The following is a 55,756-nucleotide window of genomic DNA, read 5'->3' as shown; positions in this document are numbered from 1 at the left end:
CGGCGGCGAGCTTCGCCGCCTTCGGCCTGGGCGAGGAGACCTGGTCCAGCGGCCGTGGGCCCGCCTCCAACAACGCCCTGTGCGCGTACACGCCCTCGCGCGGGGTCATCTCCACCCGCGGCAACTGGCCGCTCGTGCCGACCATGGACGTCGTCGTGCCGCACACGCGCACCATGGCCGATCTCCTCGAGGTGCTCGACGTCGTGGTCGCCGACGATCCGGACCCCCGGGGCGACTTCTGGCGGGCGCAGCCGTGGGTGCGGATCCCCGCCGCATCCGCGCATCGCCCCGTGTCCTACCCGTCGCCCGCCGACGGCGCCCCGGCAGCCCTCCGCGGCGCACGCATCGGCGTCGCCCGCATGTACATCGACGCCGACCCGGATGCCGGCACGAACCCCGACGGCGGGATCGGCGGCCCCACCGGGCTGCCGATCCGCACCCGACCCAGCGTGCTCGCGCTGTGGCGGCAGGCACGCCGCGACCTCGAGGCGGCGGGTGCCACGGTCGTCGAGGTCGACTTCCCGGCCGTGACGAACTACGAGGGCGACCGGCCGGGCGCACCCACCATCGCGACCCGCGGCCTCGTGAGCCCGGCGTACCTCCGGCGCGAACTCCTCGACCTGTCCGCGTGGGCGTGGGACGACTTCCTCCGCGCGAACGGCGACCCCGCCTTCCCGGACCTCACCGTCGTCGACGGGGCGCGCATCTTCCCCGCCCCGGCGGGGGCGCTCCCCGACCGGTACACCGGGTTCGACGACGACATCGCCGAGTATCCGGACCATGTGCGACGGCATCCCGTCGCCGCGATGACCGACATCCCGGAGCTCGCCGACGGCGTCCGCGGGCTGGAGCGCACCCGCGCGCTCGACGTCGACGAGTGGATGGACGCGCAGGGGCTCGACGCTGTGGTGTTCCCCGCCGTCGCGGACGTCGCGCCGGCCGACATGGACGTGGATGCCGCATCCGCCGATCTCGGGTGGCGCAACGGCGTCTGGGTCGCGAACGGCAACCTCGCGATCCGGCACCTCGGCATCCCGACCGTCACGGTCCCGATGGGCACGATGACCGACACCCGGATGCCGGTCGGTCTCACCTTCGCGGGTCGCGGCCATGACGACGTCGCACTCCTGCGGCTCGCGGCGGCGTTCGAGGCCACCGGGTCCCGGCGCACCGCCCCGCCGCGCACCCCGCGGCTCTGACGCGCCCGCCGTGTCACAGGATGCGGCGCGCGACCGCATCCGGGCCGTCACCGGATGCGGGCCGTCACCGGATTCGGGGATCTCACGGGATTCGGGCCGAAGAGGCCCGTTCCTCCCGAATTCCGTGACATTCCCGAATCCCGTGACCCTCCGATTCGCGTGACCCGTCGGCAGGACCGGGAACGACGAAGGGGCCCCGCCTGACGGCGGAGCCCCTTCGGACGAAGCGCGACTCAGACGAGCGCGTTGACGTCCAGCGGGATGCCGGGGCCGAACGTGGTCGACACGGCGCCCTTCTGGATGTAACGGCCCTTCGAGCTGGCCGGCTTCAGGCGGACGACCTCGTCGATCGCCGCGGTGATGTTCTCGTGCAGCTGCTCGGCGGTGAAGGAGGCCTTGCCGACGATGAAGTGCACGTTCGCGTGCTTGTCGACGCGGAACTCGATCTTGCCGCCCTTGATCTCCTCGACGGCCTTGGCCGGGTTGGGGGTCACGGTGCCGGTCTTCGGGTTCGGCATCAGGCCGCGGGGGCCGAGCACCTTGCCGAGACGACCGACCTGGCCCATGAGCTCCGGGGTGGAGACCGCGGCGTCGAAGTCGGTCCAGCCGGCGGCGACCTTCTCGATGAGCTCGGCGCCACCGACCTCGTCCGCACCGGCCGCGATGGCGGCCTCGGCGGCGGGACCGGTCGCGAACACGATGACGCGGGCGGTCTTACCGGTGCCGTGCGGGAGCATGACGGTGCCGCGCACCATCTGGTCCGCCTTGCGCGGGTCGACGGCGAGCTTCAGCGCGACCTCGACGGTCGAGTCGAACTTCTTCGAGCCGGTCTCCTTGGCCAGCGCGACGGCGTCGGCGGTGGAGTAGACGGTGGAGCGGTCGATCTTCGCGGCCGCTGCCTCGTAAGCCTTGGACTTGGTAGCCATGTTCTTCTCCCCCTCAGTCCTCGACCGTGATGCCCATGGAACGGGCGGTGCCGGCGATGATCTTCGAGGCGGCCTCGATGTCGTTCGCGTTCAGGTCGGGCTGCTTGGTCTCGGCGATCTGACGGACCTGCTCCTTGGTGAGCTTGCCCACCTTGACCGTGTGCGGCGTGGCGGAGCCCTTCGGCAGGCCGGCGGCCTTCTTGATGAGCTCGGCGGCCGGCGGGGTCTTCAGGATGAAGGTGAAGCTGCGGTCCTCGTAGACGGTGATCTCCACGGGGATGACGTTGCCGCGCTGCGACTCCGTCGCGGCGTTGTACGCCTTGCAGAACTCCATGATGTTGACGCCGTGCTGACCGAGCGCAGGGCCGATCGGCGGCGCCGGGTTGGCTGCACCGGCCTGGATCTGAAGCTTGATCAGGCCGGTCACCTTCTTCTTCGGTGCCATGTCTGGTTCCTTTCCTCGAACGGGACCGGTGTGCCCCGCTCTCCCGCCGCCGGACGTTCCGGACGGCGGTGATCGTCACCCGGGCGCGCGGACGCACACGAGCAACCTGCCCATTCTACGTCATGCCGCGGCATCCGGCGACACCGGGTGGACGCGACGACACCCCGCCGGCGGACCGGACGGGGCGTCGCCGTGACGGGCGTGTCGTCAGAGCTTGGTGACCTGGTCGAACGACAGCTCGACCGGGGTCTCGCGCTCGAAGAGGGAGACGAGCACGGTGAGCTTGCCGCTCTCCGGCTTGATCTCGCTGATCGAACCGGGAAGACCCGCGAACGAGCCCTCCTTGATCGTGATGGTCTCGCCGATCTCGTAGTCGACCTCGGCGGGGATGACGCGGGCCGCGGCCGGCGCGCCCTTCGAGGCACCGGCCTTGGCCGGGGCCGTCTCGGTGACCTGCACGAGGGACTTCAGCATGTTGAAGGCCTCTTCGAAGCGCAGCGGGGTCGGGTTGTGCGCGTTGCCGACGAAGCCGGTCACACCCGGGGTGTGCCGCACGACCGACCAGGTGTCCTCGTTGAGCTCCATGCGCACGAGCACGTAGCCGGGGATCCGGACGCGCGTGACCATCTTGCGCTGCCCGTTCTTGATCTCGACGACGTCCTCCATCGGGACCTCGACCTGGTAGATGTCCTCTTCGACCTCGAGCGTCGACTTGCGCTGCTCGATGTTGGCCTTCACCTTGCGCTCGAAGCCGGCGTAGGAGTGGATGACGTACCACTTGCCGGGAAGCGAGCGGAGCTCGGCGCGGAACGCCTCGTACGGGTCGAGATCGGCATCCGCCTCGTCCTCGGCCTCGTCGACGACCTCGGCCGCCGCCTCGACCTCCTCGACGAACTCCTCGTCCAGGACGGGGGCGTCGGGCTCGCCGTTCACGTCGGGGCCGTCGTACGGGGTGACCTCGTCGGCCTGGTCGGCCTCCCGCTCGGCTTCCTCCTCGGCGAGGGAGTCCGTCAGGACCTCCGCCGCCGCCTCGGCCTCATCGGCCTGGTCGATCTCGAGCGCGTCGTTCACGATGGCGTCCGCCTCCGGGTCGTCGATGTCGATGTCGATGTCCTCACTGTCGTCGGTGTCCTCGTCGCCCTCGACGTGCACCGCGAGGTGCTCGGCCGATTCCGAGGCGCGCTGCTGGGCGGCCAGGACGTCGCCCTCCTGCGCCTCGTCGTCCTCGCTGGACTGCTCGGCGGCCGTCGCCCAATCGGCGTCGTCGTGATACTTCTCAGACACTTGCGTACTCTCTCGTTCCTCCTGCGGCGGGGGCCGCGTGGGGTCAGGCGCCGATCGGGCTGCCGAAGACCACGGTCGTCAGCCAGACGAACAGCGTGTCCAGCCCGTAGACCACGGCCATCATCACGACGACGAATCCGAGAACGACCGCCGTGAACTTCAGCAGCTCCTTGCGGGTCGGAGTGACGACCTTGCGGAGTTCGGCGAAGACCTGCCGGATGAAGATGACGAGACGGGCGAAGACGTTCGGCTTCTTCTCCCGCGTGTCGGCGCTGGACGCGACGACTTCGCCCTTCGAGGCGTCCTGGACCATGAACCCACCTGAATCGTCTGACCATGTGCCAGCATGCGCTGACGCGCAGGGCGGACAGGAATCGAACCTGCAACCTGCGGTTTTGGAGACCGCTGCTCTGCCAATTGAGCTACCGCCCTAGAGGTCCGGAGACCTCGGTCCGCACCTTCGTCGTGTTCCGTGTCGGGGGATGCCCTGACGTGGGCACGGCGAAAGAATGCAGACTTCGACTGCACCATTCAGTGTACGGCATGGGCAGGGTGCTCGCGAATGCGGGCCGTCACCGCAGGCACGGCGTGAAGACCGAGAGCGTCGCGACGGGCCCCTTCGCGGTGACCGCGACCACGATGCCGTCGCCGTCCGCCCACGCCCGCTGAGGCTGGTCCCGGTCCACCCGGATCGGGTCCCAGACCTCGTCGTCGAGCCCGTCGCGGACGAGCTCGAACACCCGCTGGAGGTCCTGGTCCTCCGCCTGGACCGACAGCGTCCCGGTCGCCGTGAACACCCGCTGCGCGCTCCCCTCGGGCTCGTCGCAGGCGAGGTCGTCGACGGGCGCGACCTCGAGCGTGCGCAGGGTCTGCCCGTCGATCGCGGCCACGTCGTCGACGAGCCCTGCGAACACGGTCTCGGCGCGCTCCGTCACCTCGTCCGGGTCGGGCCCCATGCAGCCCGCGAGGACGACGAGGAGGGCCAGGGATGCGGCGGCTGCCGTGGTGCGTCGGATCACGGCCGGGTCACCTCACGCACCTCGTAGTCCTCCGCGACGGGTTCCCGCACGCGGACGCCCATCTCGGCGAGCCGGTCGGGCAGCCATCCGTCGTACCAGCCGTCGACGTCGCACGGGGACGACGACCCCTCGTACCGGTCGGGGTCGATGCCGTACAGCGCGACGGCACGGCAGCTCGCGTCGCTCTCGACGACGCCCCGGTAATCGTCGTGCCCGTACCCGGCGCGCTGGGCCGAGACGAACAGCGGGTAGTACTCCCGGTACTGGTACCAGTGCATCGCCTCGTGCACGAACACCGACCAGACGAGGTCCTCCGCGCCGCGCTCCCAGGCGAGGAACAGCCGGTTGCGGAACCTGCTGTCGTAGCAGCCGCCGACGCTGTAGGTGAACGGACTGTCGGAGGCGAGGTCGTAGCCGCAGTTGTCACGGCCGGCGTCGAAGAGCACCTGCACGTCGGTCGCGCCGATGGCGTCGAGGAACGCCCTGCCGTGCGGGTCGTCACCGGGGATGGCGTCGCCGCCGGGGTTGGGGAAGCCGGGCGCGGGGACCTCGTCGGTGGTGCGCCATCGTTCGGCCGCGGCCTGGTCGGCCTCCCAGGCGGCGAGGTCGCCGCGGTAGGCCTCCCGCTGCTGGGTGAGCTGCGCGGCCGTCTCGTCCTGCGCGGCGAGGGTCGCGGCGATGTGGGACTGCTGGGCGTCGGTGAGGACGCGCGCGGCGTCCGCACGCGCCCTGGCGTCCTGCACGAGCCAGACGGCGCCTGCCGCCCCCGCGGCGAGCAGCAGCACGAGCAGGGGGACGACGATCCACGGCCAGCGCCGCCGACGGCGTCGCGGCGGTTCCGGGTCCCACAGCAGCACCGGCCCCTCGGGCGCGTCCGGCGTCGCCTGGACCGCATCCGAAGCATCCAGGGGGGTCGCCGTCGGTCCGGGCGGGACCGGGTCCTCGCCCGGAACGTCCGCCTCGGGCGCGCGATCCCGGTCAGTCATCACGCCGAGGATAGCGGGGCGGGCGCACTCCCGCCCCGCCCATCCCCACCGCCGTCACCCCGCGGTGCGCACCAGCTTCTTGTTCACGAACTCCGCGGCACCCAGCAGCCCCATCTCGCGGGAGGTGCCGGACCGCTTCACGCCGCCGAACGGCAACTCGGGCGAGTCGGCGAGCACGCAGTTGATGTAGACCATGCCCGCGTCGATCCGGTCCGCGACCCGCTCGGCCTGCGCCGGGTCGGTGGTGAAGACGTACGACCCGAGCCCGAACGACGTGTCGTTCGCGAGGCGGACCGCCTCCTCCTCGCCGGCCACCCGGTAGACGGTCGCGGCGGGGCCGAAGAGCTCCTGCCGGTACACGTCCATGTCCTCCGTGACGTCGGCGAGGACCGTGGGCGGGAAGAAGGCGCCGTCGCGCTTCCCTCCGGCGACGAGGGTCGCGCCCTGCGCGACGGCCGTGTCGATCTGCTCCTGCAGACGCTCGGCGGCGGCGAGCGACGAGAGCGGCCCGAGGGTCGTGTCGTCCGCGAAGGGATCGCCGATCACCTGGTCGGTGAGGGCGGCGGTGAACTTCTCCAGGAACTCCTCGTACAGGCCGTCGACGACGATGAAGCGCTTGGGCGCATTGCAGGACTGGCCGTTGTTGTCCATGCGCGCCTCGACGGCCGCCGCGACGACGGCGTCCATGTCGGTCGTGGACAGCACGATGAACGGGTCGGAACCGCCGAGCTCCAGCGCGACCTTCTTCAGGTTGCGGCCGGCGACCTCGGCCACGGCGGAGCCCGCGCGCTCGGAACCGGTGACGGAGACGCCCTGCACGCGGGGGTCGGCGATGACCTCCGCGGCCTGCTCGTTGCTGATGCGCAGGTCGAGGTACTGCCCGTCGGCGAGCCCGGCGTCGATGTACATCCGCTCGATGGCCGCAGCGGATTCCGGGCACTGGGGGGCGTGCTTGAGGAGGATGGTGTTGCCGATGACCAGGTTCGGCGCGGCGAAGCGGGCGACCTGGTAGTACGGGAAGTTCCACGGCATGATGCCCAGGAGCACCCCCAGCGGCGACTTGCGGATCACCGCGGTGCCCTCGCCGAGGATGTCCAGCGGCTCGTCGCCGGTGATCCGTTCGGCGTTGTCGGCGTAGAACTCGGTGATGTCGGCGGCGAAGTCGACCTCGCCCTCGGCCTGCGCGAGGGGCTTGCCCATCTCACGCACGATGATCGCGGCGAGCTCGGCCTTGCGCTCGCGGTGCAGCTCCGCGACCCGGCGGATGCGGGCCGCGCGCTCGCTCACCGGCACCTCGCGCCACGACAGGTACGCCGCGTGCGCCGCCGCCACCTTCTCCTGGAGTTCGGCGTCCGTGTGGTTCGGGTAGGTCGCCTCCGTCTCACCGGTGGCGGGGTTCACGACCGCGTAATCGCTCATACATGGCTCCTTCGTGTGTGGGGTTCTCAGTGTGCCCGGTTCCGCCGTCGCAGGCTCTCGGGCGCGTCGAGGGAGAGGGTCCTCCCCCGGAAGAAGTCAGGCCGGACGGCGGCCTGCCAGATCATGATGGCGACGCCGACGAGGATGACGGCGACGCCGAGGACGAACACCAGCCCCAACCCGAAGACGTGGGAGCCGCTGCCGTAGTCCGGGTCCATCGAGTCGATGAGCGTGGTGACGAAGAGCACCGCGAGCACGACCCCGCCGACGAGCGGGAAGAGGAAGGTGAAGAAGACGTTCCGTGCCGAGTCGAACCACTGCCGCCGGAAGTACCAGACGCAGGCGAACGCGGTGAGGCCGTAGTAGAAGCAGATCATCATCCCGAGGGCGGTGATGGTGTCCCACAGCACGTTCTCGCTGACGAAGCGCATCACCGCGTAGAAGGCGGAGGCCACGATCGCGGCGACGACGGTCGCGTACCCGGGTGTGAAGAACCGCGGGTGGACGGTCGCGAACCGGCTGGGGAGCGCACCGTAGTGGCCCATCGCGAGGAGGGTGCGGGCGGGCGAGACGAACGTCGACTGCAGGCTCGAGGCGGAACTCGTGAGCACCGCGAGGGAGACGAGCGCGGCGAGCGGCCCCAGGATCTGGCCGGACAGGTGGAAGAACACGTTGTCCTGGATGTCGGGGTTGCCGAGGCCGTACTCGCCCTCGCCGACGCCGGCGAACATGATGAGCGCGACCGCGAGCAGCAGGTAGAGGGTGACGATCACGAGCACCGTGACGGTCGCGGCACGACCCGGGGTGCGGTCGGGGTCCTTCGTCTCCTCGTTCATGGTGAGGGTGACGTCCCAGCCCCAGAAGATGAAGATCGACAGCGACAGCCCGGCCGCGAACGCGCTGAACGAGGAGACCGCGAACGGGTTGAACCACGACCAGTCGAAGGGGGTCGACTCGAAGCCCGATCCGCCGACGGCGCGGACGATCGCGACGGTGGCGAACAGCACGAGCACGGCCAGCTGGAAGCTGACGAGCACGTACTGCAGCTTCTGCGTCGTCTGCATGTCCCGGTACGAGACGAACGTGGCCGCCGCCATGAACGCGAGGCACACCGCGACGTTGATGAACGGGTTCGCCGCGAGGCCGGCGATCCCCTCCGCCCCGGTGAGCTGCGCGATGAGCAGGAACAGGAAGTCGACCGCGATGCCGGCGAGGTTCGAGAGCACGAGGATCGTGGCGGCGACCAGGCCCCATCCGGCCATCCAGCCGATCCACGGGCCGAACGCACGGGTGGCCCACGTGAACGAGGTGCCCGAGTCGGGCATGCGGTTGTTCAGCTCGCGGTAGCCGAACGCCACGAGGAGCATCGGGAGGAACCCCACGAGGATGATGGCGGGCACCTGCAGCCCCACCGCCGACACGGTCGGGCCGAGCGCCGCGGTGAGCGTGTAGGCGGGGGCGATGCATGAGATGCCGATGACGACGGCGCCGATGAGGCCGACGGTGCCTGCGGACAGTCCCTTCTGCGACAGTCCGCCGGTGACGGGCGCGGTGGTCTCCTTCGACCCTCGCGGAGCGCTCATGTCAGGCCTCCTGTCCGGTGCGGCCGCGCGGCACGACCGCCATCGGGACCGGCAGCGCGCGGAGCATCTTGCCGGCGGTGGAGCCGAGGAAGAGCCGCCGGGGCTGCGCGAGTCGGCTGGAGCCGACGAGGACGAGCTCCGCGGGCAGCCATTCGAGGTCGCCCACCGCGTCCTCGACCCGCTCGCCCGAGCCGACGACCGCGGTCGCGTCGACACCGGGTGGGAGCGATGCCCGCGCCTGTTCCAGCACGGCTTCGGCGTGGGTGGCGCCGGTGAGCCGGATGACGCCGGTGTCGGCGCCCGGCGGGAGGTCGATCGTGGCGAGCGAGACCAGCCGGAGGGGCGCACCGGATGCGGCGGCGAGCGCGACGGCCTGCTCGATGAGCGCGTCCGCACCCGGTCGGGTGCCGAGCGCGGCCGTGATGCGCGGCAGACCCGCGTCGACCGGGACGTCGCGGGCGCCCGCCGGGGCGAGGACGACGGTGACGTCAGCGGAGTGGAGCAGTTCGGAGGCGACCGAGCCGACGCGGTGCCGCCCACGCAGGCCGCCGCCGCCGGCGCCGACCACGACGAGCCCCGCCCGGAACTCCGCCGCCGCGGCCACGAGGCCGGCCGCGAACGACTCCCCGTACCGCACGTGGCCGTGCACCGGCACGTCGGCGGGCAACACCGCCAGTCCCTCGCGCAACCAGCCGCGTGCGGTGTCGCGCAGGTGCAGGTCGTACCCGGAGTCGGAGGGGTCGGCGACCCCGCGTTCGTCGCCGGGGAGCACGAGCACCGCCTCCACCGTGCCGCCGATCGCGAGGGCCAACCGCGCCCCGAGCGCGAGGGCGTCGGCGCCCTCGGGGGTCGCGGTGTAGCCGACGACGACGGCGGTCATCACCGGCTCCGCCGCGCGATCTCGTCGGCCGCGAGCCGACCCATCCGCAGCGCGCCGTCGACGTGCTGGAAGCCGGCACCCGCCATGTCGCTGCAGGCGAAGTGGATCGGCCCGACGGGGGTGCGCAGGTCTGCGCCGTAGCGGTGGAGCCCGCCGATGTCGAAGCTCGCGGCGTAGGCGCCGCGCGTCCACTCCTCGCTCCCCCAGTCGCTCTCGTAGTACACGACGGGGTCCTTCGCCTCGGGGCCGTAGTAGTGCGAGAGCGACTCGAGGATGCGCTCGCGCCGCTCCGCGTCGCTGAGCCGGAACACGTCGTCGGCGTTGCGGTCGGAGACGAACCCGACGAGGGTGCCGCGCTCGTCGCCCGCGTTCGTGTTGTCGTACGCCTCGTGACAGAGCTCGTACGGGCTGAACGCCGTGCCCGACAGTCCCTGCTCGCGCCAGAACGGCCGGTCGTAGACGGCGTGCACCTTGATGACGAAGCCCATGGAGAGGTGCTGGTGCATCTGGTGCTGCAGCCGCGGCAGCGCCGGGACGAACGAGATGCGCGGGTACAGCACGGGCGCGAGCGCCAGGATCGCGAACCGGGCGTGGACGGTCACGCCGTCGGCGTGCGCGGTGACGCCCTCTTCGCCCCACTCGAGGGTGCGCACCGGCGCGTGCAGGCGCACGTCGTCGCCGAGCCGCTCGGCGAGGAGGATCGGCACCTGCTGGAGCCCGCCGACGACGCGCTTGTCGAGGATGAAGTCGGGGTCCATGAGGTGCGAGAAGGATCCCGCGGACGCGGCCATGAGCAGCGAGGTGAGCAGCGACATGGCGTGCGTGGGCTTGGTGATCATGGCCGGCCCCGTCGCGAAGGCGACGTTGCGGATCGCCTCGTCGTCGTCGGTCTGCGTCCGCAGCCAGGCGTCCCACGAGATCGCGTCCCATTCCGCCGCCTTCGGGTGGGCGTACGGACGGTCGGGGTCGATCTCGGCGACCATGGCGTCCAGCCGGTCGGTGAGCTCGGCGATGATCCGGACCGTCTCCGGCGCGCACGGCAGCTCGTCGCCGGTGAAGCGCACGGCGTCGCCGGCGGGCCCGACGTAGACGCTGTCGCCGTCGCGGTACCGGCTGTAGGTCTCGAGGCCGAGGTCGGCGATGGTCTCCAGGAGCGCCTCCTGATCGGGCGAGACCCACTGCCCGCCGATCTCGAGGGTGGCGCCCTCGATCGTGTCGGTCCAGACCCGTCCGCCGACGCGGTCACGTGCCTCCAGCACCACCACCGAGAGTCCGCGCGAGCGCAACTCGTTCGCTGCGGCGAGTCCCGCCGCTCCGGCGCCGACGACGACGACGTCCCGGGTCAGTTCCATCTGCATCCACTTCCTCGTCTTGTGTCGGGCTCCGTCGTGCGGGGTCGTCAGGCCGCGGCGAGCGCGGCGGCCACCACGTCGAGGCCCTCGTGGAGCAGGGCGTCGGGGATCGACAGCGGCGGCAGGAACCGGATGACGTTGCCGTAGGTGCCGCAGGTGAGCACGATGACCCCCTCGGCGATGCACCCCTTCGCCACCGCGCCGGCGAGCGCGGCGTCCGGCTCGGTCGTGCCGGGGACGACGAATTCCATCGCGACCATGGCGCCGCGGCCACGGACGTCGCCGATGCGCGGGTCGGCAGCCTGCATCGCCCGGAGCCGTTCGGTGAGGATCGCCCCGACCTCGCGGGCCCGCTCGACCTGGCCGTCCTGCTCGAAGACCTCGATCGCGGCGAGCGCCGCGGCGCAGGCGATCGGGTTGCCGCCGTAGGTGCCGCCGAGGCCGCCGGCGTGCGAGGCGTCCATGATCTCGGCGCGACCGGTGACCGCGGCCAGCGGCAGTCCCGCCGCGATGCCCTTCGCCGTCGTGATGAGGTCGGGCACGATCCCGAACAGCTCGCTGGCGAACATGGCGCCGGTACGGGCGAACCCGGTCTGCACCTCGTCGGCGATGAAGACCACGCCGTGCTCGCGGCACCAGCGGACCAGTTCCGGCAGGAAGCCGTCGGCGGGGACGATGAACCCGCCCTCGCCCTGGATCGGCTCGATGATGACGGCGGCGAGGTTATCGGCGCCGATCTGCTTCTCGATGAGGGTGATCGCGTTCCGCGCGGCGGTGGCGCCGTCGAGGCCGTCTCGGAACGGGTACGACAGCGGCGCGCGGTAGACTTCGCCCGCGAACGGCCCGAAGCCGCTCTTGTACGGCATGGCCTTCGCGGTGAGGGCCATGGTGAGGTTCGTGCGGCCGTGGTACGCGTGGTCGAAGGCGACCACGGCCTGGCGTCCGGTGTGCTTGCGGGCGATCTTCACCGCGTTCTCGACGGCTTCGGCGCCGGAGTTGAACAGCGCCGACTTCTTCGCGTGGTCCCCCGGGGTGAGGCGGTTGAGCGCCTCGGCCACCGCGACGTACGACTCGTACGGCGAGATCATGAAGCAGGTGTGGGTGAACTGCGCGACCTGCGCCTGCACGGCCTCGACGACCTTGGGGTGCGCGTTGCCGACCGTGGTGACCGCGATGCCCGAGCCGAGGTCGATGAGGGAGTTGCCGTCGGCGTCCACCACGACCCCGCCGCCGGCGGCGACCGCGTGGATCGGCGCCGTGTGCCCGACGCCCGCCGCGACCGCATCCGCCTTGCGGGCGAGCAGCTCCGCCGAACGGGGACCGGGGATCGACGTGACGAGGCGCCGCTCCTGCGGCAGCGTCGGACCGCCGATGGGGGCGAGGGTGGCGTCGGTGATGCTCATGCCGCCGAGCGTAGGGCCGTGACCCGCACGACGACACCCGCCAGCGTGTACACGAGGAGGGGTGGGATGCGCCACGATGGACACCACCCGGACCGCCGGCGCGCGAGAGGATCCGAACATGAGCAGACCGGTCGAGGAGCCGACCCTGCGGACCCTCCTGCGCCGCGGCGAACTGTCGCTGCGGCTCGCCGCCGACGAGGCCGAACTGCCGCCGGGCGCGCTCGACCGGTGGCTGCGCGGGGTGCACAGCTCCGACCTCGCCGACCCCACCCCGTTCCTCTCCGAGGACCTCGTGCTCCTCACCACGGGCACGCAGTTCCTGGATGCGGACGCCGCCGCCTACGACGAGTACGTCGCGCGGCTCCGCGTCCGGGGCGTCGCGGGGCTCGGCTTCGGCACCGAGGTGGTCCGCGAGGGTGTGCCCGACGGGCTCGTCGACGCCTGCCGGGCCGCCGGCATCCCGCTGTTCGAGGTGCCCTACCGCACCCCGTTCATCGCCGTCGCGCGGGCGAACGCGCAGGCGCTCGCCGCGCAGGAGTTCGCACGGCGCAGCTGGGCGCTCGACGCGCAACGCGCCCTCTCGCTCGCCGCGCTCCGCGACGACGGCCTCGAGGCCACGCTCGACGAACTCTCCCGTCGCCTCGACGCCTGGGTCGGGCTCTTCGACGCCGCCGGGAGCCTCGCCCACCAGCATCCGGCCGGGGCGTTCGGCGCGCCCGCGCTCGCGGAGCTCGAGACGGAGGTCGGGCAGGTGCTCGCCCGCGGCACCAGGGCCGGCGCCGCCACGAGCGCCGCCGGGCACCGCGTGCAGCTGCAGACCCTCGGCCGCGGCGGGCACCTGCGCGGCGTGCTCGCCGTCGGCGCCGGCGACCTCGACCCGGAGGCCCGCGGCGTCGTGACGATGGTGGTCGCGATGGCGGGGCTCGCACTCGAGCAGCGGCGGAGCCTGCTGCGGGCGCGCGGCTCGCTGCGCGCGGGCCTTGCCGCATCCCTCCTCGAGGGCGATCCGTCGACCGCCCGCCGCGTCGCGCACGAGATGTGGGGCGGCCTGCCCGCAGCACCGGTCCGCGTCGGCCTCACGGACGCGGCCGCCGTGCACCGCGAGGACGTCACGGAGTGGCTGGAGACCCGCGCCGAGGGCCGCGGGTCGCACCTGTTCTTCGGCCGGACGGAGGCCGGGCTCCTGTTCGTGGTCTCCCGCACCGGCGTCGACGTGCTCCGCCGCGCGGCAGACCGGTTCGGCCTCACGATCGGGCTGTCGGACCCCGTCGGGTACGCGGATCTCGCCGGCGCCGCCGGGCAGGCCCGGATCGCGCGGGACCACGGCGCCCCGGGCCTGAACGAGTTCGCCCGCACCGGCGACGGACTGGTGCTGGCGCTCGCGGGTGAGAACGCCCGCGTCCTCGCCCGGGCCGAGCTCGCCCCGCTGCAGGACCACGACGCCGCGCACCACAGCGACCTGGTCCGGACGCTGCGCACCTGGCTCGCGAACGACGCCTCGCACGAGCGCGCGGCGCAGGCGCTCGGGGTGCACCGTCACACGCTGCGGGCACGGCTCGCCACGGCCGAGCGGGTGCTCGGCACCGATCTCACCGTGTTCTCCGAGCGGGCCCGCCTGTGGCTCGCCCTGACCATCCTGGGGGATCCTGCATGAGCGCGAACGGCGACGTCTCGTTCTGGTGGCGGCAGCTCGGCGGCACGCCCGAGCCGCGGCCGGCGTTGCCCGGCTCCACCGACGCCGACGTCTGCATCGTCGGCGCCGGGTACACCGGGCTGTGGACCGCGTACTCGCTCGCGCGGGCGCAGCCGGACCTGCGCATCACGGTGCTCGAGGAGCGGTTCGCCGGGTACGGCGCATCCGGGCGCAACGGCGGCTGGCTCACGAACTCGGTCACCGGCGGCCGCGACCGCTACGCCCGCAGCCACGGCCGCGACGCCGCCGTCGCGCAGCAACGCGCCATGAACGACGCGGTCGACGACGTGCTCGCGGTCGCCGAGCGGGAGGGCATCGACATCGGCGCGCACAAGGGCGGCGAGCTCAACGTCGCCCGCACGCCCGCGCAGCTCACCCGCCTCCGCCGGTTCTTCGAGGCCGAGGCGGCGTGGCCGCACACGGACGTGGAGCTGTGGGATGCGGCCCGCACCGCCGAGCACGTGCGCGTCGATGGCGCACTCGGCGGCGTCTGGCATCCGCACTGCGCCCGCATCCATCCGGCCCGGCTGGTGCAGGGGCTCGCGGCAGCCGTGGAGCGCCTCGGCGTGCGGATCCACGAGGGGACCCGGGTGACCGAGATCCTCCCCGGCGTCGCCCGCACGCCGCACGGCGACGTGCGCGCGCCGTTCGTGATCCGCGCGACGGAGGGCTTCACACCGGGTCTGCGCGGCGAGCACCGCACCTGGCTGCCGATGAACTCGTCCATGATCGCGACCGAGCCGCTGCCGGCCGACGTGTGGGACGAGATCGGCTGGGACGGCCGCGCCACGCTCGGCGACCTCGCCCACGTGTACATGTACGCGCAGCGGACGGCCGACGACCGCATCGCGTTCGGCGGTCGCGGCGACCCGTACCGGTACGGGTCGAAGGTGGACACCGACGGCGGGACCCCGGCGGCGACCGTCGCGCAGCTCACGGCGCTGCTGCGGGAGTTCTTCCCCGCGGCGCGCGACGTGCCGATCGCGCACGCCTGGTCGGGGGTGCTCGGCGTGCCGCGCGACTGGGCGGCGACCGTGGGGCTCGACCGGCGCACCGGCATCGGCTGGGCGGGCGGGTACGTCGGCACGGGCGTCACGACGACGAACCTCGCCGGCCGCACCCTCGCCGACCTCGTGCTGGACCGCGACACCGAGCTCGTGCGCCTCCCCTGGGTCGGGCACCGGGCGAAGCGGTGGGAGCCGGAGCCGCTCCGCTGGCTCGCGGTTCAGGGCATCTACGCCGCGTACCGGGTGGCCGACCGCGCCGAGACCCGCTCGGGCTCGCCCCGCACGTCGCTGGTGGCGAAGGCCGCCGACCTCGTCTCCGGGCACTGACCCGCCGCGGCTGCTCGGTCGGGGCCGGGTGCGGGTGCGGGCGCGGGTGCGGCGGTCGCGGTGGACGGCGGTCGCGGCGACAGTGCGGACGGATGCGGCGAGCACAACTGCGGAGATCACACCCGACACGCCGTGCCCCACGCATCCGTCACCGGCGTGTCGCCTACCGACTCCGCAGTTGTGCACGCGGTGGCAGCGGCCGCGGCGCGCCGAACGGCGAGCACAACGGCGGAGATCACACCCGACACGCCGACCCACCCGCATCCGTCACCGGCGTGTCGCCCATCAACTCCGCAGTTGTGCACGCGGCAGGAGCGGGATGCCGCGCGCCGAACAGCGGGGGTGCAGTGCGGATGCTGCGGCTGCGGGTACGGCGGCGGATGCGGCGGCGGATGCGGATGCGGCGAGCACAACTGCGGAGATCACACCCGACACGCCGCGCCACCCGCATCCACCACCGGCGTGTCGCCCGCCGACTCCGCAGTCGTGCACGCGGCGGCAGCGGCCACGCGCGCCGAACGGCGACCGAAGCAGTCCGCACTGGCACGACGCCGGCGGACCTCAGGCGGTGAAGAAGACCTCGGCGACGCGGGCGAGGGCGTCGAGGTCGGCGACCCCGGCCAGCTCGCGGGCGGAGTGCATGGACAGGATCGGGATGCCGACGTCGACCGTCCGGATGCCGAGCCGCGTCGCGGTGATCGGGCCGATCGTCGACCCGCACGGCACGCTGTTGTTCGACACGAACTCCTGCGACCCGACTCCGGCCTGCGCGCACCAGCCGTGCCAGGCCGCGGCGCCCACGGCGTCGGTCGCGTAGCGCTGGTTCGCGTTGATCTTGAGGATCGGGCCGGACCCGAGGAGCGGCCGCACCACCGGGTCGTGCCGGTCGGCGTAGTTCGGGTGCACCGCATGCCCGACATCGCTCGAGACGCACCAGCTCGCGGCGAGCGCCTGCAGCTGCGCCTGCCGGTCGGCGCCGAGGCCGTGCTGCACACGCTCCAGCACGTCGGCGAGGAAGGGACCCGCGGCGCCGGAGCGGCTGCCCGACCCGACCTCCTCGTGGTCGAACACCGCCAGCATCGCGATGTGCGGGGCGTCGAAACCGTCGGCCGCGGCGGCGAGGGCGACGGCGCCCGCGTGCACGGAGGCGAGGTCGTCGAGGCGGCCGGAGGCGAAGAACACGTCGTCGTGCCCGAACACCGCACCCCGTGCGGCGTCGGCGGTGACGATGTCGTAGCCACGGATGCGGGATGCGTCGACCCCTGCGGTCGCGGCGAGCTCGCCGAGCAGGTCGGCCGCATCCGCGTCGCCGAGGCCCCACACCGGCTGGGTCTGCGACTGCCTGTTGAGGGCGAGGTGGTCGTTGGCCTCGCGGTCGAGGTGGATGGCCAGCTGCGGCAGCCGGAGGAGCGGACCGGTCGCGGCGAGCACGCTCGAGCCGTCGTCGAGCACGAGACGGCCGGCGAGGCGCAGTTCACGGTCGAGCCAGGAGTTCAGCAGCGGACCGCCGTACACCTCGACGCCCGCCTGCAACCAGCCGAGCGACCCGGTGGTCGGCCGGGGCTTGAGCTTGAAGCCGGGAGAGTCGCTGTGGGCGCCGAAGATCCGCACCGGGGTCGTGGCGCCGGCGCCCGCCGGCACGATCCACGCGATGACGGCGCCGTCACGCACGACGAGGAATCTGCCGCCGGGCTGGTCGGGCCAGTCGGCGATCTCGTCGAGCGCGGTGAACCCGGCATCCTCGAGCCGTCGGGCGACCTCGGCGGCGGCGTGGTAGCTGGAGGGCGAGGCCGCGACGAAGGCGGCCAGATCGTCTGCGTGGGCGAGTGCGTCGGGCACGGAGCACCTCTTCCTGGATGACCCTTCGATCGTAGGCCGCCCGGCCGGAACGACGGTGTCGGGCGAGCGCAAGGGGATTCCGCGGGCACGCGCCGCACGGCACGGTATCCACAGGAACCCTGTGAATACCTTTCACCTGTTCGGTTTCTGTTCTACAGTGGCCGGACGCCGCGCGCTCACCCCCGGACGCGCGGTCTGCGAGCAACGGTGCCGCGGCTGCGGCCGACGACCGATGGAGGCGTCAACCGATGAAGACCACCACACGACACAGCACACGCTGGCTGGGCGCGGGCGCCGCGCTCGCGGTCGGCGCACTGTCACTCGCCGGTTGCGGCCGCGCCGACGGCGGCGGCCCGGACGCCGAGGCCGGCGCCGCGATCGACGACTCCCCCGCCACGGGCACCGTCGACATCTGGGCGATGGGCAACGAGGGCGAACTGCTCGGCGAGTTCGCCGAGCAGTTCATGGCGGACAACCCCGACGTCACGATCAACGTGACCGCGGTGCCGTGGGACGGCGCGCACGACCGGATCGCGACCGCGATCGCGGGCGGCCAGACCCCGGATGCCACGATGCTCGGCACCACGTGGGTCGGCGAGTTCGCGGCGACGGGCGCGTTCGAGCCCACCCCGGACGGCGTCGCCGACGAGGACTCGTTCTTCGAGGGATCGTTCGAGACCACCGAGGTCGACGACGTCTCCTACGGCGTGCCGTGGTACGTCGACACGCGCGTGCTCTACTACCGCACCGACATGGCCGCGGCCGCCGGGCTCGAGGCACCCACCACGTGGGACGAGCTCACCGCGTTCGCCGCCGCCATGACCGAGCAGGGCGCGACCTCCGGGCTCGCGCTGCCCCCGGGCGGCCTGGACTCGGCCACCCAGCTGCTGCCGTTCGTGTGGCAGGCCGACGGCGACGTGCTCGAGGACGACGCGTTCGACTTCCAGTCGCAGGCGTGGAAGGACGCGCTCACCTACTACGACTCGTTCTTCGAGCAGGGTCTGGCCGACGATGTCCGCCTGGAGACCGGCGAGATCGAGCAGAAGTTCATCGACGGCGAGGTCGGCGCGTTCTTCTCGGGCCCGTACCACGTGAGCCTCCTGCAGGAGCAGGGCGGCCCGGAGTTCGCCGACAAGTTCGGCATCGCCGTGGTGCCCGGCATCGGCGACGAGCGCACGAGCTTCACCGGCGGCGGCAACCTCGCCGTGTTCAAGGACAGCGACAACCGGGATGCGGCGTGGAAGTTCATCCGCTGGCTGAGCCAGCCCGAGACGCAGCTCGCCTGGTACGAACTGTCGACCGACCTGCCGTCGACCCCGGCCGCGTTCGAGGACCCGTCGCTCGCGGACGACCCGTACGTCACGGTGTTCGGCGAGCAGCTGGAGGACGCGAAGGCACCGCCGGCCATCCCGACCTGGGCGCAGATCGGTGCGCTCATCGACCAGGAGATCGAGCAGGTCACGCGCGGCACGAAGAGCGTGGACGACGCCCTCGCCGACCTGCAGCAGCAGGCCGAGTCCATCGGCACCGGGAACTGAGGCCGGACCCGTCATGACCGCCGTCACCGCCGCCCCCGCGACCGGGCGTCCCGCCCGGCGCGGGGCGCGCGGCACCTCGCGCCGCACCCTCGTCGCCTGGGGGTTCGCGACGCCGTTCGTCGTGCTGTTCCTCGTGTTCCTCGCCGGTCCCATCGTCGCGAGCTTCTTCATGAGCTTCACCGACATGACCACCCGCGACCTGCGAAGCCCCCTGAACATCGAGGTCGTCGGCTTCGCGAACTACATCTCGCTGTTCCAGGACGGCCGGTTCCTCCGCTCGCTCCTCAACACCGGCGCGTTCGTCGTCGTCGGCGTTCCGTTCACGATGGCGCTCGCGCTGCTGGTCGCGCTCGCGCTCGACAAGGGCATCACGAGGTTCCGCACGGTCTTCCGCGTCGGCTACTACGCGCCCGTCGTCACGAGCATCGTCGCGATCGCGATCGTGTGGCGGTTCATCCTCCAGCCCGACGGCCTGCTGAACGCGTTCCTCGGCCTGTTCGGGATCAGCGGTCCGAACTGGCTGGAATCCACCACGTGGGCGCTGCCCTCGCTCATCCTCATGGCCGTCTGGCGCAACATCGGCACGCTCATGGTGATCTTCCTCGCGGGGCTGCAGGGTGTGCCGCGCGAGCAGCACGAGGCCGCGATGGTCGACGGCGCGAACGTGTTCCAGCGTTTCGGCAACATCACCCTCCCCGCCCTCCGACCCACCCTGCTGTTCGCCGCGGTCATCACCGGCATCGGCTTCCTGCAGTTCTTCGAGGAACCGTTCGTCATGACCCAGGGCGGCCCGCTCGACGCCACCCTGTCGACCGCGATGTACACCTACAACCAGTTCGGGTTCGGCAACTACGCCTACGCCTCCGCGGCCAGCTACGTGCTGTTCCTGGCGATCGTGGTGCTCTCGCTGATCCAGTTCCGCCTCCTCGGGAAGAGGGATTGAGATGACGACGACCGATCTCACCGGCGCGGGCGCCGCCACCGCCGCGAGCGCCGCCTCCCCCGCATCCGGCCCCGTGCGCCCCCGCCGACGCCGCGGCGAGCGCCCCCGCTGGTGGCTCTACGTCGTGCTGGGCCTGGGCCTGGTCGCGATGGTGATGCCGTTCGTGTGGATGCTGCTGGGCTCGTTCAAGACGACCGCGGAGATCCGGCAGCATCCCACCGAGTTCCTCCCCCGCGAGCCCACCCTCGACAACTACACGCAGCTGTTCGGGCGTCTCGACTTCGCCGCGTACTTCACGAACAGCCTCGTGGTCGCCCTCGCGGTGACGCTCGGCAACATCGTGTTCTCCTCGATGGTCGGCTACGCGCTGGCGAAGCTCGACTTCCGCGGCAAGAAGCTGCTGTTCGGGCTCGTGATGGTGACCCTCATGGTGCCGGGCGTCGTGACGTTCGTGCCGCTGTTCGTGCTGACCGCGAACCTGAACCTCATCAACACGTACCCCGGCCTCATCCTGCCGTTCCTCATCACCCCGCTCGGGGTGTTCCTCATGCGGCAGTTCATGCTGAGCCTGCCCGACGACATCATCGAGGCCGCCCGCATCGACGGCGCCGAGGAGTGGCGCATCTTCGCCCGCGTGATCATGCCGCTGTGCGGCCCCGCCGTCGCGACGCTCACGATCCTCACGTTCCTCGGCAGCTGGAACAACTTCCTCTGGCCGCTCGTCGCCGCCACCACCGAGGACATGTACACCCTGCCGGTCGCGCTCGCCCTGTACTCGGTCGGCCAGAACGCCGCGCAGTACGGCCTCATGATGGCCGGCGCCGTCGTGGTCGTCGTTCCGGTGCTGGTCGTCTTCGTGCTGCTGCAGCGCTACTTCGTGCAGGGCATCGCCCTCACCGGCATCAAGTGACCGGATGCGGCGCGCCGCCGCATCCGCACCGTCCGAAAGGAATCATCCATGAGCTTTCCCGCGTCGTTCCTCTGGGGTGCGTCGACCGCCGCGCACCAGGTCGAAGGCGGCAACGTCAACTCCGACTGGTGGCAGCGGGAGTGGGGGCACCTGCCCGGGCCCGCGGTGGAGGAGCCGTCCGGCGACGCCGCCGACAGCTACCACCGCTACCCGGAGGACATGCGGCTGCTCGCCGATGCGGGGCTGAACGCGTACCGGTTCAGCATCGAGTGGGCGCGGATCGAGCCCGAGCCGGGATTCGTCTCGCGGGCCGCGGTCGACCACTACCGGCGCATGGTGCACACCGCGCGCGACGCGGGGCTGGAACCGATGGTGACCCTGCACCACTTCACGCATCCGGCGTGGGTGGCCCGGGCGGGCGGCTGGCACGAGGACGCCACGATCGATCGGTTCGCCCGGTTCGTCGAGGCGGCACTGCCGGTGCTCGACGAGGTGGACCTCGTGTGCACGATCAACGAGCCGAACATGCTGTCCGTGCTCGCCGACCCCGAGGTGCCGTTCCCGTCGATGGGGCTGCCGCCGGGGGTGCCCGCCGTGACCGACCGGCTCATCGCGGCGCACCGTCTGGCCGTGGACCTCGTCCGCGGCGCCGGCTCGCGCGCCGGATGGTCGGTGGCGACGCAGGCGTACCAGCCCGTGCCCGGCGCCGAGGACGTCGCCGCGGCCTACGGGGCCTCCCGTGAGGACGTGTTCCTCGACGCGGCGGCCGGCGACGACTGGGTCGGGGTGCAGGCCTACACCCGCACCCGCATCGGCGCCGAGGGTCCGCTCGCGATCGCGGCGGACGCGGAGCGCACGCTCACCGGGTGGGAGTACTTCCCGCCCGCGGTGGGCGACGGCATCCGCAATGCCTGGCGACGCGCGGGCGTCCCCGTGTACATCACCGAGAACGGCATCGCGACCGACGACGACACCCGCCGCATCGCGTACACGGAGGGCGCCCTGCGCGCCGTCGCCGACTGCATCGACGAGGGCGTCGACGTCCGCGGCTACCTGCACTGGAGCGCGCTCGACAACTACGAGTGGGGCTCCTACCGCCCGACCTTCGGCCTCATCGGCTGGGACCGCGAGACCTTCGAGCGCCACCCGAAGCCGAGCCTCGGCTGGCTCGGCCAGGTCGCCCGCCGCGGCGGCCTCGGCTGAGGCATCCCGCCTCCCGTTCACAACTCAGGCAGAACCGCGCTTTCCGGCCCGATCCGGCCGCATGCGGGCGGTTCTGCCTGAGTTGTGCGCACGCGCGGCTGCCCGAACTCCGCAGAAACCGGCCCTTTCGCCCGTTGCACGGGCCGATCGGCGCGGAAACTGAGGAGTTCGGGCACTTGCGCGTGTGCGCGGCAGCGGCCACGATCGACGCATCGCCGCCTCCCGAGCGGCGGGTCTGGGGGGACCACCGTGAGATCGACCGTCACCGCGCTCGTGGGCATGGCCGCGGCGGGGATGCTGCTCGTCGGCTGCGCCGGCCAGGCCGCGCCCGCGACCGCCACCGCCACGTCGAGCCCGACCGCCTCACCGGATCCGGTCGCCGCGGTCGACGTCGCGGCCGGTTCGATCGAGGGTCCGGTGTCGGTCGAGGTCCCCGGCGGCACCGACGGCGTCGGGGTGACGTTCCGCGAGATCACACTGCAGCCGGGCGCAGGCACCGGCAAGCACTGCCATGACGGGCAGCTCATCGCCGTGGTCGCCGAGGGCGCGCTCACGCACTACGCCCCGAACCACCCGGGCGGGGTGCACGTGTACGAGACCGGGTCGGCCGTCATCGAGGGCCCCGGGTACGTGCATGAGGGCCGCAACGAGGGTGACGTGCCGGTCGTGCTCTGGGTGACCTACGTCATCCCGGAGGGCGACCCGCTGGCCGAGACCGACCTCGCCCACTGCGAGGGCTGATCAGGCGCGCAGGTACCCGCGCACGAACTCCGCGAACAGCGCGGTCATGTCGACGCTGTCGTCGAGCAGCCACTGCAGCTGGATGCCGTCCATGACGGCACTGATGAGCCGCGCCGCGGCCTCGGGGTCGATGTCGGCGCGCACCTCGCCGGCGGCCTGCGCGGTGCGCAGGAGTTCGGCGGCGGATGCGGCCACGTCGCGGTACCGGCCGGCGAACTCGTCGTGGGACGGATGCTCCGGGTCGGTGGCCTCTGCGGAGACCGTCGCGTAGAGCGAGGTGAGGCCGCGGGTCGCCTGGTTGTGGGCGACGACCTTCTGCGCCTGCTCGATGAGGGTGTGCTCGGCCGGGTCGCCCGCCGCCTGGCGCACCTTCTCGTCGCGCTGGCGGATCACCTCGGCGAACAGCTCCTCCTTGCTCGCGAAGTGATGCAGCACGCCGGCGGGGGTGAGGTCGACACGCTTGGCGATCTCCCGCAGCGACCCGGCGGTGAACCCGCGCTGCGCGAACACGGTGAGCGCCTCGTCGACGATGCGCTGCCGCGTCGCCTGCCCCTTCGCGTAACTGCCGCGCTTGGCGCGCGGGCGCGGCGCGGCCGCGGGCGCTGTGCCCGCGGCCGCGTCGTCGTCGCTCGGACCCACCTGTCGCACTCCCCTATCGCGCTTCGGCCTCGCCCCAGGAGGCGCTGAACACCAGCGCCTGCATCGCGGGCTTGAGCCGCTCGGTCATGTCCCGGTCGACGAAGGCTCGTTTCAGGCTATCGCCGGTGAGCTCGTTGCCGATCGCGGTCATGATCATGGACTGGTCGAGTGAGAGGTACCGCTCGGCGACGGTTCCGCTGTGCACGGCGACCGCGTCGAAGAACCCGCCCGGGCCGTAGGCGCCGAGCTCGGTCTCGATCCCGGCGAGGTTCTCGAGCACGCCTTCGCGGTCGTACGGCAGGGCGAGGAAGCTCGCGTGCGGCGTCACGACGCCGTCGCCGAAGACCGGGTCGGGGTTCGTGCCGGTGCTGCACCCGGGGCGGTCGATGTCGACGTCGGTGCGTTCGGCGTCCGAGGGGTAGCCGTCGGCGCGCATCCCGGCGAGGTCGACGCCGTATTCGGCGTAACCGCCGAAGGGGTCGGATGCGGGCGAGAAGCCCCAGTAGCCGTATCCGGCGTCCTCGCCGTGCCGCTGCTGCACCGCGACGGTGATCGGGTGGTTCTTCGCCCAGGACTGCTCGCCCCACTCCGTCTCGGGCACGAGCAGGTCGGGCATGAGGGCCTCGAACATGCTGCCGCCCCAGCTCGGGACGAAGCTCATGCCGTCGTAGGAATACGCGCCCTCCCAGACCTCGAACCCGTCGTAGGTGCGGTACTCGCCGGTGGGGAGCTGCTCCTGCCACGCCCAGTCGCAGCCGGGCGGCATCGTGCGGTGGGTGCCGGAGAGCGCCGTCGCCGGGATCTGCCCGTTCGCGATGCCGAGGTAGGTGGCGATGCGGCTCTCGCTGACCGTCGTGTCGTAGTGGTGGCAGGTGTAGTACGCCGTCTCGCCCGAGCCGTTGTACATCGGCGCGGGCACGCTGCATCCGCTCGGTTCGGCGTCCCAGAACCCGCCGCGGTTCGTGCCCGCGGGAAGCCCTGCCGCACCGGCCGGGTCGAAGAACGCGCCGAAGTCCATGGACTCGTAGAGCGACTCCGCCTGCCGCGCGAGCGACGGTTCGGCCTCGCGGACGATGCGGAGTGATGCGGCGAGCCAGCCGTTGTCGACCGTGCTGAGGAACGGCTCGACCGGGTCGCCGCTGTCGGGCCACGAGGTGAGCTTGGCGCCGGTGGCCGGGTCGTACCAGTTGTAGAACATCCCGCTGCCGGCGTCGCGCTCCAGGCCCTCGAGCGTGGTGAGGGTCGCGGCGATCCGCTGCGTCGCGTCACGCCGGTCGATGAGACCGAGGTCGCGCGCGGTGACCGTGGACCACAGGTACCCGCCGATGTTCGTCGGCGACGTGTAGTCCGCCGCCTCGTTCAGGGCACCGTCGATGTTGTCGGCCGGGAGCCCGGTCGCGGGGTCGGTCATGGCTGCGAGTGACGCCCAGGTGTCGGTGGCGTACCGCAGCAGCGTCTCGTCTCCCGCGTCGGGATGCCCGTTGCCGCCGCCGTGCCCGTTGCCATGGCCGTGCCCGTTGCCGTTCCCGTTCCCGTTCCCGTTCCCGTTCCCGTGACCGTTGCCGTTCCCGTTCCCGTTCCCGTTCCCGTTCCCGTTCCCGTTCCCGTTCCCGTTCCCGTTGCTGCCGCCGTGGCCGGTCTCGGCACCGGCGGATGCCCGGCCGGTGGCGGCCGCATCCGCGAGTGCGGGGGTGGCGCCGGCGATGAGTGCGCCGGCGAGCGCCGCCGTCGTGACGGCGCGGGTGAGGGGTGTCATGTCGCTCTCCTCTTCGAAAGCGGCTCCGGGGGGATGGAACCTGGGTCGACGTTCCAAAAACCATACATGTGTGTGGTTTTTGCGCAACCCGTGCCCGTCGACCCTCATCCACCTCTCATCCGGTCCGGCCCCGGATGCGGCGGCTCAGCCGCGCGGCGCGTGCGCGGCGAGGAACTCGTACACCTCGGTCGTGTCCACCCCAGGGAAGGCGCCGGTCGGCAGCGTCGCCAGCAGCGTCCGCGGCGTCCGCACGTTCGGCCAGGCGTTCTCGCGCCACTCCGACTCGAGCTCCGACGGCGCTCGGCGGCAGCACACCTCGACGGAGTGCTTCGAGACGCCACGGTTCGGGGTGTCCCGCCCGATGAACCACTTCGTGTCGTCGAAACGCACACCGACGCTCACCGAGTGCTGCCCCTCGCTGGAGTTCTCGACCCGCGCGGTACACCAGTAGGTGCCGTTGCCGGTGTCGGTGTACTGGTAGTACGGGTTGAACCGGTCGTCGACGTCGAACACGGTGCGGCTGGTCCAGCGGCGGCAGCACATCTGCCCTTCGATCGACCCGAGCCGGTCGGTCGGGAAGTTCACGTCGTCGTTCTCGTAGGCCTTCGTGATCGTGCCCGACTCGTGCACCTTCAGGAAGTGCACCGGGATGCCCAGGTGCACGGTGGCGAGGTTCGTGAACCGGTGCGCGGCGGTCTCGTACGACACCGAGTAGGCGTCGCGGAGGTCCTCGATCGAGATCGCGCGGTTCGTCTTGGCTTCCTCGAGCACCGGGACCACGTGGCTCTCCGGGATGAGGAGCGCCCCGGTGAGGTAGTTCGTCTCCACCCTCTGGCGGAGGAACTCGGCGTAGCTCGTCGGCTCCCGGTGCCCCAGGATGCGGCTCGACAGCGCCTGCAGCACGGCCGTGCGCGAGTCGCCCTTGGCGGCGACGCGGCTCGAGAGGTAGAGCCGGCCGTGCTTGAGGTCGGCGACGCTGCGGGTGGTCTGCGGGAGGTCCGGCACGTAGTGCAGCGTGAAGCCGAGGTGGGCGGCGATGTCGCTCGTCGTGCGCTGGGTGAGCGGGCCGCCGGGGTGGCCCACCGCATCCAGCAGGTCGGTCGCCTGCCGCTCGAGGTCGCCGAAGTAGTTGTTCTGGCTGCGCATGAGGTGGCGGAGGTCGAGGTTCGCCCGGCGGGCCTCCTCCGGCGTGGCGGAGCGTTCGTCGCGCAGCCGTTCGATCTCGGACTGCAGCGCGAGCATGGCCCGCAGCGCCTCGTCGGGCACGGTCTTGCCGATGCGGAACGGTGCGATCCCGAGCGCCTGGAAGGTCTGCCCGCGCATGGCCCGCTCAAGCGCGATCTCGAGCGAGGACCGCTCGTCGAGCGGCTCGGCCTCCAGCAGCGCGTCGATCGAGGTGCCGAGCGCCTTCGCGATCGCGCGCAGCAGCGTCAGCTTCGGCTCGCGCTTGCCGTTCTCGATCATCGACATCTGGCTCGGGGCGCGGTCGACGGCGGCGGCGAGGTCCTCCAGCGTCATGCCGCGCTTGGTGCGCAGCTGACGGATGCGGCGACCGATGGTCAGCGCATCGGCCTCGGCGTCGTCGGCGAGCTCTTCTGCGATCGTCATGGCCGGGAGTCTGTCACATGCACAGAAATTCGCGCAAACTTCTCCCCCGGATCGTCCGGTCCACCCCTGGAACTTCACGCAGAGTGGTTCCCACGAACCCCGGAGGTGTCGGCCGGTCCCACCGACGGCACCCCAGCGAGAGAGAAGGACAGGGCAATGACCCCCACCGCCACGGGCCTCGCGCCTGAGACCACCACGGCGCCGACCACCGGCGCCATCGCAACGTCGTACCAGCCGACGATCGAGGTCGTCGGTGCGCTCGGCCCCCGCTACGCCGAGATCCTCACGGCCGACGCGGTCGCCTTCCTCACCGAGCTGCACGCGCGGTTCGACGCCCGTCGCCGCGACCGCCTGGCCGACCGGATGCGCCGCCGCTACGAGATCGGCAACGGCCACGACCCGAGCTTCCGGGCCGACACCGCCAGCATCCGCAACGACCCCAGCTGGCGCGTGGCCGGCGCGGGTCCCGGCCTGCACGACCGCCGCGTGGAGATCACCGGCCCGACCGACCCGAAGATGACCATCAACGCGCTGAACTCCGGCGCCAAGGTGTGGCTCGCCGACCAGGAGGACGCGACCAGCCCCACCTGGAAGAACGTCGTCGCGGGGCAGCTTTCGCTGTTCGACGCGATCCGCGGGCAGCTCTCCTTCACCTCCCCCGAGGGTAAGCAGTACGCGGTGACCGCCACCGAGACGCCCACCATCGTGATGCGCCCGCGCGGCTGGCACCTGCCGGAGAACCACATCCGGTTCACCGACCGCGCCGGCCGCGAGATGGCCGCATCCGGCTCGCTGGTGGACTTCGGCCTGTACTTCTTCCACAACGCGCAGCGGCTGATCGCCAACGGCGCCGGCCCGTACTTCTACATCGCGAAGCTCGAGTCCAGCGAGGAGGCGAAGCTCTGGGACGACGTGTTCACGTTCAGCGAGCGGTACCTCGACATCCCGCACGGCACGATCCGCGCGACCGTGCTCATCGAGACGCTGCCGGCCGCGTTCGAGATGGAGGAGATCCTCTACGAGCTGCGCGACCACATCGCGGGGCTGAACGCCGGCCGCTGGGACTACATCTTCTCGATCATCAAGAACTACCGCGGCCGCGGCGCGCGGTTCGTGCTGCCCGACCGCAGCGAGGTGACGATGACGGTGCCGTTCATGCGCGCCTACACCGAGCTGCTGGTCAAGACGTGCCACAAGCGCGGCGCCTTCGCGATCGGCGGCATGAGCGCGTTCATCCCGAACCGCCGCGACCCCGAGGTGACGGCGCAGGCGTTCGAGAAGGTCGCCGCCGACAAGAAGCGCGAGGCCGGCGACGGCTTCGACGGCACCTGGGTCGCCCACCCCGACCTCATCCCGGTGGCGCGCGCCGAGTTCGACGCCGTGCTCGGCGACCGGCCCAACCAGCTCGACCGGCAGCGTCCCGAGGTCGAGGTCGCCGCCGCCGACCTCATCGACGTGCACATCGGCCGCCCGGTGACCGCACAGGGCGTGCGCGACAACGTGTCGGTCGCCCTGCGCTACATCGAGGCGTGGCTGCGGGGCCTGGGCGCCGTCGCCATCGACAACCTCATGGAGGATGCGGCGACCGCCGAGATCTCCCGCTCCCAGGTGTGGCAGTGGATCCACCAGGACCACTCGACCGCCGAGGGCGACCTGATCACCAGGGAGTACATCGAGGACCTCATCGCGCAGGTGCTCGGCGAGGTGGAGCGCCGTGACGGCGACCGCTTCGACGACGCCGCGGAGATCTTCCGCGAGGTGGCGCTCGGCAACGAGTTCCCCGCCTTCCTCACCCTGCCCGCGTACGCGAAGTTCCTCACCGAGACCGCCTGAGCCTGCCCGGACCCGGCGGGCCTGTGCGGCCCCGCCCCGAGCACCACACCAGCAAGGAAAGAGACATGACCACCTACCAGGACGACATCGACGCCATCCAGGAGCTCAAGGAGCAGAACGGGCCGGGCTGGGCCGCCGTCAACCCGGAGTACGTCGCCCGGATGCGGGCGCAGAACCGGTTCCGGACCGGGCTCGACATCGCGCGCTACACCGCCGACATCATGCGCCGCGACATGGCGGAGTACGACGCCGACCCCGGGCAGTACACACAGTCGCTCGGCGTCTGGCACGGGTTCATCGGCCAGCAGAAGCTCATCTCGATCAAGAAGCACTTCAAGAGCACGAACAAGCGCTACCTCTACCTGTCCGGGTGGATGGTGGCCGCGCTCCGCTCCGAGTTCGGCCCGCTGCCCGACCAGTCGATGCACGAGAAGACGTCGGTGCCGGCGCTCATCGAGGAGCTGTACACCTTCCTCCGCCAGGCCGACGCGCGCGAGCTGGACCTGCTGTTCACGAAGCTCGACGACGCCCGCGCCGCCGGCGACGAGACGGCGGCCGAGTTCATCCAGACGCAGATCGACACCTTCGAGACGCACGTGGTGCCGATCATCGCCGACATCGACGCCGGGTTCGGCAACCCGGAGGCGACCTACCTCCTGGCCAAGAAGATGATCGAGGCGGGCGCCTGCGCCATCCAGATCGAGAACCAGGTGTCCGACGAGAAGCAGTGCGGCCACCAGGACGGCAAGGTGACCGTCCCGCACGACGACTTCATCGCGAAGCTCAACGCGGTCCGCTACGCCTTCCTCGAGCTGGGCGTGGACAACGGCATCATCGTCGCCCGCACCGACTCGCTCGGCGCCGGCCTCACGCAGAAGCTCGCCGTCTCGCAGACGCCCGGCGACCTCGGCGACCAGTACAACGCGTTCCTCGACGTGGAGGAGATCTCCGAGACCGAGCTGACCGACGGCGACGTCGTCATCCGCCGTGAGGGCAAGCTCCTGCGCCCGAAGCGCCTGGCCAGCAACCTGTACCAGTTCCGTCCGGGCTCGGGCGAGGACCGCGTGGTCCTCGACTGCATCACCTCGCTCCGCAACGGTGCCGACCTGCTGTGGATCGAGACCGAGAAGCCGCACGTGGAGCAGATCGCGGGGATGGTCGACCGCATCCGCGAGGAGATCCCGAACGCGAAGCTCGTCTACAACAACAGCCCGTCGTTCAACTGGACGCTGAACTTCCGCCAGCAGGCGTACGACCACCTGGTCGAGCAGGGTGCGGACGTGTCGGCCTACGACCGCGCGAACCTCATGAGCGTCGAGTACGACGACACCGAACTGGCGCGGCTGGCCGACGAGAAGATCCGCACGTTCCAGCGCGACGGCTCGGCGCGGGCGGGCATCTTCCACCACCTCATCACCCTGCCGACCTACCACACGGCCGCACTGTCGACCGACGACCTCGCCAAGGGCTACTTCGGCGAGGAGGGCATGCTCGCCTACGTGCAGGGCGTGCAGCGCCGCGAGATCCGCGAGGGCATCGCCACGGTCAAGCACCAGAACATGGCCGGCAGCGACATCGGCGACAACCACAAGGAGTACTTCGCCGGCGAGGCGGCCCTGAAGGCCGGCGGCAAGGACAACACGATGAACCAGTTCAGCTGACTCCAGCCGGACCGCGAGACTGCATCCGGTCGCCGAGACAGCGGGGTAACCCCGCTGTCTCGGCGGTCAGGTGCAGTTTCGGCGTTCACACGGCGGGGCCGGCGGGTGCGGCGGGACCAGCGGGTGCGGCGGGGCCGGCGGATGCGGCGGCGTAGCCGGCCGCGTACCCCTCGGCGTGGCCGGCGGCACGGCCCATCGCGATCGCCTCGTCGGTGCCGAGACGGAACATGTCGGCGGGACCCGTGCGGGGCAGGATCCGCGCACCGGGGGTGTCGACCGCATCCGTCACGAGGCGGCCCATCCCCCGCACCACGGCGACCGGCAGCCCGGTGGCCTTGCCCTTGACGAGGTCGGCGGCGCCGGCGAGCTCGTCGGCGACGACGGGCACCGTGACCGCCAGCGGCCGGCCCTGCGTGTCGGTGCCGCCGCGCAGGTCGTCGACCACCGTCATCCCGGCGGCGCCGATCGCGATGTCGGTCTGCCCGATCCGCCAGGCACGGCCCAGCGTGTCGCTCACGATCACGCCGATGCGCACACCGAACCGCGCTCGCAGCGCCGCGCACAGCGCACGGGCGGATGCGTCGGGGTCGAGCGGCAGCAGGAGCACCGTGCCCTCGGGGGTGTTGGAGGCGTCCACCCCGGCGGCGGCGCCGACGACCCCGAGCCGGTTCTCGACGATGCGGGTGGTGCCGCGGGTCGCGACCACCCGCACGGTCTCCGCCGTGATGGCGTCCTCGCGGTCGTCGGCCGCGACGATCCGCCCCTCGGCCTTCGACACGATCTTGCTCGTCACGACGAGCACGTCGCCGTCACGGATGCCGTCGGCATCCGCCGCGAGGGCGTCGCCGATGAGGACGCCGAGGTCGTCGCCCGGCCGGATCTCGGGGAGTCCGTCGAGTGCCCACAGTCGGATGCCGCGCATCCTGTCATCGTTCCACAGCACCGTCGCCGCACCCTCTCACGGGGCCTCACGCGCACGACTACGCTTTCCTGTGTGACCGAACGCGCCCCCCTCTCCCGCAAGCTCTCCGCGATCGCCGAATCGGCGACCCTCAAAGTCGACGCCAAGGCGAAGGCCCTGAAGGCGGCCGGGCGCCCGGTCATCTCCTACGCGGCCGGCGAGCCCGACTTCGCGACCCCGCAGTTCGTCGTGGATGCCGCCGCCGAGGCGCTGCAGAACCCGGCGAACTTCCGCTACACCCCGGCCGCCGGGCTCCCGGTGCTGCGCGAGGCGATTGCCGCGAAGACCCTCCGCGACTCCGGCCTGGAGGTCGAGCCGTCGCAGGTCGTCGTCACCAACGGCGGTAAGCAGGCCGTGTACCAGGCGTTTCAGACCGTGGTGAACCCGGGCGACGAGGTGCTGCTGCCCGCGCCGTACTGGACCACCTACCCCGAGGCCATCCGTCTCGCCGACGGCGTGCCCGTCGAGGTGTTCGCGGGTGCCGACCAGGAGTACAAGGTCACCGTCGAGCAGCTCGAGGCCGCCCGCACCGAGCGAACCACCGTGCTCGTCTTCGTCTCGCCGTCGAACCCCACCGGCGCCGTCTACACCCCCGAGGAGACCGCGGCCATCGGCCAGTGGGCCCTCGAGCACGGCATCTGGGTCATCTCGGACGAGATCTACCAGAACCTCGTCTACGACGGCGCCCGCGCGGTCTCGATCGTCGAGGCCGTGCCCGCGCTCGCCGGCCAGACCCTGCTGCTGAACGGCGTCGCGAAGACCTACGCCATGACCGGGTGGCGCGTGGGCTGGATGGTCGGCCCGGCCGACGCGATCAAGCTCGCCGCGAACCTGCAGTCGCACCTGTCCAGCAACGTGAACAACGTCGCGCAGCGGGCGGCCCTCGCGGCGCTCTCCGGCCCGCAGGACGAGGCCGAGCAGATGCGGGTCGCGTTCGACCGCCGTCGCCGGCTCATCGTCGGCGAGCTCGCGAAGATCCCCGGCGTGACCGTCCCGACCCCGCTCGGCGCGTTCTACGTGTACCCCGACGTCACCGGCCTCCTCGGCCGCGAGTGGGCTGGCGTCACCCCGACCACCTCGCTCGAGCTCGCCGACCTCATCCTGGAGAAGGCCGAGGTCGCGGTCGTCCCCGGCGAGGCGTTCGGCCCGAGCGGCTACCTGCGCCTGTCGTACGCGCTCGGCGACGACGAGCTCCTCGAGGGCATCCAGCGCCTGCAGCGACTCTTCTCCTGAGTCGCGCCGTCCGGACGGGCCGTCACCGCGAGGTGACGGCCCGTCCTGCGTGTGCCGTGCCCGCATCCGTGTGCGCGCCGCATCCGTGTGCGCGCCGCATCCGCCGCCGCCAGATCAGGTGATTCGGCGAACGCAGGGGACTTCGGCGCCGAAACCGCCTGATCTCGCCGAATCACCTGATTCGGTGCCCCGTGACGCGGATGCCGGCGTGCGGCCGACGAGGGCGGCGGATGCTGCGGCGGCGACCGCCGCGGACGGCTCGGCCTACAGGTCGACGCCGATGAGCACGGGCTCGGGCTGCAGCAGCAGGCCGAACTCCTGCTGCACGCGCTGCTGGATGAACCGGGCGAGCTCAGCGAGCTCCGCCGCGGTGGCGCCGCCGCGGTTCGTCAGCGCGAGCGCGTGCTTGGTCGACACCGAGGCGCGCGACCGTGCCAGCGAGAAGCCCTTGCGGATGCCGGCGTGCTCGATGAGCCACGCGGCGCTCACCTTCACGTCGATCTCCTGCGGCTCGGGCGCCGGGACGAACCCGTCGAAGCGATCGAGCGGGATGACCGTCACCGGCTCCACGTCGGGGGTCATCGCCCAGCGGGGGCACTCCTCCGGGAGCGTCCGCGCGAACCGCTCGGTCACGATCGCGTTCTGGAAGAACGAGCCGGCCGACCAGGTGTCGTGGTCCGCGTCGTCGAGCACCATGCCCTTGGCGCGGCGGGTGGCGAGCACGTGGTCGCGGATCCACGCGAGCGAGACGGCCGCATCCGGCTGGAGCCCGAGTGCCCGCCGCAACTGCTCGCCCTGCACCGGCACCTCGCCGTGCCCGACCTGGGTGAGCTCGAACGTCACCGAGAGGATCGCGGCGCGGCGCTGCGGCGCCGACCCGTGGTGGTGCTTCAGCACCGAGGTGCGGAAGCCCAGTCCGAGCTCGGCTGCCGGGACCGCCGAGACCTCGCCGGTCGCCTCGTCGATGAGCTCGACCTCGACGAGGGTCTGCGCGATCTCCTGCCCGTAGGCGCCGACGTTCTGCACCGGGGCCGCGCCCACGGTGCCGGGGATGCCCGACATCGCCTCGATGCCGGCGAGACCTGCGGCGACCGTCTGCGCGACGAGGTCGTCCCAGTCGTGCCCGGCCTGCACGCGCAGCAGCGTCGTCCCGGGGCGGGCGCCGTCGAGGCGCTCGATCCCGCGGGTGCGGATGCGGATGACGGTGCCGTCGAACGGCTCGTCGCCGACGAAGAGGTTCGACCCGCCGCCGAGCACGAACCAGTCGTCACCGTCGGCCCACACCTCACGGAGGGCGTCGACGAGCTCCGCACGGGTCTCCGCGTCGATCATGCGGCGGGGCGCCGCGCCGGTGCGGAGCGTGGTCAGCTCGGAGAGCGGGACGGGCGTGATCTCGGGCATGTCAGCGGCGGATGCGCACCTGCGCCTTGCCGAGCACGGTGGTGCCGGCGGCGCTCACGGTGAGGTCGATGCGGGCCGTCTCGTCGGCGACCGCGCCGACCTTCGCCTCGACGTGCACATCGGCGCCGTCCTCCGGGTCGACCACGACGGGACGCGTGAAGCGGACGCCGTACTCCAGGATGCGGCCGGTGTCGCCGAGCCACGGCACGATCGTCTCCACGGATAGCCCCATGGTCAGCATCCCGTGCGCGAGCACGCCCGGCAGCCCCACGCGGGCGGCGACGTCGTCGCGGTAGTGGATGGGGTTGAAGTCGCCGGACGCGCCCGCGTACCGCACGAGCGACTCGCGGGTGAGGTGCACGTCGCGTTCGGCGACGACCTGTCCGACCTCGAGCGCGCTCATTCGTCTCCCCCGATCAGCAGCACGGACACCGCCGTGACGACGTGGTCGCCGGCCGCATCCGTGATCTCGGTCTCGCTGGTCACCATCGCACCCTTGCCGACGGCGCGGACGCCGGTGACGGCGATGCGGCCCGTGAGCTCGTCGCCCGCCACGATCGGCCGGGAGTAGCGGAACCGCTGCTCGGCGTGGATCGTGCGCTCGAGGGTGATGCCGGCGTCGGGCTCGGCGAGCAGCTGCTGCAGGGCGAGGTCCTGCACCACCATCGCGAACGTCGGCGGCGCCACGACGTCGGCGTGGCCGAGCGCCTGCGCGGCGGCGGGGTCGGTGTGCTGCGGGTCGGTCGCGAACACGGCGCGGGCGAACTCGCGCACCTTCTCGCGGCCGACGAGATAGGGGGCCGTCGGCGCGAATTCGCGGCCGACCAGCTCGGGGTTGACGGGCATCCCCCCATCCTACCGAGCAGGGATCGACCGGCCCCCGGGTCAGTCCTTCTTCTTGCGGCCCTTGATCGCCTTCATCGCCATCTGCACCCCGATGAACACGAGGTAGGCGGCGAAGAGGATGTTCGCCGCGAGCGGCGAGATGAGGGTCGCGAGCCACGCGCCGAGCGCCGTCGTGGTGCAGGCGGCGACACCGACGCACGCCGCGGCGACCAGGTCGACGTTCTTGCGGCGGAGGTTGCCGATCGTGCCCGAGATCGCGGCGGGGATCATGAACAGGAGCGAGGTGCCCTTGGCGACGAGGTCGCTCGCGCCGAAGAGGAGGATGAGCACGGGCACGACGATGATGCCGCCGCCGACGCCGATGAGGCCGGAGAGGACACCGGTGAGCAGACCCACGACGACGAGCGCGATGCCCGACCAGACCGTCATGTCGATCTGCGCGTCTCGCGAGGGGATGACGATGAACAGGCTGACGATGACCGCGGCGAGGAAGCCCACGAAGATCCACCGGAGGACCGTCTGCGAGATGCGCGGCAGCATCCAGGTGCCGATCTGCGTGCCCACGATGGCGCCCGCGGCGAGCAGGATCGCGGCGAACCAGTCGACCGAGCCGGCGAGCGCGTAGCTCACCACGCCGACCGCGGCGGTCGGCACGATCGCGGCGAGCGAGGTGCCCGCGGCGAGGCGCTGGTTGAACGTGAGGAACAGCACGAGCAGCGGCACGATGACGGTGCCGCCGCCGACCCCGAAGAGTCCCGAGAGGAGGCCCGCCAGCAGGCCGACGCCGATGTACGTGAGGATGCTGCGGGCGGAACGGGGGTCCTGAGGTGCGTCGGTCACTCGGCCGAGCCTATCGTCCGCCTGTTACGCGCACTTTTCGCCCCCCGCCCCGACCACCACTGGACCGCGAGACTGCAACTGCGTGACGAGACTGCATCCATTGTCAGCAGTCTCGTGGCGCAGATGCAGTCTCGCGGCCCGCGGGGTCCCTGAGGAGGGGGTTACTGGGCGGACCAGCCGCCGTCGGAGGCGAGCACGGCGCCGTTGATGTTCACGCCGTCGTCGGAGAGCAGGAACGTGATGGACGCGGCGAGCTGCTCCGCGGTCGCGAGCGTCGGGATCTGCGCCTGGAACGGCTGCAGCCGGGCCTGCCCGGCCTCGGACACGTGCGGCGGGAACGGGATGCCGGTGGCCACCCCACCCGGGGCGACGGCGTTCACGCGGATGCCGGCGGGGCCGTACATGACGGCGGCGGACTTCGTCATGCCGATCACGCCGTGCTTGGAGGTCGTGTACGCGTTGCCGGAGGCGCTGCCGCGCAGGCCGGCCTCGCTGGCGACGTTGACGATCGACCCGGTGCCCGCGGCGAGCATGGCGGGCAGGACGGCACGCGAGAGCTTGAACGACCCGGTGAGGTTGATGCCGATGACGCGGTCCCACATGGCGTCGGTGGTCTCGTGCAACGGCGAGAAGTCGTCGTTGACGCCGGCGACGTTCGCGAGGGCGTCGATGCGCTCCCCCGCGGCCGCGACGATCGCGTCGACGTCGTCCTGCTTCGTGATGTCGCCGGCGACCGTGACGATCTCGGCGTCCGGGAGCGACGCGGCGAACTCGGCGAGCTTGTCGGCGGAGATGTCGACGGCGACGACGCGGCCGCCCTCGCGCGCGATGCGGGATGCGGTCGCGCGGCCGATGCCGGAGGCGGCGCCGGTGACGATGACGGTCTTGCCGGCGAAGCGGCCCGGGGTGGTCTTCTCGACCCAGCCGGCGGGTGCGTCGTCGGCTGGGATCTCGCCGCCGTTGGCCGCACGGACCATGTCGTCGATGACGGACTGGGGCAGCTGCCCCTGGCTCAGCGCGACGAGCTGCTGCAGTGGCAGGCCCTTCAGGGGGGCGAGCGACTCCTCGCTGGCACCGGACTGCGCGAGGAAGCCGCGGACGACCTCACCGCCGACCGGGTGCTCGAGCCAGGCGCCGATCGTGCTGTTGGCGGTCAGGGGCGTGTGGTCCGACATCGTGTCTCCTCCGTTCATGACGCGGGACGCGTGATTCCCGCTCTGTGACACGGGATGCGTAATTCCCGCTCGGGAAAAGTGTACGCTCGTCGACCGGGCCCAGCGCCCGCTTGAGGAAGGACGTCGCCGCATGCCAGCATCCGCCGCATCCCGTCGTGGCCGCGGTGAACGTGCCGGGCTGACGACGGCCGCGATCGTCGAGGCGGCGCGGGGCATGGACCCGGCCACCCTCACGATGCAGGGCCTCGCGGACGCCATGGGGGTCGACCGCAAGGCGCTGAACCACCACGTCAACGGGCGCGACGGGCTTCTCGAGCTGCTCGCGACCGATGCGTTCTCGCGCGAGTTCGCCCGCATCCGCGTCCCCGCCGCGGCGGACTGGCGCGACGCGTGCCGACGCTTCGCGGCCGGAACCCGGCGGGCGCTCGTCTCGTCCGGCGCGCTCGCACTGCACTTCCACACCGCATCCGAGACGGCCGTCGCCGCGATCCGCCCGGCCGAAGCGGTCGTCGAGCGGATGGTCGCCGCCGGCTTCGACGAGGACACCGCCGGCCGCGCGCTGCTCATGCTCACGACCCTCGCGAGCGGCTTCGCCCGCGACGAGGTGATGAGCCGGCAGGCGGGCGGGCATCCGCAGGTGGCGCGCTTCCGCGAGCTCATGGCGCAGGCGCACCCGAAGGGGCTCGACGTGCTGCGCCGCCTCGACGCCCGCGGGTTCGAGGCGTTCAGCGACGAGCAGTTCGCGTTCGACGTCGACGTCGCCCTCGACGGCCTCGCCGCCCGTCTCCGCCGCTGACCCCGCCCGCGCGCGCCTGGCGCGCCTGGACCGCGAGACTGCAACGGGTCGCCGAGACAGCGGGGTTACCCCGCAGTCTCGGCGGTCAGATGCAGTCTCGCGGTCCGAGGCGGCCCGAGGCCGGCCGGACGGGCGGTCAGCGGATGGTGCGGCGCGAGCTGATCTGGCCGGTGTCGAAGCCCATGAGGTGCAGGCCGCCGTGGAAGCGGGCGTGCTCGATCTTGATGCAGCGGTCCATGACGACCGTGAGGCCCTTCGCCTCGCCGTCGCGCGCCGCATCCTCGTTCCAGATGCCGAGTTGCACCCACACCACGGGCGCGCCCACGGCGACGACCTCGTCGATCACGGCCGGGATGTCGGAGGGCTTGCGGAACACGTCGACGATGTCGGGCACCTCGGGCAGCGACGCCAGGTCGGGGTACGCCGGCTGCCCGAGGATCTCGGTCGCGTTCGGGTTCACGAAGTACACCCGGTAGTCCGTGGACTGCTGCAGGTACGTGCCGACGAAGTAGCTCGAGCGTGCGGGGTTCGCGGAGGCGCCGACGATCGCGATGCTCTTCGCCTTCCGCAGGATCGCGAGGCGCTCCTTCGCCGACGGCCCCTCCCACGTGCGCTGCGAGCGCAGCAGCTTCGCGAGGGGCGAGGATGCGGGCAGCACACAGGTGAGGCCGTTGGCCAGCCGGGTCGAGACGAACTCGTCGGTACCGGCGGAGTCGGTGCCGGTCGAGGTGGTACCGGCCGAAGCGGTGCCGGTCGCGGTGGTGTCGCTCATCACGCCTCCTGCTGCGCCGCGTCGAGCGCCTGGTCGAGGTCGTACAGGATGTCGTCGACGTCCTCGATGCCGACGCTGATGCGCACGAGCCCGGGGAGCACGCCGCCGTCGAGCAGCTGCTGCTCGGTGAGCTGCGCGTGCGTGGTCGAGGCCGGGTGGATGACGAGAGTCTTCGCGTCGCCGATGTTCGCGAGGTGGCTGGCGAGGTCGACCGACTCGATGAAGGTGCGCCCGGCGGCGCGGCCGCCCTTGACGCCGAAGCTGAACACGGCGCCGGGGCCCTCGGGCAGGTACTTCGCCGCCCGGTCGTGGTGCGGATGCTGCGGCAGGCCGGCCCAGTTCACGAACTCGACCCGCGGGTCGGCGTCGAGCCACTCTGCGACGACGCGGGCGTTCTCCACGTGCGCCTTCATGCGGAAGGGCAGCGTCTCGACGCCCTGCGCGAGCAGGAACGCGGAGTGCGGCGCGAGGGCGGGGCCGATGTCGCGCAGCTGCTCGGCGCGCAGGCGCGTGAGGAACGCGTACTCGCCGAAGTTGCCGGCCCACTCCAGGCCGCCGTAGCTCGGCACCGGCTCGGTGAACAGCGGGAACCGGTCGGAGTGCCAGTCGAACCGGCCGGACTCGACCACGACGCCGCCGAGGGTCGTCCCGTGCCCGCCGAGGAACTTCGTGGCGGAGTGGATGACGATGTCGGCGCCCCACTCGATCGGACGGCACAGGTACGGCGTCGCGACGGTGGAGTCGATGATCAGCGGCACACCCGCATCCCGTGCCACCGCCGCGAGCCCCTCGATGTCGGCGATCTCGCCGGACGGGTTCGCGATGGTCTCGGCGAAGATCGCCTTGGTCCGCGGCGTGACCGCGGCGGCGTAGTCGACGGGATCGGCGGAGGCCACGAACGTGGTCTCGACGCCGAACCGGCGCAGCGTCACGTCGAGCTGCGTGATGGAACCGCCGTAGAGGTTGGCGCTCGCGACGATGTGGTCGCCGGCACCGGCGAGCGAGGCGAACGTGATGAACTGCGCCGAGAGCCCGCTGGAGGTGGCAACGGCGCCGAGTCCCTGCTCGAGCGAGGCGATGCGCTCCTCGAACGACGCGATCGTCGGGTTCGCCAGCCGGCTGTAGATGTTGCCGTACTTCTGCAGCGCGAAACGTGCCGCGGCGTCGTCCGTGTCGTCGAAGACGAAGGATGCGGACTGGTAGATCGGCAGCGCACGTGCACCGGTGACGCCGTCGGGGATGTTGCCGGCGTGGATCGCACGCGTGCGGAAGCCGTATTCGCGGTCGGCCATGGAGGACCCTTCGGGAGGGGACGTGGAAGCGTCCCGAGCCTAACCCGAGCCTCCCGGGGGCCCGATTCGGCCGTCTTGGAACGTCACACGCGCGCGGGCGAGAGGTCGGGACTCTCGCGCACGCCGAACTCGTGCCGGAGGGCGCTCCGGGCCGCCCACCAGCCGGCGAGGCCGTGCACCCCGGGTCCGGGCGCGGTGGACGCCGAGCACAGGTACACGCCGGGGATCGGCGTGCGCCACGGGTCGGGGCGGAGCACGGGCCGGCGCAGCAGCTGCGGCAGGTCGGGGACGCCGGCGCTGATGTCGCCGCCGGGGTAGTTCGCGTTGTGCCGGGCGACCTCGACGGCGGTGCGGGACCGGGCGGCGACGATCGTGTCACGGAAGCCGGGCGCGAAGCGCTCGATCTGGCGCACCACCGCCTCCTGTCGGTCGACGTCGCTGCCGGCGGGCACGTGCGTGTAGGCCCACAGGGTGTGCTTCCCCTCGGGCGCGCGTGACGGGTCGAACACGGTCGGCTGCGAGACGAGCACGTAGGGCCGCTCCGGCATGACGCCGCGCTCGACCATGTTCTCCGCGGCGGCGATCTCGGCACGGGTGCCGCCGAGGTGCACGGCCGCCGCATCCGTCACCGCCGGGTCGGCCCACGGCACGGGCGCCGACAGCGCGAAGTCGACCTTCGCGACGCCGGAGCCGTACCGGAACCGCCGCAGGGCCTCGGCGTAGCGGGTCGGGAGCCGCCCGCCGGCGAGGCGCACGAGGGCGCGCGGGGTCACGTCCAGGAGCACGGCCCGGGCGCCGGTGACCTCGTCGAGCGAGGTCACCTCGTGGTCGGTGACGACCTCGCCGCCGTGGGCGCGGATGTCGTCGATCATGGCGTCGGCGATCGCCTGGGTGCCGCCGATGGGGATCGGCCAGCCGCGTGCGTGCGCGTAGGTCGCGAGCGCGAGGCCCGCGCCGGCGCCGCTGAGGCTCGGCTGGTGCAGCATCGTGTGCGCGGCGACCCCGGTGACGAGCGCGGGCGCGGCGACGCCGCTGAACCGCAGGTTCCAGCCGGGCGACCCCTGTTCGAGCGAGCGCAGCCCGAACACGGCCGCCGCGACGGGGTCGGCCGGTGCCCGGAGCAGCGAGCCGCCGGTGAAGTCGGCGATGCCGCCCGCGCGACGGACGAGCGGACGCATGAGGCGCGCGTACCGCCCCCCGTCACGGCCGAGCTCGTCGGCGGTGCGGTCGAGGTCGCGGTGGGCGAGCACGGCGGGCCGGCGGTCGAGCGGGTGCGCGTACGACACCTCGGGCACGACGAACCGCACCCGGTCGGTAAGGCCGAACTCCTGGAAGAACCGTGACTCGAAGGCGAGCGGGTGCACGGCCGAGCACACGTCGTGCACGAACCCGGGCAGCGTGAGCTCGGCGGATGCGGCGCCGCCGCCCGGTGCGGATGCCGCCTCGTACACGCGCACGCGCAGCCCCGCGCGCGCCATCGTCACGGCCGCCGCGAGCCCGTTCGGCCCCGACCCGACGACGACGACGTCCGTCACGCGCCGCCCTCCCGCTCCCCTTCGGATCGACTTGCCTCGGATGTCCGCGCCACACCGTCGGCGCCGTACATCTCAGGCAAGTCGACCGGGGTGTCAGCGGTCGCAGAGGCGGCGGCGCGGTCGGTGCGGGCGAAGCCCTCCGCGATGAACGCGAGCCGGCGGAGGGTCTCGGTGTTGCGCCACCGGATCGCGAGGTCCATGAGCGGCTTCGGCACGAGGGCCGCGGGGCCGGACGACGCGTGCTCCTCGATGCGCACGAGGGTCCCGCCGCGGTGCGGCTTCGCCTCGAGGGTCACCCGCGCCTCCCCCACCGGCCAGCCGCGCGCCTGCACCACGAACCGCCGCGGCGGCTCGTACTCGAGCACCTCGGTGTTGTCGTCGAGCAGGAGCGGCCAGGTGCCGACCGAGTGGTGCAGCCGGGTGCCGCGGGCGGGCCAGCCGACGTCGACCGCCCGCATCCGCGATGCCCCCACGACCCAGGAGGGGAAGAGCCAGCCGTCCTCGAACACCCGGAACACGTGTTCGGGTCCGCAGTCCATCGCCCGCACGTTCTGTGCCATCTCGGTCCTCCCTCTCCGACGGTCGGGGCCGTCGCGCTGACACGATGCCCGCTCCGCCCGCGTCCCGGCAACCCCCTCGCACGCCGCCCGCCAGACGCTACCGTGTGCGCCATGGACGGCTTCGCGGCGGTCGACTACGAGCTGGCGCGGCAGGTGGTGCAGCGGGGCATCGCGGCGCTGTACCTCATCGCGTTCCTGTCCACCCTCAACCAGTTCCGGCCGCTCCTCGGCGAGCGCGGGCTGCTGCCCGCGCCCGAGCTGCTCGCGTGGGCGGCCTCGTCGAAGGCGCGGGGACGGATGCTGCGCCCGACCCTGTTCCGCCGCATCCGGTACACCGACCGGCGACTGGCGGGGCTGTGCATCGCGGGCATGGTCGTCGCCGCGGCGCTCGTGGCGGGGCTGCCGCAGCTCACCGGCCCATGGGCGCCGATGACGTGCTTCCTCGCGTTGTGGTTCGGCTACATGTCGGTCTCGAGCATCGGGCAGACCTTCTACGGGTTCGGGTGGGAGATGCTGCTGCTGGAGGCCGGGTTCGTGGCGGCATTCCTCGGCTCGCCGTCGGAGCCGCCGCCGACCCTCGTGCTCGTGCTGTGCTGGTGGCTGCTGTTCCGGCTCGAGTTCGGCGCCGGGATGATCAAGATCCGCGGCGGCCGGGAGTGGCGCGACCTCACCGCGCTGATGTACCACCACGAGACGCAGCCGATGCCGGGCCCGCTGAGCCGGCACGCGCACCTGCTCCCCGGCTGGTTCCACCGGCTGGAGGTCGTCGGCAACCACGTCTCGCAGCTCGTCGTGCCGTTCCTGCTGTTCGCCCCGCTCCTCGGGCTCGTCGTGCCCGGCCCGGTGCCGACGCTCGTCGGCACCGCGGCGGCGGTGATCGTCATCGCGACGCAGCTGTGGCTCGTGCTCACCGGCAACTTCGCGTGGCTCAACTGGGCGACCATCGTGCTCGCCTGCTCGGCCGTGGGCATCCCGTCCGGCGACGCCCCCGCATCCGAGCCGCCGTGGTCCGTCGACGGCATTCCCCTCCCCTGGGTCGTGGTCACCGGCGCGGTGTTCATCGCGTACCTGGCGCTCAGTGCACCGGCGGTGCGGAACCTCTTCGCACACCGGCAGCTCATGAACGCGAGCTTCAACCGGTGGCAGCTCGCGAACGCGTACGGCGCGTTCGGCACCGTCACCAAGGAGCGCGTCGAGTACGTCGTGGAGGGGACGGAGGACGCCGATCCCGACACGGCGACCTGGCACGAGTACGGGTTCCGCGGCAAGCCGGGCGACGTGCGCCGCATCCCGCCCCAGATCGCGCCGTACCACCTGCGCCTCGACTGGCTGATGTGGTTCCTGCCGCTGGGCACACCGCTCGACGAGTGGTTCACGACGTTCCTGCGCCGGCTGCTCGAAGCGGATGCGGCGACCCTGCGTCTCCTCCGGCACGACCCGTTCGAGGGGCGGCGCCCCCGCCTGGTGCGGGTGACCGCGTATCGTTACCGCTTCGCCGACCGGGCCACGGCCCGGCGGGAGCACGTGGTCTGGGTACGCGACCGGCGGCGGCTGCTCATCCCGCCGGTCGCACTCCCGGACTGACGGCCGCGCGACTCAGCGGCGGCCGCGCACCGCCTTCCGCACGATCGCGACGATCGCGACGCCGCCGAGGAGCCACGGCCCCGCGGCCAGGATCGGGTCGATCCACGCGTGCTTGGTGTCGATGCGGCCCTTCCGCGCGGCGATGGGGTTCGTCCCGCGCTCGGCGAGGATCCCGGTCTCGGTGATGGGATCGTCGGGCCGGCCGGAGACCGTCGAGCGGGCGAGCGCGCCGAGCATCTCGACCCGGTCGCCCAGCACGAGCAGCAGCCAGTGCGCCGCTCGGCCCTCGCTGTAGCGCTCGTACGCGAGCCGGCGGATGGCGCCGGAGACCCCGTGCAGGGGCTGCGCGGTGCCGAAGACGGCGGGCAGGCGGGCGTGCTCGATCGAGCGCTCCCGGTAGCCGTCGGGGCGCTGCTGCTCCGGGCGTTCCCAGTGCGCGCCGGTGCTGCCGCGCATGTCCACCTCCTTCGGGGACGACGGCCGGTCGGCGGGGTCGAGGTCGGCGCCCCAGCCGGGGATGCGCTCGCGGAGTTCGTCGGCGGACGGGGTGCGGGGATGCTGATCTGCGGTGTACGGCATGGTGTGCTCCGATCCGGTCAGGCGGCGGGCGGGATGATGACGGGCTTGATGCAGCCGTCGAGCTTGGCGGAGAACAGGTGGTACGCCTCGGCGATCTCGTCGAGCGGGATCCGATGCGTGATCATGTCCTTCGGTGAGATGCGTCCGGCCTGGATGTGCTCCAGCAACCGCGGCCATTGCCGCTTCACGGGAGCCTGGTTGGTGCGGATCGTCAGGCCCTTGTTCATCGCGTCGCCGAACTTCACTGCGGAGAACAGCGGGCCGTAGGCGCCCATCACCGAGATGTTGCCGCCCTTGCGGGCACTGTCGATGGCCCAGTTCAGCGCGATGGGCGACCCGCCCTGCAGCTTCAGCTTCGCCGAGGTGATGTGCTGCACGAGGTTGCCGTCGGCCTCGGCACCGACCGCGTCGATCACGACGTCGGCGCCGAGGTGGTCGGTGACCTTCTTCATGAGCACGACGATGTCGTCGACGGCGCCGAAGTCGTACGTCTCGGCGAACGCGAACTCCCGGGCCTTCTCGAGCCTGTACTCGAGGTGGTCGACGACGATCACACGGCCCGCGCCCATGAGCCACGACGAGCGTGCCGCGGCGAGCCCGACCGGACCGGCGCCGAGGACGAGCACGGTGTCGCCCTCGGCGATGTCGCCGAGCTGCGCGCCGAAGTAGCCGGTGGAGAACGCGTCGGTGAGCATGAGCGCGTCCTCGTCGTCGAGCCAGTCCGGGATGATCGAGGGGCCGACGTCGGCGAACGGCACGCGCACGAGCTCCGCCTGGCCGCCGTCGTAGCCGCCGGCGGTGTGGGAGTAGCCGTAGATGCCGCCGAGCGCCGTCGCGTTCGCGTTGACGTTGTGGCAGTTCGAGTAGAGTCCGCGGGCGCAGAAGTAGCAGGAGCCGCAGAAGATGTTGAACGGCACCATGACCCGGTCGCCGGGCTGCAGGGTCTCGACCGAGGAGCCGACCTCGACCACCCGGCCGATGAACTCGTGGCCGAACGTGTGGCCGATCCGGGTGTCCGGGATCATGCCGTGGTACAGGTGCAGGTCGGACCCGCAGATCGCCGCGCGTTGGACGCGGACGATCGCGTCGTTCGGATGCTCGATGCGGGGGTCGGCCTTCTCTTCGACGCGGACCCGGTACGGGCCGCGGTAGGTCATCGCCTTCATGTGTCCTCCGGGGGGTGGGGATGGATGCGGCCGGCGGGCGCCGGCGGCGGTCAGACGTTGCGCCAGTCGTGGGATTCCAGGTGCGAACCGGCCTGCGGGCCCATCTGCAGCATCCCGCCGTCCGCGACGAACGAGGCGCCGGTCACATACGAGGCGCCGGGCGAGGCGAGGAACGCGATGACCGCGGCGATCTCGCGGGCGTCGCCGGGGCGGCCGAGGGGGATGCCGGGGCGGTCGGTGCCGACGGGGTCCTCGTCGGTCTGCCCGGTCATGGGGGTGGCGATCTCGCCCGGGGCGACCGCGTTGGCGGTGATGCCGTAACGGCCGAGCTCGAGGGCCGCGGTCTTGATCAGCCCGCCGAGGCCGTGCTTGGCGGCGTCGTAGGCGCTGGAGCCGACGCGGGGCTGGTGTTCGTGCACGCTCGTGACCGCGATGATGCGGCCGCCGCGGCCGGCGGCGACCATGCGTCGCGCGGCGCGCTGGATGAGCAGGAACGGGGCGTTCAGGTCGACGTCGAGCACGTGCCGCCACTCGTCGAGGGTGACGTCGACGAGCGGGGTCGCCGCGCCCGTGCCGGCGTTGTTGACGAAGACGTCGACGCCGCCGAGCTCGTCGGCGAGGTGGTCGACGACGTCGGCGCAGGCGGGGATGTCGGCCGCGTCCAGGTGCGCGACGACCGCGCGTGCACCGTGCGCCCGCACCTCGGCGGCGGTCTCCTCGGCGCCCTCGCGGTCGGTGTGCCAGGTGATCCCGACGTCCATGCCCGCCTGGGCGAGGGCGACGGCGGTCGCGCGTCCGATGCCGGAGTCGGCGCCGGTCACGATCGCGTGACGGGGGTCGGGGGTGCGTGCGGTGTCGACGGTGGGCTCGGTCATGCGGGCGATGCTAGGCGGGCGCAACCCCCGCGATGAGGGGGTTGCGCCCGCCGGGCATCACCGTCGGCTCAGCGCGCCGGAGCCGCCTCCGCGGGCTGCTCGGCGGTGTGCACGGGGTGGCTCCGCTCGAGCGCGGCGCCCTCCACGTCGACGTCGGGCAGGATGCGGTCGAGCCACTTCGGCAGCCACCACGCGCTCTTGCCGAGCAGATGCAGGATGGCCGGGGTGAGCACCATGCGCACCACGAACGCGTCGAAGAGCACGCCGATGGCCAGGCCGAAACCGAGCGGGCGGATCATCGCGAGGTGGGAGAAGACGAACCCGCCGAACACGGAGATCATGATGATTGCGGCGGCCGTGACGACGGCACGGCCGTTCCGGAGCCCGGCGACGACCGCCGATCGGGCCGGCATGCCGTGCACGTAGGCCTCCCGCATCCCGGACACGAGGAACAGCTGGTAGTCCATCGCGAGCCCGAACAGCACACCCATGATGAGGATGGGCGCGAAGCTCAGCACGGGACCCGGATCGTGCACGTCGAAGACGCTCGAGAGCCAGCCCCACTGGTAGATCGCGGTGACCGCCCCGAGCGCCGCGAACAGCGACAGCACGTACCCGAGGGTCGCCACGATCGGCACGAGGATCGATCGGAAGACGAGGATGAGGATCAGCAGCGACAGGCCGACGACGACGACCAGGTAGACCGGCAGCGCGTCGGCGAGCTTCTGCGAGACGTCGATGTTGCCGGATGCGGTGCCTGCCACGCCGACGCCGACCTCGCCGTCGACACCCGCGACCTCGAGCGGCGACAGGTCGCGCAGCTCGTGCACGAGCCGCTCGGTGGATGCGGCGGTCGGGCCCTCCTCCGGCACGACCTGGAACGCGGCGATCGTGCCGTCGTCGGAGACGGCGATGGGCGCGACGGCGGCGACGTCGTCCTGCTCGAGCAGGGTCGTCGCGATGTCGGCCTGCACGGCGAGCTCGTCGTCCTCCGAGACCGCCTCGGGCAGTTCGGCGACCACGAGGAGCGCACCGTTCTGGCCGGCGCCGAACTTGTCGGTGATGATGCTGTGCGCCTGGTACTGGGTGGTGTCGGTCGCCTCGCTGGAGCCGTCCGGCAGCCCGAGCCGCATCGACAGCGCAGGGATCGCGATGACCAGAAGCGCGACGATCGCGATGAGCGCCTGCCCGACCGCACGCCACGTGCCCATGGCCTTAGGGGTGCCGGTCACGTGGTCGGCGTGACCGATGCGGGCGCGGTCGCGCCGCCCGAGCACACGCAGCTTCATGAGCCCGAGCAGCGCCGGGGTGAGCGAGATCGCCACGAGCACCGCGATGACCACGCACACGGCGGCGACGGTGCCCATCACGCCGAGGAACGGGATGCCGGTGATGTTCAGGGCGAGCAGCGCCACCACGACGGTGGAGCCGGCGAAGACGACGGCGTTGCCGGAGGTGCCGTTGGCGAGCCCGATCGACTCGTGCAGGTCCATGCCCGCCAGCAGCTGGCGACGGTGGCGGTTGAGGATGAAGAGGGCGTAGTCGATGCCGACCGCGAGCCCCAGCATGACACCGAGCACGGGGGTGATCGACGCCATGTCGACGACCCCGGAGAAGGCCATCGACCCGGCGACGCCAACGCCGACGCCGACGAGCGAGGTGATGAGGGGCGCGACGGCGGGCAGGAGCGCCCGCAGCATCACCAGCAGCACGATCGCGGCGATGACCATGCCGACGACCTCGCCGACGCCGAGGATCCCCTCGATCGACGTGGCGATCGTCGAGGAGTAGTCGACCGTGACGCCCTCGATGTCGGCGTCGTCGAGCATGGCGGCGATGTCGGCCTTCAGCTCGGAGGAGAGCGAGTACAGGTCGTCCTCGAAGGCGATGGTGCCCACCGCGGCGGAGCCGTCCTCGGAGACCGTGCGGATGTCGGCGGCCGCGGCGAGGAGGGTCTTGCCGTCGGCGAGCTTCTGCGCCTCCGTCTCGAGCGTCGCGCGGTTCTCGTCGATCTGCGCGCGCCCGTCGTCGAGCTGCTGCTGCTGTGCGTCGATGATGTCCTGCTGGGCGTCGAGCTCGGCCTGCTGCGCGTCGAAGCGCGCCTTGAGGGCGTCGTACATCCCCGCCGCCTGCGCCTGCGCGACGGCGGCGTCGAACTGGTCGCGGCCGGCGTCGAGCTGTGCCTGGCCGGCGTCGAGCTGCGCCTGCCCGGCGTCGAGCTGCGCCTCGGCGGCGTCCAGCTGCGCACGGCCGTCGTCGAGCTGCTGCTCACCGTCGGCGAGCTGCGCCTCCTGATCGGCGCGCTGGGTCTCGGTGTCGAACGGGTCGGCCACCGCGGCGATCCCGTCGACGTCGGCGATCTCGGCGAACAGCTCGGCGATGCCGGCACGCTGCGCGTCGGTGAACGGCTCGCCGTCTTCGGTCGCGAACACGACCGAGCCGGTGGCGCCGGCCAGATCGGGCAGTTCGTCGGCGAGCTGGTCGCTCACCCGCTCCGTCTCGGTGCCGGGGATCGAGAAGCTCGTCGCGAGCGTGCCGCCGAAGGCGAGGAACGAGCCGCCGGCAAGGCCGAGGATCACGATCCAGCCGAGGAGCACCGCCCAGGCACGGCGGGCCGAGAAACGGCCGAGACGGTAGAGGAGATTCGCCACAGCGAGCCCTTCGTGAAGTCGGTGATCGGATGGGCGCGTCGTCGAGCCGCCCCCAATTTATCCGACGCGTGTCGGGGATCGCGCGGAGCGGCGCGAACTCTCAGCGAATCGTCGGCGAGCGCATGCGACGCCCGGCCTGACAGAATCGCAGACATGGATCCACGGGCAGCACGAACCCAGGCACGCCTGCAGGACTCGCTGCTCGAACTCGCACGGGCCCGTCCTCTCGACGAGATCACGGTGGGCGACATCACCGAGCACGCCGGGGTGAACCGGTCGAGCTTCTACCAGCACTACTCCGACAAGGACACGCTGCTGGCCGACGCGCTGGAGCGGGTCATCGACGACGTCTCGGGGCAGCTCCGTGCCCGCCCCGCACCGATGCCGACCGGGATGCCCGAGGAGCTCCAGCAGTATCTCGCGCACCTCGCCGCCAACGCGACACTGTACCGGCGCGTGCTCGGCGAGCACGGCTCGACGGTCGTGACCGCGCGGCTGCGCCGGCACGTCGAGCGGATCGTCTCCGAACTCATCACCGCGGTCGACTCGCCCGCGTTCACCGGCGTGCCCGTCGACGTCGTCGCCGCGGGGATCGCGGGCACCGCGCTCGGGGTGATCACGGCGTGGATCTCACGCGACCCTCTGCCGCCGCTCGAAGAGGCGGCGGACTGGCTGTGGCGCGTGCTGACCGGCCCGGGAGTCGTGGCCGTCGCGGAAGGCGACGCATGATGGCGCGACGGACCAGGCAGGAACCCGCGATCGACTGGCGGGTGCTCGTCACCGGCAACGCCGCCGACGTCGTCGACGCGCTCACCACGGGCGCGCGCGTCGAGGGGCTGAAGCTCGTGGAGCCCGGCGGCCCGGCACTGGCGAACGTCGCGATCGCGGCGGTCCGCACCTCCAAGGGGTCGACGCTCGCCCTCGGCATCAAGACGCTCGACGCGCTGTCGGACTCGATCGAGCCGGACGCGCCGCGCGTGGTCGTCGCGGTCCGGGCCAAGCTCGCCATCACGCCGGACCGCTTCCTCGCACCGCTCGTGCGCGAGATCCTCTTCCAGGTGGAGATCGCCGCGACCGGCGTCGAAGGCACCCGCAAGCAGCGCAAGGCCCGCGCCCGGTTCGGGTCGGCGCTCCTGGACGCCGCCGGCCTGCATGTGTTCCGGGTGGGGCGGATGCGGTTGTGATACTCCGCATCCGCTGACTGGATCAGCGGCCTTCCTCGGCACGATCAACGGAAACCGTTGTGCGAGCGTGATTCTCATGCCAATATCGTCGCCATGAGCACCTCGACCACCCGAATGCAGCTCGACGACGTGTCGAAGCGGCTCATCGAACTGCTGCAGGAGGACGGTCGACGCTCGTACGGGGAGCTCGGCCGCGCCGTGGGGCTCAGCGAGGCGGCGGCCCGGCAGCGCGTGGCCCGCATGGTCGAGGCCGGGGTCATCCAGATCGTCGCGGTCACCGACCCGATGCAGCTCGGGTTCCACCGGATGGCGATGCTCGGCATCCGCGTGACGGGTGACCCGCGGCCGATCGCCGAGCAGCTCGCCGCACTCGAACAGCTCGCCTACGTCGTCGTGACGCTCGGGAGCTTCGACATCCTCGCCGAGGCGGTGTGCGAGGACGACGACGACCTCGTCGAGCTCGTCCTCACCCGCATCCGCAGCATCCCGGGCGTCGCGCACGTGGAACCGCTGCACTACGCGGGGCTCTACAAAGACCACTACAACTGGGGGACGCGCTGAGCGTCACCGGATCGGGAGCGATCATGGGAACCACCGTCTTCGAGCGACGCGTCCCGAAGCAGGACGTCGTCGACCACGCCCTGCAGGGCACCGCGCTGCGTACGTTCTGGCTCGACGACGTCGACCGGCCCGACTACCCGGCGCTCCCCGGCGACGTCACCACCGACCTCGCGATCGTCGGCGGCGGCTACACCGGCCTGTGGACCGCGATCCGGGCGAAGGAGCGGACCCCGGACCGGCGGGTCGTGCTCCTCGAGGCGTCGCGGATCGCCTGGGCTGCGTCGGGCCGCAACGGCGGGTTCTGCGAGGCGAGTCTCACCCACGGCGAGCAGAACGGGCTGACCCGCTGGCCGGACGAGATGGACCGGCTGACCGAGCTGGGACTGGAGAACCTGCAGGGCATCGAGGACACGATCCGCCGGTACGACATGGACGTGGACTACGAACGCACCGGCGCCCTCGCGGTCGCTGTGGAGCCGTACCAGGCGGCCGAGTTCGCCGCCGAGGAGGGCGTGCTCGACCAGGACGCGATCCGGGCGGAGGTCAACTCCGACACCTATCTCGCGGGCCTGTGGGACAAGGACGGCAGCGCGCTGCTGCATCCGGCGAAGATGGGGCTCGAGCTCGCGCGGGTGGCGAGTGAGCTCGGCGTCGAGATCTTCGAGCAGACCATGGTGCGCGGCCTCGAGGCCGAACCGACCGGCCGGGTCACGCTCGTCACCGACCGCGGCCGGGTGCGGGCGCACCGGGTGGCGCTCGGCACGAACGTCTTCCCGTCGCTCCTGAAGCGCAACCGCCTCATGACCGTGCCGGTGTACGACTACGTGCTGATGACCGAGCCGCTGAGCGCGGAGCAGCTGGCGTCGATCGGCTGGTCGAACCGGCAGGGGATCTCGGACGCGGCGAACCAGTTCCACTACTACCGGCTCACGGCCGACGACCGCATCCTGTTCGGCGGTTACGACGCGATCTACTTCCCCGGCGGCCGTATCCGTCCGGCGTACGAGGACCGGATGGGGAGCCACCGGCGGCTCGCCTCGCACTTCTTCACCACGTTCCCGCAGCTCGAGGGCCTGCGCTTCACCCACCGCTGGGCCGGCGTCATCGACTCCTGCAGCCGCTTCTGCGCGTTCTTCGGCACGGCCCGGACGGGCCGGGTCGCCTACGCCTCCGGCTTCACGGGCCTCGGTGTGGGGGCGAGCCGGTTCGGGGCCGACGTGATGCTCGACCTGCTCGACGGCCTCGAGACCGAGCGGACGTCGCTGCAGATGGTCAAAGAGAAGCCGATCCCGTTCCCGCCGGAGCCGGCGGCGACGATCGGTGTCAACCTCGTCCGTCGCGCCATGGACCGGGCCGACCACAATGACGGCCGTCGCGGTCCGCTACTGCGCGTGCTCGACGCGATCGGGATGGGTTTCGACTCCTGAGTCGCCCGATCAGTCCGCGGTGAGGTCGTCGACGACGGCGAGCACCGCGGCGACCTCCGCCCGCGCGAGTCGCCGCTTGCCCGTGACGAGCACGGACCACAGTCCGTTCGCTGCGAGCCAGGCCGTCGTCCACCGCGCCCGCGTGCGCAGGTCGGGGTCGGCGCCCGGGTCGAACCAGCGCTGCGTCCATGCCGCGTAGCGCGGCGTCTCGTCCGGGCGGGTGAGGATCTCTGAGAACAGCACCCCCTCGCCCGGGACGACGTCGCCGCGCGCCGACACCCGGGCGTACGCGCGGATGCGGCCGGCCACCGACGCCGCCTCGAGCGGCCCGCCGAGGATACGGACCATCTCCGCATCCCACCGGGCGAGCACGTGGTCGAGCATCGCCGCCCGGAGGTCCCGCTTCTCCGGGAAGTGGTAGAGGATCCCCTGCTTCGTCACGCCCGCCGCACGCGCGACCACGTCCAGCGTCACGCTCTCCCCCGCCGCCGCGGACGCCGTGAGGGCGGCCTCCACGATGCGAGCGCGTGCGCTGGGGCGGGCCATGTCACACCACCGGCGCCGTTCGAGGGCTGCGGAGGCCTGCCAGCAGGAGCGGCAATTGCGCGGTCGCGGTGTCCGGATGCTCGGGGTGCCATTGGACGCCGAGCACCGGGGCGTCGCGGTGGACGATCGCCTCGATCGTGCCGTCCGCGGCGCGGGCGAGCACCTCGAGTCCGTCGCCGAGGAGCTCGACCGCCTGGTGATGCGCGCACAGGGCCGGGGCGGCCGCGAGCACGTCGTCGACGAGCGGGTCCGACGCGCTCAGCACCGTCGGCACGAAGGGGTCGTCGCCGTCGACGCGATGACCGTGCATGTCCGGCACGAGCGTGCCGCCGAGGGCGACGTTGAGCAGCTGGTGCCCCCGGCAGATGCCCAGGAGCGGCGCGCCCCGCTCCACCGCGTCGCGGATCACGGCGATCGCGACCCGGTCGGCCTCGGTCTCGTGCATCCCTCCACCCGGGTATCCCGCGACCCCGCCGTAGAGGGCCGGGTCGACGTCCTCCCCGCCGAGGAGCACCACCACGTCGGATCGGCGCGCGGCGCCGAGCACCGCATCCGTGCCGAGCCCGGCGGTGGCGACGACCGACACGTCGTACCCGGCGGCCGCCACCGCGTCGGCGGCCGACCGCGTCAGCCGGTCCAGCAGCCCCTGGAAGCGCGGCGCGTGCGGCCGCTCCTCACGGGGGTGGAGCAGCAGCGCGGTCAGCCGGCCGGTCATCGCGCGTCTTCCAGCACGTAGCCCTCTTCACCGTGGAGCACGAGGTCGACGCCGGCGAGCTCGTCCTCGTTGCGGACGCGGAACCCGATCGTCTTCTCCACGACCCAGCCGATGACCCACGCCATGACGAAGGAGTAGACCAGCACGACCACCGAGGCGAGCGCCTGCACACCCAGCTGGTACCAGCTGCCGGTGTCGAGCAGGCCGATGCCCTGGCCGAAGACGCCGATGTAGAGGGTGCCGAACATGCCGCCGATGAGGTGGATGCCCACCACGTCGAGGGAGTCGTCGAAGCCCCAGCGGAACTTCAGCTCCACCGCCCACGCGCACAGGGCGCCGGCGACGAGTCCGAGCACGAGCGACCACATCGGGGTGAGGATGTTGCAGCCCGGGGTCACCGCGACCAGGCCCGCGATCGCACCCGATGCGGCGCCCACCGATGTGGGCTTGCCCTCCTTGACGCGCTCGACGACGAGCCAGCCGACGATGCCCGCGGCTGGAGCGGCGATCGTGTTGATGAAGGCCAGGGCGGCGGTACCGTCGACGGCGGCGGCGGAACCAGCGTTGAAGCCGAACCAGCCGAACCAGAGCAGCGAGGCACCGAGGAGCACCAGCGGCACGTTGTGCGGCTTGTGGGCGCCCTTCGCGAATCCGATGCGCTTGCCCAGCACGAGTGCGAGCGCGAGCGCCGCAGCGCCGGCGTTGATGTGGATGGCGGTGCCGCCGGCGAAGTCGTTGACGCCCAGCATGGGGCCCCAGCCGTCCTCGAGGTTGAACACCCAGTACGCGACCGGGAAGTACACGAGCACGGCGAAGAGCGCGACGAACAGCATCCACCCGCCGAACCGGGCACGGTCGGCGATGCCGCCGGAGACGAGGGCCACGGCGAGGATCGCGAAGGCGGCCTGGAACGCGGCGAACGCAAGGGCCTCGAGGTCGGGGTCGAGCGAGCCGTCGGCGCCGAGGCCGAGGAAGTTCTGCAGCCCGAAGTCGGCGAACGGGTTGCCGAGCCACCCCGGGATGAGCGGCTCACCGAAGGCCATCGAGTAGCCGAACAGCACCCACAGCACGCCGACCAGGCCCATGGCGCCCATGCTGAGCATCATCATGCTCACCACGGACTTCGCCTTGACCAGACCGCCGTAGAAGAAGGCAACACCGGGGGTCATCAGCAGTACCAGCGCGCCGGAAACCAACAACAGCAGCGCGCTGACCTGACTCGTGTCGCTCATTGCGACCTCCAATCTGTACCGAGAGGCAAGATTCCAGATCCTTGCTGCGCCGCGGTGACACCGGTGTTTCACACGTGTTTCCCGGTCAAGGAACTCCCGGTCGCAGGTCACCGAGGGGCAGGCGACCTTCGGCCACGTCGACGTCGCCTACCTGCCCGTCGACACCTGGCGGCTCATGGCCGCCGGCCAGGCGCAGGCCGGCGCGCCCACGCAGGCGGAGCTCGACGCCCTCGACTTCCCGTACGCGAGCGTGGTCGTCACGGATCCGCCTGTTCTCGGGATTTCTCCTGTCCTGGAGGGGGTTCGCTCGCGCCGGATGCGGCCGTTCAACTGCCGCGGGTGTGCTCGGCGGGTCCGAACACGACGATGACCTGGAGCTCCTCCTCGACGTCGGTGAACCGGTGCTCCTCGCCGGCGGGGACGAACAGGATCGCGCCGGGGACCGCATCCGCCCGACCGTGGGGTGTCCAGAGCGCGCCCCTGCCGCGGAGGACGATGTACACCTCGTCCTCGGTGTGCGGCCGCTGCGGATCGACGGCGCCCGGCGCCAGCACGTAGCGGCCGACGCTGAGGTCGGGCACGCGGAGCAGTTCGTCGTAGTCGGCGGGGCCGAGGGGCGGCCGGCGCGATGCGAGCACCTTCATGGCACGAGGGAACCGCATCCCGGGGGCGGCGTCGCGGGCCACCCGCGCAGAAGTGGCCCGCGACCCGTCACTCGCCGTCGCGCACGTCGCGGGCGAACCGCTCGGCGTGCTCGCGCAGCGTGTCGATCCGCCGCTGCCGGGCCGCCTCGACGTCGAAGCCGATGTAGGCGGGCGGCATGCTGCGACGCACGTTCTGGGGGCACTCGAACCGTTCGCACAGCAGGGTGCCGATGACGCTGCCGTTGCGGCCGGCCTTGCCCGCGCGCTTGGCGGCGAACAGGACGACGTCGTTCGGGAGGGTGACGTCTTCGCACCAGGAGCACTGGGCGCGGGTTCGGGTGCGCTGCTCGGCCTGGCGGAGGAGGATGCCGACGGGTTCGCCGTCGACGGGGACGACGAGGTAGCCGACCAGCGGCTGCTTGTCGTCGCGCCAGCCGAGGAATTCGAGACGTTCCCAGTCGAGGCCTTCGAGGGGTGGCATGGGGACGGCGTTCCGCTCACGGAGCGAGACGTTGACGAAGGACGCGCGGATGTCCTTCTCGGTGAGTGCGTGCATGATCGCCTTCTTCACGATGGCCGCCGCGGGTGCGGCGTGCGGATGGTCCGTGGGGTGGCCCACGGCGGGCTCGGCGGCGTCCGGGGGACGCGACGGGCCTACTCCACGGCGCACGTGGCGCCGAGGACCTCCTCCCGCCCCGTGGGCGTCACGATCGCGGTTCGCACGCCCGCAAGCCTACGTCGCCGCGGATGCCGCGGGGCCGGGCCTCGCCCGCATCCGCTCCCCGTCGCGGGTTGTCGCATCTACTCCCCTGTCGCGTGTTGCCGCGCCCGGTCCGCTCCCCTGTCGCGTGGTGCTGCGTCGGGCAGCAGTTCGCGACAGGTGAGCGCGCACGCCACGACCGATTGCCCCTCAGACCCTATGAGGGTGGGGGTTCTGAGACCCTTGTAGGCCCAGGGCCCCACGGTGCAGATTCGTGGATCATCCCG

At 71.8% G+C, this 55,756-nt stretch carries 51 protein-coding genes and 1 tRNA gene (1 of these 52 cut by a window edge); 17 read left to right on the top strand and 35 right to left on the bottom strand.

Annotated features, from left to right (window positions below; genetic code table 11):
* On the top strand, window positions 1-1,199 hold the 3' portion of the coding sequence (locus tag ACWAUO_RS07805; protein ID WP_460774459.1) for an amidase. The gene continues 508 nt to the left of window position 1, outside the view; 1,199 of the gene's 1,707 nt are visible here — the last part of the coding sequence; its start codon lies beyond the left edge, outside the window; the stop codon is at window positions 1,197-1,199.
* Between the two features lie 233 nt (window positions 1,200-1,432).
* Here ACWAUO_RS07805 and rplA read toward each other — a convergent pair whose 3' ends face one another.
* From rplA to gabT, 12 genes are all read right to left on the bottom strand, one after another.
* Complete coding sequence (gene rplA / locus ACWAUO_RS07800) at window positions 1,433-2,125, bottom strand: 50S ribosomal protein L1 (protein WP_460774458.1); 693 nt, start codon at window positions 2,123-2,125, stop codon at window positions 1,433-1,435.
* 13 nt (window positions 2,126-2,138) lie between these two features.
* Window positions 2,139-2,570, bottom strand: coding sequence for a 50S ribosomal protein L11 (rplK, locus tag ACWAUO_RS07795; RefSeq protein ID WP_460774456.1), 432 nt, complete (start codon window positions 2,568-2,570; stop codon window positions 2,139-2,141).
* A gap of 207 nt (window positions 2,571-2,777) precedes the next feature.
* Window positions 2,778-3,854, bottom strand: a complete 1,077-nt coding sequence (gene nusG, locus ACWAUO_RS07790) for a transcription termination/antitermination protein NusG (RefSeq protein ID WP_460774454.1) — start codon at window positions 3,852-3,854, stop codon at window positions 2,778-2,780.
* A gap of 43 nt (window positions 3,855-3,897) precedes the next feature.
* Window positions 3,898-4,167 carry a preprotein translocase subunit SecE gene (secE, locus tag ACWAUO_RS07785; RefSeq protein WP_460774453.1) on the bottom strand — a complete coding sequence of 90 codons (270 nt, stop codon included), beginning with the start codon at window positions 4,165-4,167 and terminating at the stop codon, window positions 3,898-3,900.
* 46 nt (window positions 4,168-4,213) lie between these two features.
* Window positions 4,214-4,286: transfer RNA gene (locus ACWAUO_RS07780), tRNA-Trp, on the bottom strand.
* A gap of 140 nt (window positions 4,287-4,426) precedes the next feature.
* Entirely contained in the window at window positions 4,427-4,873 is a 447-nt protein-coding gene (locus ACWAUO_RS07775; RefSeq protein ID WP_460774451.1) for a hypothetical protein, read from the bottom strand.
* Window positions 4,870-5,859: a hypothetical protein gene (locus ACWAUO_RS07770; RefSeq protein ID WP_460774450.1), complete on the bottom strand. Its 990-nt coding sequence runs from the start codon at window positions 5,857-5,859 to the stop codon at window positions 4,870-4,872. Before ACWAUO_RS07770 ends, ACWAUO_RS07775 begins: the two co-directional genes overlap by 4 nt.
* 54 nt (window positions 5,860-5,913) lie before the next feature.
* The gene (locus ACWAUO_RS07765) at window positions 5,914-7,278 is read right to left on the bottom strand and encodes an NAD-dependent succinate-semialdehyde dehydrogenase (protein ID WP_460774448.1); all 1,365 of its coding nucleotides are present in this window, start codon (window positions 7,276-7,278) and stop codon (window positions 5,914-5,916) included.
* Between the two features lie 26 nt (window positions 7,279-7,304).
* Complete coding sequence (locus ACWAUO_RS07760) at window positions 7,305-8,861, bottom strand: APC family permease (protein ID WP_460774447.1); 1,557 nt, start codon at window positions 8,859-8,861, stop codon at window positions 7,305-7,307.
* Window position 8,862: 1 nt separating this feature from the next.
* Entirely contained in the window at window positions 8,863-9,741 is an 879-nt protein-coding gene (locus ACWAUO_RS07755; protein ID WP_460774445.1) for a universal stress protein, read from the bottom strand.
* Complete coding sequence (locus ACWAUO_RS07750) at window positions 9,741-11,099, bottom strand: flavin monoamine oxidase family protein (RefSeq protein WP_460774444.1); 1,359 nt, start codon at window positions 11,097-11,099, stop codon at window positions 9,741-9,743. The genes ACWAUO_RS07755 and ACWAUO_RS07750 overlap by 1 nt, the downstream gene beginning before the upstream one ends.
* Window positions 11,100-11,140: 41 nt before the next feature.
* Entirely contained in the window at window positions 11,141-12,496 is a 1,356-nt protein-coding gene (gabT, locus tag ACWAUO_RS07745; protein WP_460774443.1) for a 4-aminobutyrate--2-oxoglutarate transaminase, read from the bottom strand.
* A gap of 118 nt (window positions 12,497-12,614) precedes the next feature.
* Here gabT and ACWAUO_RS07740 point away from each other — a divergent pair, with 118 nt between their 5' ends.
* Window positions 12,615-14,150, top strand: coding sequence for a PucR family transcriptional regulator (locus ACWAUO_RS07740; RefSeq protein WP_460774441.1), 1,536 nt, complete (start codon window positions 12,615-12,617; stop codon window positions 14,148-14,150).
* The gene (locus tag ACWAUO_RS07735) at window positions 14,147-15,523 is read left to right on the top strand and encodes an NAD(P)/FAD-dependent oxidoreductase (protein WP_460774440.1); all 1,377 of its coding nucleotides are present in this window, start codon (window positions 14,147-14,149) and stop codon (window positions 15,521-15,523) included. Before ACWAUO_RS07740 ends, ACWAUO_RS07735 begins: the two co-directional genes overlap by 4 nt.
* A 561-nt stretch (window positions 15,524-16,084) precedes the next feature.
* Here ACWAUO_RS07735 and ACWAUO_RS07730 read toward each other — a convergent pair.
* Complete coding sequence (locus ACWAUO_RS07730) at window positions 16,085-17,362, bottom strand: M18 family aminopeptidase (RefSeq protein ID WP_460774438.1); 1,278 nt, start codon at window positions 17,360-17,362, stop codon at window positions 16,085-16,087.
* Between the two features lie 248 nt (window positions 17,363-17,610).
* On the opposite strand from ACWAUO_RS07730, the gene ACWAUO_RS07725 reads away from it, so the two are divergent.
* The 5 genes from ACWAUO_RS07725 (at window position 17,611) to ACWAUO_RS07705 (ending at window position 22,697) form a co-directional block, all read left to right on the top strand.
* Window positions 17,611-18,900 carry a sugar ABC transporter substrate-binding protein gene (locus ACWAUO_RS07725; protein WP_460774437.1) on the top strand — a complete coding sequence of 430 codons (1,290 nt, stop codon included), beginning with the start codon at window positions 17,611-17,613 and terminating at the stop codon, window positions 18,898-18,900.
* 13 nt (window positions 18,901-18,913) lie between these two features.
* Window positions 18,914-19,843, top strand: coding sequence for a carbohydrate ABC transporter permease (locus ACWAUO_RS07720; protein WP_460774435.1), 930 nt, complete (start codon window positions 18,914-18,916; stop codon window positions 19,841-19,843).
* A gap of 1 nt (window position 19,844) precedes the next feature.
* Window positions 19,845-20,753 (top strand): carbohydrate ABC transporter permease, encoded by a 909-nt coding sequence (locus ACWAUO_RS07715; protein WP_460774434.1) that lies wholly within the window; start codon window positions 19,845-19,847, stop codon window positions 20,751-20,753.
* Between the two features lie 48 nt (window positions 20,754-20,801).
* The gene (locus tag ACWAUO_RS07710; RefSeq protein ID WP_460774432.1) at window positions 20,802-21,956 is read left to right on the top strand and encodes a glycoside hydrolase family 1 protein; all 1,155 of its coding nucleotides are present in this window, start codon (window positions 20,802-20,804) and stop codon (window positions 21,954-21,956) included.
* A 249-nt stretch (window positions 21,957-22,205) separates the two neighbouring features.
* Window positions 22,206-22,697: a cupin domain-containing protein gene (locus ACWAUO_RS07705; protein WP_460774430.1), complete on the top strand. Its 492-nt coding sequence runs from the start codon at window positions 22,206-22,208 to the stop codon at window positions 22,695-22,697.
* On the opposite strand, the gene ACWAUO_RS07700 is transcribed toward ACWAUO_RS07705, so the two are convergent.
* From ACWAUO_RS07700 to ACWAUO_RS07690, 3 genes are all read right to left on the bottom strand, one after another.
* Window positions 22,698-23,336, bottom strand: a complete 639-nt coding sequence (locus tag ACWAUO_RS07700; RefSeq protein ID WP_460774429.1) for a TetR family transcriptional regulator — start codon at window positions 23,334-23,336, stop codon at window positions 22,698-22,700. It abuts the gene before it with no gap.
* A 13-nt stretch (window positions 23,337-23,349) separates the two neighbouring features.
* A complete protein-coding gene (locus ACWAUO_RS07695; RefSeq protein WP_460774427.1) occupies window positions 23,350-25,092 on the bottom strand; it encodes a glucoamylase family protein in 1,743 nt (580 codons plus the stop codon).
* 144 nt (window positions 25,093-25,236) lie between these two features.
* On the bottom strand, window positions 25,237-26,700 hold the full coding sequence (locus tag ACWAUO_RS07690) for a helix-turn-helix domain-containing protein (protein WP_460774426.1): 1,464 nt from the start codon (window positions 26,698-26,700) through the stop codon (window positions 25,237-25,239).
* A 156-nt stretch (window positions 26,701-26,856) separates the two neighbouring features.
* Between ACWAUO_RS07690 and aceB the strand changes: the two genes are divergently transcribed.
* Window positions 26,857-28,533 carry a malate synthase A gene (gene aceB, locus ACWAUO_RS07685; RefSeq protein WP_460774424.1) on the top strand — a complete coding sequence of 559 codons (1,677 nt, stop codon included), beginning with the start codon at window positions 26,857-26,859 and terminating at the stop codon, window positions 28,531-28,533.
* A gap of 65 nt (window positions 28,534-28,598) precedes the next feature.
* A complete protein-coding gene (locus ACWAUO_RS07680; RefSeq protein ID WP_460774423.1) occupies window positions 28,599-30,194 on the top strand; it encodes an isocitrate lyase in 1,596 nt (531 codons plus the stop codon).
* An 85-nt stretch (window positions 30,195-30,279) separates the two neighbouring features.
* Here the strand turns inward: ACWAUO_RS07680 and ACWAUO_RS07675 are convergent, their stop codons facing one another.
* Window positions 30,280-31,116, bottom strand: a complete 837-nt coding sequence (locus ACWAUO_RS07675) for a coenzyme F420-0:L-glutamate ligase (RefSeq protein WP_460774421.1) — start codon at window positions 31,114-31,116, stop codon at window positions 30,280-30,282.
* Between the two features lie 72 nt (window positions 31,117-31,188).
* Here ACWAUO_RS07675 and ACWAUO_RS07670 point away from each other — a divergent pair, with 72 nt between their 5' ends.
* Complete coding sequence (locus tag ACWAUO_RS07670) at window positions 31,189-32,388, top strand: pyridoxal phosphate-dependent aminotransferase (RefSeq protein WP_460774419.1); 1,200 nt, start codon at window positions 31,189-31,191, stop codon at window positions 32,386-32,388.
* Between the two features lie 264 nt (window positions 32,389-32,652).
* Here the strand turns inward: ACWAUO_RS07670 and ACWAUO_RS07665 are convergent, their stop codons facing one another.
* The 5 genes from ACWAUO_RS07665 to ACWAUO_RS07645 form a co-directional block, all read right to left on the bottom strand.
* On the bottom strand, window positions 32,653-33,789 hold the full coding sequence (locus tag ACWAUO_RS07665; RefSeq protein ID WP_460774418.1) for a UDP-N-acetylmuramate dehydrogenase: 1,137 nt from the start codon (window positions 33,787-33,789) through the stop codon (window positions 32,653-32,655).
* A 1-nt stretch (window position 33,790) separates the two neighbouring features.
* Window positions 33,791-34,192 carry a MaoC/PaaZ C-terminal domain-containing protein gene (locus ACWAUO_RS07660; RefSeq protein ID WP_460774416.1) on the bottom strand — a complete coding sequence of 134 codons (402 nt, stop codon included), beginning with the start codon at window positions 34,190-34,192 and terminating at the stop codon, window positions 33,791-33,793.
* Window positions 34,189-34,635 carry an FAS1-like dehydratase domain-containing protein gene (locus ACWAUO_RS07655; RefSeq protein WP_460774415.1) on the bottom strand — a complete coding sequence of 149 codons (447 nt, stop codon included), beginning with the start codon at window positions 34,633-34,635 and terminating at the stop codon, window positions 34,189-34,191. Before ACWAUO_RS07655 ends, ACWAUO_RS07660 begins: the two co-directional genes overlap by 4 nt.
* A gap of 39 nt (window positions 34,636-34,674) precedes the next feature.
* Window positions 34,675-35,475, bottom strand: a complete 801-nt coding sequence (locus tag ACWAUO_RS07650) for a sulfite exporter TauE/SafE family protein (protein ID WP_460774413.1) — start codon at window positions 35,473-35,475, stop codon at window positions 34,675-34,677.
* A gap of 161 nt (window positions 35,476-35,636) precedes the next feature.
* Complete coding sequence (locus ACWAUO_RS07645; protein ID WP_460774412.1) at window positions 35,637-36,650, bottom strand: SDR family NAD(P)-dependent oxidoreductase; 1,014 nt, start codon at window positions 36,648-36,650, stop codon at window positions 35,637-35,639.
* Between the two features lie 130 nt (window positions 36,651-36,780).
* Between ACWAUO_RS07645 and ACWAUO_RS07640 the strand changes: the two genes are divergently transcribed.
* Window positions 36,781-37,446 carry a TetR/AcrR family transcriptional regulator C-terminal domain-containing protein gene (locus ACWAUO_RS07640; protein ID WP_460774410.1) on the top strand — a complete coding sequence of 222 codons (666 nt, stop codon included), beginning with the start codon at window positions 36,781-36,783 and terminating at the stop codon, window positions 37,444-37,446.
* Between the two features lie 136 nt (window positions 37,447-37,582).
* Here ACWAUO_RS07640 and ACWAUO_RS07635 read toward each other — a convergent pair whose 3' ends face one another.
* The 4 genes from ACWAUO_RS07635 to ACWAUO_RS07620 all read right to left on the bottom strand — a co-directional run bounded on the left by ACWAUO_RS07635 (window position 37,583) and on the right by ACWAUO_RS07620 (window position 41,605).
* A complete protein-coding gene (locus tag ACWAUO_RS07635; RefSeq protein ID WP_460775242.1) occupies window positions 37,583-38,104 on the bottom strand; it encodes a CoA-binding protein in 522 nt (173 codons plus the stop codon).
* A gap of 113 nt (window positions 38,105-38,217) precedes the next feature.
* On the bottom strand, window positions 38,218-39,510 hold the full coding sequence (locus ACWAUO_RS07630; protein ID WP_460774408.1) for an O-acetylhomoserine aminocarboxypropyltransferase/cysteine synthase family protein: 1,293 nt from the start codon (window positions 39,508-39,510) through the stop codon (window positions 38,218-38,220).
* A gap of 83 nt (window positions 39,511-39,593) precedes the next feature.
* On the bottom strand, window positions 39,594-41,045 hold the full coding sequence (locus ACWAUO_RS07625) for a phytoene desaturase family protein (RefSeq protein WP_460774406.1): 1,452 nt from the start codon (window positions 41,043-41,045) through the stop codon (window positions 39,594-39,596).
* On the bottom strand, window positions 41,042-41,605 hold the full coding sequence (locus ACWAUO_RS07620) for an SRPBCC family protein (protein ID WP_460774405.1): 564 nt from the start codon (window positions 41,603-41,605) through the stop codon (window positions 41,042-41,044). The genes ACWAUO_RS07625 and ACWAUO_RS07620 overlap by 4 nt, the downstream gene beginning before the upstream one ends.
* Before the next feature lie 111 nt (window positions 41,606-41,716).
* Here ACWAUO_RS07620 and ACWAUO_RS07615 point away from each other — a divergent pair, with 111 nt between their 5' ends.
* Window positions 41,717-43,189, top strand: a complete 1,473-nt coding sequence (locus ACWAUO_RS07615) for a lipase maturation factor family protein (protein ID WP_460774403.1) — start codon at window positions 41,717-41,719, stop codon at window positions 43,187-43,189.
* Window positions 43,190-43,201: 12 nt separating this feature from the next.
* Here the strand turns inward: ACWAUO_RS07615 and ACWAUO_RS07610 are convergent, their stop codons facing one another.
* From ACWAUO_RS07610 to ACWAUO_RS07595, 4 genes are all read right to left on the bottom strand, one after another.
* Complete coding sequence (locus ACWAUO_RS07610; protein WP_460774401.1) at window positions 43,202-43,768, bottom strand: hypothetical protein; 567 nt, start codon at window positions 43,766-43,768, stop codon at window positions 43,202-43,204.
* A 17-nt stretch (window positions 43,769-43,785) separates the two neighbouring features.
* On the bottom strand, window positions 43,786-44,934 hold the full coding sequence (locus ACWAUO_RS07605; protein WP_460774399.1) for a zinc-dependent alcohol dehydrogenase: 1,149 nt from the start codon (window positions 44,932-44,934) through the stop codon (window positions 43,786-43,788).
* Between the two features lie 50 nt (window positions 44,935-44,984).
* Window positions 44,985-45,809: an SDR family oxidoreductase gene (locus tag ACWAUO_RS07600; RefSeq protein ID WP_460774397.1), complete on the bottom strand. Its 825-nt coding sequence runs from the start codon at window positions 45,807-45,809 to the stop codon at window positions 44,985-44,987.
* Between the two features lie 68 nt (window positions 45,810-45,877).
* Window positions 45,878-48,460 carry an MMPL family transporter gene (locus ACWAUO_RS07595; protein WP_460774396.1) on the bottom strand — a complete coding sequence of 861 codons (2,583 nt, stop codon included), beginning with the start codon at window positions 48,458-48,460 and terminating at the stop codon, window positions 45,878-45,880.
* 153 nt (window positions 48,461-48,613) lie between these two features.
* On the opposite strand from ACWAUO_RS07595, the gene ACWAUO_RS07590 reads away from it, so the two are divergent.
* From ACWAUO_RS07590 to ACWAUO_RS07575, 4 genes are all read left to right on the top strand, one after another.
* Window positions 48,614-49,189, top strand: a complete 576-nt coding sequence (locus tag ACWAUO_RS07590) for a TetR/AcrR family transcriptional regulator (protein WP_460774394.1) — start codon at window positions 48,614-48,616, stop codon at window positions 49,187-49,189.
* Window positions 49,186-49,644, top strand: a complete 459-nt coding sequence (locus ACWAUO_RS07585; protein WP_460774392.1) for a hypothetical protein — start codon at window positions 49,186-49,188, stop codon at window positions 49,642-49,644. Before ACWAUO_RS07590 ends, ACWAUO_RS07585 begins: the two co-directional genes overlap by 4 nt.
* A gap of 93 nt (window positions 49,645-49,737) precedes the next feature.
* Window positions 49,738-50,205 carry an Lrp/AsnC family transcriptional regulator gene (locus ACWAUO_RS07580; protein WP_460774391.1) on the top strand — a complete coding sequence of 156 codons (468 nt, stop codon included), beginning with the start codon at window positions 49,738-49,740 and terminating at the stop codon, window positions 50,203-50,205.
* Between the two features lie 23 nt (window positions 50,206-50,228).
* Window positions 50,229-51,632, top strand: a complete 1,404-nt coding sequence (locus tag ACWAUO_RS07575; protein ID WP_460774389.1) for an NAD(P)/FAD-dependent oxidoreductase — start codon at window positions 50,229-50,231, stop codon at window positions 51,630-51,632.
* Window positions 51,633-51,641: 9 nt separating this feature from the next.
* On the opposite strand, the gene ACWAUO_RS07570 is transcribed toward ACWAUO_RS07575, so the two are convergent.
* From ACWAUO_RS07570 to ACWAUO_RS07550, 5 genes are all read right to left on the bottom strand, one after another.
* Window positions 51,642-52,178, bottom strand: coding sequence for a TetR/AcrR family transcriptional regulator (locus ACWAUO_RS07570; RefSeq protein ID WP_460774388.1), 537 nt, complete (start codon window positions 52,176-52,178; stop codon window positions 51,642-51,644).
* Between the two features lies 1 nt (window position 52,179).
* Window positions 52,180-52,893, bottom strand: a complete 714-nt coding sequence (locus ACWAUO_RS07565) for a gamma-glutamyl-gamma-aminobutyrate hydrolase family protein (protein WP_460774386.1) — start codon at window positions 52,891-52,893, stop codon at window positions 52,180-52,182.
* Window positions 52,890-54,125, bottom strand: coding sequence for an ammonium transporter (locus ACWAUO_RS07560; protein WP_460774384.1), 1,236 nt, complete (start codon window positions 54,123-54,125; stop codon window positions 52,890-52,892). The genes ACWAUO_RS07565 and ACWAUO_RS07560 overlap by 4 nt, the downstream gene beginning before the upstream one ends.
* A gap of 326 nt (window positions 54,126-54,451) precedes the next feature.
* Complete coding sequence (locus tag ACWAUO_RS07555; protein ID WP_460774383.1) at window positions 54,452-54,769, bottom strand: cupin domain-containing protein; 318 nt, start codon at window positions 54,767-54,769, stop codon at window positions 54,452-54,454.
* A 67-nt stretch (window positions 54,770-54,836) separates the two neighbouring features.
* The gene (locus tag ACWAUO_RS07550) at window positions 54,837-55,325 is read right to left on the bottom strand and encodes an FBP domain-containing protein (protein WP_460774381.1); all 489 of its coding nucleotides are present in this window, start codon (window positions 55,323-55,325) and stop codon (window positions 54,837-54,839) included.
* Window positions 55,326-55,756 lie beyond the last annotated feature (431 nt).

It is taken from the genome of Microbacterium sp. GXF7504 (assembly GCF_054798235.1).
The sequence above is the reverse complement of the archived record's forward strand: the minus strand, read 5'-3'. Positions and strand labels throughout refer to the sequence as shown.

Excerpts from the sequence above, each read along its gene's own strand:
- rplA (WP_460774458.1), bottom strand. The coding sequence starts at position 2,125 with ATGGCTACCAAGTCCAAGGCTTACGAGGCAGCGGCCGCGAAGATCGAC.
- rplK (WP_460774456.1), bottom strand. The coding sequence starts at position 2,570 with ATGGCACCGAAGAAGAAGGTGACCGGCCTGATCAAGCTTCAGATCCAG.
- secE (WP_460774453.1), bottom strand. The coding sequence starts at position 4,167 with ATGGTCCAGGACGCCTCGAAGGGCGAAGTCGTCGCGTCCAGCGCCGAC.
- ACWAUO_RS07770 (WP_460774450.1), bottom strand. The coding sequence starts at position 5,859 with ATGACTGACCGGGATCGCGCGCCCGAGGCGGACGTTCCGGGCGAGGAC.
- ACWAUO_RS07765 (WP_460774448.1), bottom strand. The coding sequence starts at position 7,278 with ATGAGCGATTACGCGGTCGTGAACCCCGCCACCGGTGAGACGGAGGCG.
- ACWAUO_RS07760 (WP_460774447.1), bottom strand. The coding sequence starts at position 8,861 with ATGAGCGCTCCGCGAGGGTCGAAGGAGACCACCGCGCCCGTCACCGGC.
- ACWAUO_RS07755 (WP_460774445.1), bottom strand. The coding sequence starts at position 9,741 with ATGACCGCCGTCGTCGTCGGCTACACCGCGACCCCCGAGGGCGCCGAC.
- ACWAUO_RS07750 (WP_460774444.1), bottom strand. The coding sequence starts at position 11,099 with ATGCAGATGGAACTGACCCGGGACGTCGTCGTCGTCGGCGCCGGAGCG.
- gabT (WP_460774443.1), bottom strand. The coding sequence starts at position 12,496 with ATGAGCATCACCGACGCCACCCTCGCCCCCATCGGCGGTCCGACGCTG.
- ACWAUO_RS07740 (WP_460774441.1), top strand. The coding sequence starts at position 12,615 with ATGAGCAGACCGGTCGAGGAGCCGACCCTGCGGACCCTCCTGCGCCGC.
- ACWAUO_RS07735 (WP_460774440.1), top strand. The coding sequence starts at position 14,147 with ATGAGCGCGAACGGCGACGTCTCGTTCTGGTGGCGGCAGCTCGGCGGC.
- ACWAUO_RS07725 (WP_460774437.1), top strand. The coding sequence starts at position 17,611 with ATGAAGACCACCACACGACACAGCACACGCTGGCTGGGCGCGGGCGCC.
- ACWAUO_RS07720 (WP_460774435.1), top strand. The coding sequence starts at position 18,914 with ATGACCGCCGTCACCGCCGCCCCCGCGACCGGGCGTCCCGCCCGGCGC.
- ACWAUO_RS07715 (WP_460774434.1), top strand. The coding sequence starts at position 19,845 with ATGACGACGACCGATCTCACCGGCGCGGGCGCCGCCACCGCCGCGAGC.
- ACWAUO_RS07710 (WP_460774432.1), top strand. The coding sequence starts at position 20,802 with ATGAGCTTTCCCGCGTCGTTCCTCTGGGGTGCGTCGACCGCCGCGCAC.
- ACWAUO_RS07695 (WP_460774427.1), bottom strand. The coding sequence starts at position 25,092 with ATGACACCCCTCACCCGCGCCGTCACGACGGCGGCGCTCGCCGGCGCA.
- ACWAUO_RS07690 (WP_460774426.1), bottom strand. The coding sequence starts at position 26,700 with ATGACGATCGCAGAAGAGCTCGCCGACGACGCCGAGGCCGATGCGCTG.
- aceB (WP_460774424.1), top strand. The coding sequence starts at position 26,857 with ATGACCCCCACCGCCACGGGCCTCGCGCCTGAGACCACCACGGCGCCG.
- ACWAUO_RS07680 (WP_460774423.1), top strand. The coding sequence starts at position 28,599 with ATGACCACCTACCAGGACGACATCGACGCCATCCAGGAGCTCAAGGAG.
- ACWAUO_RS07675 (WP_460774421.1), bottom strand. The coding sequence starts at position 31,116 with ATGCGCGGCATCCGACTGTGGGCACTCGACGGACTCCCCGAGATCCGG.
- ACWAUO_RS07665 (WP_460774418.1), bottom strand. The coding sequence starts at position 33,789 with ATGCCCGAGATCACGCCCGTCCCGCTCTCCGAGCTGACCACGCTCCGC.
- ACWAUO_RS07660 (WP_460774416.1), bottom strand. The coding sequence starts at position 34,192 with ATGAGCGCGCTCGAGGTCGGACAGGTCGTCGCCGAACGCGACGTGCAC.
- ACWAUO_RS07655 (WP_460774415.1), bottom strand. The coding sequence starts at position 34,635 with ATGCCCGTCAACCCCGAGCTGGTCGGCCGCGAATTCGCGCCGACGGCC.
- ACWAUO_RS07645 (WP_460774412.1), bottom strand. The coding sequence starts at position 36,650 with ATGTCGGACCACACGCCCCTGACCGCCAACAGCACGATCGGCGCCTGG.
- ACWAUO_RS07640 (WP_460774410.1), top strand. The coding sequence starts at position 36,781 with ATGCCAGCATCCGCCGCATCCCGTCGTGGCCGCGGTGAACGTGCCGGG.
- ACWAUO_RS07630 (WP_460774408.1), bottom strand. The coding sequence starts at position 39,510 with ATGGCCGACCGCGAATACGGCTTCCGCACGCGTGCGATCCACGCCGGC.
- ACWAUO_RS07620 (WP_460774405.1), bottom strand. The coding sequence starts at position 41,605 with ATGGCACAGAACGTGCGGGCGATGGACTGCGGACCCGAACACGTGTTC.
- ACWAUO_RS07615 (WP_460774403.1), top strand. The coding sequence starts at position 41,717 with ATGGACGGCTTCGCGGCGGTCGACTACGAGCTGGCGCGGCAGGTGGTG.
- ACWAUO_RS07610 (WP_460774401.1), bottom strand. The coding sequence starts at position 43,768 with ATGCCGTACACCGCAGATCAGCATCCCCGCACCCCGTCCGCCGACGAA.
- ACWAUO_RS07605 (WP_460774399.1), bottom strand. The coding sequence starts at position 44,934 with ATGAAGGCGATGACCTACCGCGGCCCGTACCGGGTCCGCGTCGAAGAG.
- ACWAUO_RS07600 (WP_460774397.1), bottom strand. The coding sequence starts at position 45,809 with ATGACCGAGCCCACCGTCGACACCGCACGCACCCCCGACCCCCGTCAC.
- ACWAUO_RS07590 (WP_460774394.1), top strand. The coding sequence starts at position 48,614 with ATGGATCCACGGGCAGCACGAACCCAGGCACGCCTGCAGGACTCGCTG.
- ACWAUO_RS07585 (WP_460774392.1), top strand. The coding sequence starts at position 49,186 with ATGATGGCGCGACGGACCAGGCAGGAACCCGCGATCGACTGGCGGGTG.
- ACWAUO_RS07580 (WP_460774391.1), top strand. The coding sequence starts at position 49,738 with ATGAGCACCTCGACCACCCGAATGCAGCTCGACGACGTGTCGAAGCGG.
- ACWAUO_RS07575 (WP_460774389.1), top strand. The coding sequence starts at position 50,229 with ATGGGAACCACCGTCTTCGAGCGACGCGTCCCGAAGCAGGACGTCGTC.
- ACWAUO_RS07570 (WP_460774388.1), bottom strand. The coding sequence starts at position 52,178 with ATGGCCCGCCCCAGCGCACGCGCTCGCATCGTGGAGGCCGCCCTCACG.
- ACWAUO_RS07565 (WP_460774386.1), bottom strand. The coding sequence starts at position 52,893 with ATGACCGGCCGGCTGACCGCGCTGCTGCTCCACCCCCGTGAGGAGCGG.
- ACWAUO_RS07560 (WP_460774384.1), bottom strand. The coding sequence starts at position 54,125 with ATGAGCGACACGAGTCAGGTCAGCGCGCTGCTGTTGTTGGTTTCCGGC.
- ACWAUO_RS07555 (WP_460774383.1), bottom strand. The coding sequence starts at position 54,769 with ATGAAGGTGCTCGCATCGCGCCGGCCGCCCCTCGGCCCCGCCGACTAC.
- ACWAUO_RS07550 (WP_460774381.1), bottom strand. The coding sequence starts at position 55,325 with ATGCACGCACTCACCGAGAAGGACATCCGCGCGTCCTTCGTCAACGTC.